Here is a 55989-nt window from a genome sequence, read left to right on the forward strand (position 1 = left end):
AGTCGGACCTGTCCTGGCTGGACCAGGTCGAGGTGCCCGGCGAGGCGGACAAGGGCGACACGGGCAAGGACGGCGCGGACAAGGCCGAGGCCGCGACCACCGAGGCGGGACCGGAGGAACGGGTGGGCAAGGACCTGGTCGTCGCGGAGGCCCCCGAGCCGCCCGCGGAGCCGGTGACCGCGCACGCGGAGCGCGTGGCCGCCCCGGTCGACCCGGAGCCGCTGCCGCCCGCGCTGCCCCGGGTGCCGGTCGTGCTGTCCTGGTCGGCGAACATGGCCTGGATCGTGGTGCTGATCGCCGCGATGGGCATCTCCTGGTGGTCGCTGTTCGAGTACGCCCGCGGGTTCAGCATCCCGACCCCGCTGGCGGCCGTGGTGTCGCTGGTGTTCGACGCGTCGGCGCTGATCGTGGCCGGGCTCGCGCACCGCTACGCGCTCTCGCCGTACTCCGGTGCCGGGCCGCGGATCGCGCTGCTGCTCCTGCTCGCGGGCAGCGTGTACCTGAACTGGGAGCACGCCGCCGGCAAGGGCTACGGCATCGAGGCGTCGATCATGTTCGCCGCTCCCGCCGCCGTCGGCATCCTGCTCTTCGAGCTGCACATCGGCTGGCACTCGCGCAGCGAGCGCCGCGCCCGCGGCCGGGTCGCCCGCTCGCTGCCGGTGATCGGTGCCTGGGGCTGGTTCCTGCACCCGTTGCAGAGCATCACCACCCTGTGGCGCGTCACCCACGCCCGCGGCCGCTCGGTCCGGACCGCGGAGCTGACCAGCATCGACCAGTCGCGCTAGCGATCGCACTCGCGCCCCGGGGCCTCCCAGGAGTAGCTTAGGCTTACCTAAGTCTTCTGGGAGGCCTCGTCGTGTCTGCTCCACAGCGCACCCGCCCGGTGCACACCCTCACCGTGACCCGCACCGAGTGGATCACCCCGCACATGGTGCGCGTCTGGGCGGGCGGGCCCGGCCTGGCCGCGGTGCCGGACAACGGGTTCACCGACAGCTACGTCAAGCTGCTGTTCTTCCCCGAGGGGCGCCCGGAGGGCGTGGACGTCGCCGAGCTGCGCGCCCAGGGCAAGGTCGTCACCCGCACCTACACGATCCGCCGCCGCGAACCGTCGGAGCTGGCGATCGACTTCGTCTACCACGGCGACGTCGGCCTGGCGGGCCCGTGGGCCGCCTCGGTCCAGCCGGGCACCGAGTTCTCCTTCCAGGGCCCCGGCGGCGCCTACTCCCCGGCCGCCGACGCCGACTGGCACCTGTTCGTCGGCGACGCGTCGGCCTTCCCGGCGATCGGCGCGGCCCTGGAGTCCCTGCCCGCCACCGCCGTCGCCCTCGCGGTCCTGGAGGTGGAGGACCCGGCCGACGAGCAGAAGTTCCTCACCGACGCCCGGCTGGACCTGCGCTGGGTGCCCGCCGGGACGCTGGTGTCCGCCGTGGAGGAGTTGGAGCTGCCCGCGGGGTCCGGCCACGCCTTCGTGCACGGCGAGACCTACGTGATCCGCGACCTGCGCGAGGTCCTGGCCGGGGTCGACCGGCTGTCGATCTCCGGGTACTGGCGCAAGGGCATGGCCGAACCGGAGTTCCAGGCGGCCAAGCGCACAGACCCCGTCTAGGGGTGTCCTGACCGCCGCACGCGCCGGGCATCACCGGCGCGCGGGCGGCGGCACGGGATGGGAGAGGCGCGTCTCACGTGATCCGCCAAGTTACCTTTGGTAAGCTACGAAAGGTAACTTGGAGTGGAGGTCGCATGCGTGGCGTCGAGGGCGCTGTCCCGCGTCGACGGCTGTCGAAGGCGGAACGCCACACCCAGCTCCTGGAGGTGGCGCGTCAGCTCATCCGGGACAAGGGCACGGACGAACTCACCCTCGGGCGGCTCGCCGAGCAGGCCGGGGTGACCAAACCGTTGGTCTACGGGCACTTCGGCGACCGGGCCGGTGTCCTCGCGGAGCTGTACCGCGAGTTCGAGGCCCGCCAGCGAGAAGCACTGGAGGTCGCCCTGGACGAGGCGACACCCTCCCTCGCGGCGGTGGCGGGTGTCGTCGCGGGGGCCTACATCGACTGCTGCCTCGCCGAAGGGCGCGAGTTGGCCGACGTGGTCGCCGCACTCGCGGGCTCCGCCACCCTCAGCCAGGTGCGCCAGGAGGCGGAGGACGCCTACCTCACCCGGTGCCGCACGGCGCTCGAACCCTTCTGCGGGCCGATCGACGCCGCCGGGCTGCACGCGCTGATCGGCGCCGGTGACGCCCTGGCCCGCAACGCGCTCGCAGGTCGGATCAGCCCCGCCCGCGCGCGCGATGTGCTCACCCGCGTCATCACCGCCCTCGCCGTTGACGGCGGGCCCGACACGAAGGAGACGAAACCATGACCATCAGCCATCCCCCGCAGCCCGGCACCGTCCTCTGGGTGTACGCGCATCCGCGCCGCGGGTCCTTCAACGAACGCCTCTTCACCGCCGGGGTCGAGGCGCTGTCGGAACACCACGAGGTCCTGACCTCCGACCTGCACGCACAAGGCTTCGACCCCGTCCTCGCGGACCGTGACCTCGGCGACCTCGCGGGCAAGCCCGGCAACATCGCCGAACTGGTGGGTGAGGCGCACGCCCGAGGCCAGGCACCCGAGGATGTGCGCGCGGAGCAGGCCAAGCTCGCCGCCGCCGAGTTGCTGGTCGTGCAGTTCCCCCTGTGGTGGTACGGGCCGCCCGCGATCCTGAAGGGCTGGTTCGACCGAGTGCTCACCAGTGGGTTCGCCTACGGGGACACCGACCCGGAACTGGGGGTGCCGCGGCGGTACGGCGACGGTGGGCTCGTCGGGCGCAAGGCGTTGCTCGTGGTGACCGCCGGGGAGGACGCGAAGTCGATAGGCCCGCGCGGCATCAGCGGTGACCTCGACTCGCTGCTGTTCCCGCTGACCCATGGCGTCCTCTGGTACGTGGGTATCGAAACCCTGGGACTGCACGTGATCCACGACGCCGACGGTCTGGGCGGCGCCGAGGTCGATCACGAGGTCGAACGGTTGCGCCGGCGGTTGCGCACGGCAGGCTCGGAACCGGCCCGGCGCTACCGGCGCCTCCGTGACGGCGACTACCACGGCACGCGGGCACTGCACGAAGACCTGCTGCCCGGCCGCACCGATCTCGGCATCCACCTCGCTCCGAGCAGTTGCGGAGGCTGAAAGGGCCAGGCTCCAACGAGTCCGGTCCGGGAAAACCGTCGACACGACGATCAGGGGCGCGTGGAGCCTGCGGTGATCGCGGCGGCGTAGCCGGTCTCCGGAAAACCGCGTCGCTCGCCTGTGCGTCCGCGGCGCACCAGCACCCGGTGGTACTAGGCCGATCGGACTAGGATCGGGGGCCAGTGCCACTACACCGTGGAATGAGGCTCCCAGCTTTGCCCACCGAAGACGTCCTCCCCGGCCTCGAAACCGAGCTCACCGCCCTGTGGCGTCGAGCGCGGGCATCGGTTCGGGATTCGGCCAGGACCCTGCACCCCCGCCTGGACCCGACCGTCTACCCGCTGCTGGTCCTGGTGCTGCACGCCGGTTCGCTGCGCATGTCCGAGGCGGCGAACCGCCTCTCGCTGGACAAGTCGACGCTGAGCAGGCAGGTCGACGCCGCGGTCCGCCTGGGCCTGTTGGAGCGCGTGGTCGACAGCACCGACGCCAGGGCCCGGCTGCTGCGGCTGACCCCGTCCGGCCACACGGGACTGACGGCGCTGCTGACCGAGCAGCGCGACCGCTGGCGGGCCTCGCTGGCGGAGTGGGACCGCGAGGACGTGGTGCGGCTGACCGAACTGCTGAACAAACTGGGTGAATCCGGCGTTTCGTAAGGGATGCGGGCGGAGGAGTTCCCTGCCGGGCGTTCGGAGCAGCCCCCGAATCGATCCAAGCACGCGGGGGCGACGGTTTCGCTGTGGTGGGGCTGAGTTGTCCACAGGGCCGAGCTGGTCGCGGGGCCGGTTGGCCGCGGGTCAGGGCAGGGAGCCGCGCAGGGTCAGCACGCGGTCGGTGGCCGCGGTGAACGCCTGCCGGTCGAGGGTTCCCGCGGTGTAGGCGGTGGCGAGGGCGTCGAGGACCTGGTCGCCCTGGGTGGTGTCGCGGGCCGAGGCGAGGATGAGGTCCATGCCCGCCGCCGCGGCGAGGAGGGCGCGGTCGCCCGTGGTCCCGTAGGGCTGGAGGGCGCCCGCCTCCAGGGCGTCGGTGATGGTGACGCCCTGGAAACCGCGGTCGCGGCGGAGTTCGTCGCGGACCACGGTGGGGGACAGGCCCGCGGGGCGGGAGGCGTCGAGGGCGGGGTAGACCGCCCAGGAGAGCATGACCAGCTTGACCCCGGCGGCCACGGCGAGGTCGTAGGGCGGCTCGTCCCTGGTGCGCAGGTCCGACAGGGACGTGGTCAGGGTGACCGGGCGGGTGTCGGTGTTCTCCGCCGCCCCGGCGGGCCCGAGCCCGGGGAAGTGCTTGGCGGTGGCGGCGACGCCGGTGGCCTGCTGGGCCTGGATGAAGGCGCGGCTGAGCACGCCGACGGTGCCCGAGTCGGTGCTGTAGGAGCGGCCGTACTGGTCCATGAGGTCGCCGGGGACGCGGTACACGTCCGCCACCGGGGCCAGGTTCACGTTCATCCCCACACCGCGCAGGTTCTGCCCCGCCGAGGTTCCCGCGTCGCGGGCGGCGGTGGTGCCCTGGGCGCCCACCTGCTCCTGCGACAGCAGCGGCGCACCGGGCAGGCGGCGGACCTGCCCGCCCTCCTGGTCGGTCATCAGCAGCAGCGGCGCGGGGACCGGGCTCTGCGCCGCCGCGGCCCGGAGCTGGGCGACGACGCCCGCGATCTGGGCGGTGCCGGAGATGTTCTCGCCGAAGAAGATCACGCCCGCGGTCTCGCCCGCGCGGATGCGGTCGAGCAGGGACTGCGGTGGCGTCAGGCCGGGGTAGGAGTAGACCACCCGCTGGCCCGCCAGTTGCCGGGTGGTCAGCGTCGGTGCCGCCGAGGCGGTGGGGAGGGCGGTCAGTGCTGCGGCCAGGACCAGGCCCACCGCGGAACCCGCTCCCCACCGTCGTCGCATCGGTGTCCGCATGGCCGACCTCCTCGCACCCGGTCCTCCAGTTAACGAGATCCAGATGCGTTCGGTCAATCATTCACGGGAGAATTACGCCAACAGCCCTCAATGGGGACCGAGTTGTCGTGCACCAGTGGGGCGCGATCTTCGGAAGCCGGAGACCAGCAGCGCGGCGTTTGCTATCACGATGACTGCCAGTGTGGTCAGCACCAACCAGAAGCCGAGGCCGGGATGCCGCGTGTCCAGGGCGGCGGCCACGGCGTCCCGCCCCTCGTTCTCGGGGAGGAACCGCGCGGTCAGACCGGCCTCGCGGAGGATCGGTTCCCACCGCGCGCTGGCGAGCCGCTCGACGACCACAACCAGGACACCGGCACCCGCCGCGACGTCCACGGAGGCTGCCGCCCGCAGCAGGCGCGGCCTGATCAACTGAACCGCGATCCCGAGCAGGAGGAGCACCACAACCGCTGCGGTGACGAGCCGGATCGGCCTGTCAGCGCGGGCCTGGTCGAGGCTGGTCGCCATCGCCGAGTTCTTCGTGAACTCGAGGAAGCCGGTCAGCTCGCCGTCGGCAGCCAACGACGGCCTGCTCCCCGTGATCATCTCGGTGCCGGTCAGCGAGCTTTCGATCGTTCCCCGCCCGTCGGGGAGGGAGCATGACACCGCTGTGTTCGGAAGCAGCAGGAACACGGCAAGTGCGACGAGGAAACCGGCGGGTCGAGCGAACCCGCGAATCAACGGCCTCCGGATACGGGGAGTCCTCGTGGTCACGGCGTGAGCGTTCCACCGACTTGCCGGGACCCCTCCCGTGCCCGACAAGGCAGCGCGTCACCCCGTGCAACGCCCCACGCGCCCGCAACGTTCCCTCCGGAGGGCGGATGCCGGGCTCATCTTTTGAAGCCTGTACCGCATCGGTGCCCTGTGCCCGTACTGGATGGCCGTGTGGATCGGGACGACTCCGAACTTCTGGTACACCACCCTGGTCGATCACTCACGGGAGAATTCCGCCAACAGCCCCGCGTACGGCTTCGGCGGCGGGGCGGCGAACTCGCCCCGCGCCGCCCCGCGCAACCCCATGGTCACCAGCGACTGCACCGCCAGCACCGCCGCCTGCACCCCGTCCACCACCGGCACACCCAGCTCGGCCGACACCGCTGGGCACAGCTCGGCCATGCCCGCGCACCCCAGCACGACCGCGTCCGACCCGTCGGCCTCCAGCGCCGCCGCACATGCGGCGACGACCTTCTTGACCGCGTCCGGGTCGCTCTCCAGCTCCAGCACGGGGATGCCGCACGCGTGCACCCCCAGGCACGCCCGCCCGGCGCCGTAGTGCGCGGCCAGGTCCCGCGCCCGCCCGACCGTCCGCGCCAGGGTCGTCACCACGCTGAACCCCCGCCCCAGGTACATCGCCGAGCGCATGGCCGCCTCGGCGATCCCCACCACCGGGCCCGCCGCGACCTCCCGCGCCGCGTCCAGACCGGGGTCGCCGAAGCAGGCCAGCACGTACCCGTCGACCCCGGCGCGCTCCCCGGCGGCGACCTCGGCCAGCACCCCGGGCACGCTCAGCGCCTCGTCGTAGTGGCTCTCGATCGACGCCGGGCCCATCGCCGGGTGGACCGCGCGCACGCGGGTGCCCGGGCCCGCCACGGCCCGGGCGGCCCGCTCGACCAGCGCGGTCATCGCCCCCGAGGTGTTCGGGTTGACGACGAGCAGTTCCACCTAGACCTCCGCCGCAGGCTCGACCGGCTCGTCCACCCGGCTCGACGCGGCGACGCGGAACCGCGGTGCCAGCGCCAGGTAGCCGAGCAGGCCGAGGCCCATGCCGATGAACCAGCTGTACTGCGAGGCGGTCGCCATGCCCGGCCCGCCGCGCCACAGCACCGGCACCATCGCCACGGCGGCGCCGACGGCGGTGGCGATCACCGCGGCCGGGTTGTAGCCGCGCCGGTAGAAGTAGCGGCCGTCCGGGCGCAGGGTGAACAGGTCGTCGACCACCACGCGCTGCTTGCGGACCAGGTAGTGGTCGGCGATCAGCACCCCGAACAGCGGACCGATGAACGCGCCCAGGGTCTCCAGCGTGTAGTGGATGACCTCGGGGTTGTTGTAGAGGTTCCACGGGGTGATCAGCACCGACCCGACGGCGGCGATCATGCCGCCCGCCCGCCAGCTGATCCGCTGCGGGCTCACGTTGGAGAAGTCGAAGGCGGGCGAGATGAAGTTCGCGACGATGTTGATCCCGATGGTGGCGATGGTGAACGTCAGCGCCCCCAGCACGATGGCGAACGTGGAGTCGATGCGCGCCACCGTGGCCACCGGGTCGGTGATCAGCTCACCGAACACCGGAACCGTCAGCGACGCGGTGACCACCACCAGGATCGAGAACACCAGGAAGTTCAGCGGCAGCCCCAGCAGGTTGCCCCGCTTGACCGCGGCGAAGCTCCTGCCGTAGCGGGAGAAGTCGCCGAAGTTGAGCATCGGCCCGGAGAAGTACGACACCACCAGCGCGATCGCGCCCAGCATCACCGGCACCGCGTCGAACCCGGTGTGCGTGACCTCGCCCAGGTTCAGGTCGACCGCGCCCCAGCCCGCCTTGACCAGCAGGTACCCGGCCAGGACGAACATGACGACGTACACCGCCGGACCGCAGAAGTCGATGAACCGGCGGATCGTCTCCATCCCGGTCCAGAACACCGCCGCCTGCAACACCCACAGCAGCGCGAACGAACACCACCCCAGCAGCGACAACCCGGCGAACCCGTACAGGTCGACGTCGGCGTAGGGCAGCAGCGCCGGGAACAGCTTGAGCACCACGATGTCCAGTGCCGCCGACGCCAGGTAGGTCTGGATGCCGTACCAGGCGACCGCGATCAGCCCGCGGATGATCGCCGGGATGTTCGCCCCCAGCACCCCGAACGACGCCCGGCAGATCACCGGGTACGGCACCCCGGTCGCCTGGCTGGGCTTGGCCACCAGGTTGCAGAACCCGTAGACGATCCCGATCCCGACCACCAGCGCGACGAGCACCTGCCAACTGCTCAGGCCCAGGGCGAACAGGCTGCCCGCGGTGACGTACCCGCCGACACTGTGCACATCGGACATCCAGAACGCGAAGATGTTGTAGGAGCCCCAACTCTGCTTCCGCAGCGGGGCCAGGTCTTCGTTGGTGAGCCGGGGGTCGTAGTCGGCCTTGATCAGCCCGCCGCCGATCGGCGTGCCCGCCGCTTCGAGCAGGTCGTCGTGCCCGGCGACCGAGCCGGGGGGTAACGGGCGTTCGTGTCGGGGGACCGTGGTTTCGGACATCACCGCTCCTCGATGCCGGGTGCGCTGCGTGGGGTGCGCCGCTGCGCGACCAGGCTAGGAGCGGGGTGTTACCCGCCGATCACGTCGATCGTATATTCCCCGGGGGTTCCGGGTCGGCGAGCAGCCCGGTGTGCCGGGGCACCGCGCCGAGCAGCTCGGCCAGCCGCCGGTGGTGCGCCCGGGCGGCGTCGAGCAGGGCGGCGGTGTCGCGGGCGACGAACGCGGCCAGCATGTCGGCGTGGTCGCGGTGCAGCACCGCGCGGTCGTCCACCGCCACGTGCGCCATCGGCCGCGCGGGCTCGGTGACGTTCCACGCCGACTCGAACATCTTGACCAGCCTGTGCATCCCGCACGGGGTCACCAGCGCGAAGTGGAACCGCCTGCTCTCCCGGTGGTAGGCCCGCACGTCCCCGGCGGCGATGGCCGCCTCCAGCGCCTCGTGCGCCCGCAGGGCGGCGCGGTCGTCGGCCGCCCCGGCGGCGCCCAGCGCGGCGGCGAGCGCGGCGGTCTCCAGCGCTTCCCGGACCACGTACATCTCCCGCAGCTCCGCCGAGGTCAGCTTCGCCACGGTGTACCCGGCGTTGACCCGGTGCTCGACGAGGCCCTCCCCGATCAGCGTCTTCAACGCCTCGCGCACCGGGATGCGGCTGACCCCGAACACCGCGGCCACCTCGTCGAGCGGGACGGCGGTCCCCGGGGGGACCTCCCCCTCCAGCAGCGCCCGCCGCAGCTCGCCGAGGATGGTCGCCTGGGAGGTGTCCTCGTGCTCGCGGGTCAGCAGCGCGATCAGCGCCGAGCGCCGCCGTGGTCCTGGCATGGCGGGCAGGCTAGCCCCGCCACGTTGTGCCCGTGTGACGTCGCGGGTGGTGGTCGGGGGTCACTGGTCGTCGTCGATGTTCATGTGCAGCCACTCCGGCCAGGTCTTCGACCACGGTCGGACCGGGTCCGACACCAGCCAGACGGTGGGGGAGCGCAGGACGACGTTCTCCAGGGTCGAGTGGTCGTCGGCGCGGCCGACCGCCCGGACCGAGCGGAAGTGGGCGCGGAGGAAGTCCGGGTCGCCGCCGACGATGATGGCGGTGGTGGCGTCGTCCGGTGGGGCTCCGAAGAACCAGAAGCCGCGGTGCCCGCTGTAGACCGGCGGCAGGCCGTGGGCGGGTCCCTCGTAGGCCAGGGCGGCGGCGTGCGGGTAGACGTCGGCCATCACCACCGTGTGGGCGCGCTGCGCGGGGGGCAGCGACCGGTAGACGTCGCCGATGTCCTCGGTGAACGCGGGCCAGCCGACCTGGCCGCGCAGCAGCGGGTTGGGCACCAGCGCCGGGTGGCGCTCGGCGATGCCCTGCGGCACGACCGGCAGCAGGCACACCAGTGCGATCACGCCCAGCGCCCCGGTCAGCCCGAACGCCCACGGCCGCCGCCACCAGGCGGGCCCGCGGTCCTGCAACGCCACCACACCCGCGGCGAACCCCAGCGGGAACAGCCCGACCAGGTAGTAGGGGCGCCCGTTGAACACCAGCATCAGCACGAACAGCATCGGCAGGGCGATGCCGAGGAACCGGTACGGTGGCGTGCGCAGCAGCTTGCGGATGCCGAGCACCATCAGCACCAACCCGAGGGGGCCGATGTAGAGGGCGAGCCAGGCGGAGAACCCGACCCGGCCGCCCTGGAACGAGTCCTGCTCGGCGCTGACCGCGTCCAGCATCGCCACGTACGGCCACCCGTTGGCGTTCTGCCACAGCAGCCCCGGCAGCGCGGTGACCACGGTGATCGCCGCGCCCACCCACAGCAGCGGGCGGCGCAGCAGGTCGCCGCGGCCGGTGCACAGCGCCGCCACGCCGATGGCCACCCACAGGATCGGCACCAGGTACTTGATCTGCAACGCGACCGCCGTGCACAGCCCGGCGGCCAGCAGCAGCCGGTCCTGGCGGGTGCGCACCCACTTGGTGACCAGGTAGGTGATGGCCGCCCAGAGGGTGGTGTCGAAGGTGGTGGTGGCCAGCAGGTGCCCGGTCCAGAGCACGAACGGGGCCGTGCCGAACGCGGCGGCGGCGAGCAGTTGGGCGCGCGGCCTGCCGCCGAGTTCGCGGGCGATCAGCGCGGCCAGGACCACGCCGACGGCGGTGACCAGGGCGGACGGGGTGCGCAGGGCGAGCAGGTTGCCGGGGAACAGCAGGTCGATGCCCTTGGCCAGCAGCGGCACGAGCGCCGACTGGTCGACGTAGCCCCAGGACGGGTGCCCGCCGGCGATGACGAAGTACATCTCGTCGCCGTCGTGGCCGTAGCGCCCGCTGAGCAGCAGCAGGAGCACCCCGACGCCCGCCGCCAGCGCCAGCAGCGGGCCCCACCGCACCGGTGGGACCGCGGGCTCGGACGGCACGGCCAGCGGTCGCGCCTGCGCCCGCTCCTCGGTCGCGCTCATCCACTCCTCCTCGACTGTCCACCCCGGATCGGACCATTCACCGGTGCGGTCAATCTAGAAGACCGGCGCCGTGATCGGAAATAGCGGGGACACAATTTGCGGGTTTTGTTCACAATCGGTGTCGTGCGCCGCTCATGGCGAATCCGCGACAACTGTACCGGTGCGCCAAAGTGCGGATGTGAATGTGTCGTGCGTTTGACAAAGATGTGCGTCCACTACGCAGGGCGATGGCCGGTCTCACTGCTCGTGGTTCGGATAACTCTGCGTACCCGCTCGGACCTGCGGTTCGATCTCAGATGGTTGAAGATGAAAGATATTCGAGTTACCTGCCGGTGATGTGCCCGACCCCGGCGTCCCGCAATTTTCGGGCGGGTATTTCCGCTGCTGGGAATGCGTTTGCCGGATAACGCGCCATTGGTGTACGGCACCGTTCATCAAGCGGGGGTCAGCGCGGGCAGCGGGAGAGCAGCGACGCCAGGGTGTCGTGTTCGGCCTGATCCACGGTCAGGTTGTACTTCGCCTTCACCAGGACCCAGCGGACCGCGTAGTCGCAGCTGTAGGCCGCGTCGGGCAGCCAGTGGGCGGGGTCCTGGTCGCCCTTCTGCCGGTTGCTGCGGGCGGAGACCACGATGAGCTGGTCGAGGTCGTTGGCGAAGGCCCGGCGCTGCTCGCGGGTCCAGCCCCGGGTGCCGGAGCGGTTGGCCTCGGCCAGCGGCACGAGGTGGTCGAGGTCGGTCTGGCGCGCGTCGGTGATGGTGGTGCCGTCGTACGGGCTGGTCCAGGTGCCCTCCATCGCCTTGCACTCGACGTCGGTCCGCACGCTCCTGCCCTGGGCCTTCAGCGCCTCCTCGCGGGTGTCGCACCCGTCGCCCCGGGCCGACCAGTGCGGCCAGTCCTCGCGGTTGTAGGGCAGGCCGGTGTCCTCCACGGCCACGGTCAGCTTCGCAAGCTGGTCGATCGCCCGCTGCGCGTCCGCCCCGGTCGGGGTGCCCTCGTCCAACTGCGACCACCAGATGCCGACCACCAGCACGACCAGCGCCACCACCAGCGACACCCAGGTCGTCTTCCCGCGCTTGGCCACCGCAGGTCCCTCCACTTCCTCGTCACGCTTCGCACATGATTGTCGGTGGCGCTCGACCATCGGGTGAACGGGGCCGCCTCGGCGCGGCTATCGCGAACACGGACTTGCAGGACACGGCCTAGCCGCCGAGCCGGTCCCGGCGGGTCGCACTAGGGTCGGGCGGGTGCGGATCGCCACCTGGAACGTCAACTCCGTCAAGCAGCGCGTCCCCCGCCTGCTCCCCTGGCTTGACGAGCGCGCCCCCGACGTCGTCTGCCTCCAGGAGACCAAGCTCGCCGACGACGCCTTCCTGGAACTGCTGACCGACGACCTGTCGGCGCGCGGCTACGAGGTCGCCAGCCACGGCGAGGGCCAGTGGAACGGGGTGGCCCTGCTGTCGCGGGTCGGCCTCGACGACGTGGTGCGCGGCCTGCCCGGTGGCCCCGGCTTCCCGCACCAGGAGGCCCGGGCGGTCTCCGCCGTCTGCGGCGGCCTGCGGGTGCATTCCCTGTACGTCCCCAACGGCGGCAGCCCCGACTCCGACCACTACCGCTACAAGCTCGACTGGCTGCGCGCCCTGCGCGACACCGTCGCCGCCGACGTCGACACCGCCGTGGTCTGCGGCGACCTCAACATCGCCCCCGCCGACGCCGACGTGTTCGACCCGGCGGCGTTCGAGGGCCACACCCACGTCACCGACGCCGAGCGGGCCGCCCTGCGGGAGCTGCTGGACCTGGGCCTGCACGACGTGGTCCGCGACCGCTGGCCCACCGAGACGGTGTTCAGCTACTGGGACTACCGGGCGGGCATGTTCCACCAGAACCGGGGGATGCGCATCGACCTGATCCTGGCGGGCACCCCCGTGGCCGCCCGCCGCCGCGCCGCCTGGGTCGACCGGGCCGCCCGCAAGGGCACCAAGCCCAGCGACCACGCCCCGGTCGTCCTGGACCTCGACGAGGCCCCGGACGGCGACATCGGCCCGATGGTCCCGCCCCCGTCGGTCGCCGCACCCCGGCGCGGCGGGAAAGTCCCCCGATGAGGTGATCCGGGACGACCCCGCGCCGGGGGTCAGGATCGCGTAAAGATCGCCGGTGGGCCCGTCAAGACGGCGTCAGGCCCGGCGGCGGCGGCGCGGATCTGCTGCACGCTCCTCCCGGCGTGCCCACCAGCGGGGTGGGCACCGGGTCGGAGAGGGGTGCGGCGTGGCTGACGTGGCCTACGCGGTGCTCATCGTCGTTGTCTTCGCCGGGCTGGCTCTGGCCGTTCGCGGGCTGGAGCGGTTGTGAGCGGCTTAGTCGGCAACGTGGTCGGGGGGATCGTCGCGGCGGGGTTGCTCGGGTACCTCTTCGCCGCGCTCATCCGGCCGGAGAAGTTCTGATGTGGGCCGGGGTGGCGCAGGCCGCCTTGCTGGTGGTGGCGCTGGCGGTCGTGCACCGGCCGTTCGGTGATCACATGGCCCGGGTCTACCAGCGCACCGAGCACTCCACTGTGGAGCGGGCGATCTACCGGGTGGTGCGGGTGGACCCGGGCACCGAGCAGAAGTGGTCCACCTACGCGCTCGGGGTCGTCGGGTTCTCGGCGGTGGGGGTCGGGTTCCTCTACCTGCTCCAGCGGGTGCAGTCGTGGCTGCCGTTCGACTTCGGGCGCGGGAACGTCCCGCCCGGGATGGCGTTCAACAACGCGATCAGCTTCGTGACGAACACGAACTGGCAGTCCTACGTGCCGGAGAACGCGATGGGGCACAGCGTGCAGCTCATCGGGTTCACCGTGCAGAACTTCGTCTCCGCCGCCGTGGGCCTGGCCGTGGCGATGGCCCTGGTGCGCGGGTTCGTGCGGGTCAAGACCGACCGGTTGGGCAACTTCTGGGTCGACCTCACCCGGGGGACACTGCGCATCCTGCTGCCGGTGGCGTTCGCGTTCGCGCTCGTGCTGATCGTGACCGGGGTGACCATGAGCTTCAAGTCCGGGGTCGTCGTCGACGGGCAGACCGTCGCCCAGGCCCCGACCGCCAGCCAGGAGGCGATCAAGGAACTCGGGACCAACGGCGGCGGGATCTTCAACGCCAACTCCGCGCACCCCTTCGAGAACCCCGGCGCCTGGTCGAACCTCATCGAGCTGTTCCTCATCCTCGTCATCCCCGTCTCCCTCACCCGGACCTTCGGCACGATGGTGGGCGAGCGCAGGCAGGGGTACGTGCTGCTCGGCGTCATGGGCACCCTCTGGACCGCCATGCTGGCCCTGATCTGGGCGGCGGAGGCGAGCGGGGCGCGTCCGCTGGAGGGCAAGGAACTGCGGTTCGGCGTGGCCGGGTCCGCGCTGTTCGCCAACACGACCACGGCCACCTCCACCGGTGCGGTGAACTCCGCGCACGACAGCTTCTCCGGCCTCGGCGGCGGTGGGGCGCTGCTCAACATGCTCTTCGGGGAGATGACGCCGGGCGGGGTCGGGACCGGCCTCTACAGCATCCTGGTCATGGCGGTCATCGCCATGTTCCTGGCCGGGCTGATGGTCGGCCGCACGCCGGAGTACCTCGGCAAGAAGCTGGGCCGCCGCGAGGTGACCGCCGCCGCCGTGTCCATCCTGGCCATGCCGACCGTGCTGCTGCTCGGCGCCGGGATCGCCGCCGTGCTGCCGTCGACGCCCGGGGCGCTCAACAACGACGGGGCGCACGGGCTCTCGGAGGTCCTCTACGCCTACGCGTCCGCCTCGAACAACAACGGCAGCGCCTTCGCGGGCCTGACCGCCACCGGCGACTGGTTCCAGGCCTCGCTCGGGGTGTGCATGGCCGTCGGGCGGTTCGTGCCGATCATCGCCGTGCTGGCGCTGGCGGGTTCGCTGGCCGCGCAGCGCCGGGCCCCGGTCACCGCCGGGACGCTGCCCACCACCGGGCCGCTGTTCGCCGGGCTGCTCGGCGGGGCCGTCGTGCTCGTCGCCGCGCTGACCTTCGTCCCCGCCCTCGCCCTCGGACCCATCGCGGAGGCCATGCTGTGAGTACCACCGTCGAGCGCCCGCCTGCCGCCGCCGATGCCCCGGCGCGGCAGGTGTCGGCCGGGGTGTTCAGCCCCGGTCAACTGCTGGCGTCCCTCCCGGACGCCCTGCACAAGTTCCACCCGCGCCACCAGGTGCGCAACCCGGTCATGTTCGTGGTCTGGGTCGGGTCGCTGCTGGTCACCGCCTTCGCGGTCGGCGACCCGAACACGTTCACCGTCACCGTCGCGGTGTGGCTGTGGTTCACCGTGCTCTTCGCCAACCTCGCCGAGGCCGTCGCCGAGGGGCGCGGCAAGGCGCAGGCCGACTCGCTGCGGCGCACCAAGCAGGACGCCGTCGCGCGGCGGCTGCGCGCGGACGGCACCGAGGAGCGGGTGCCCGGCACCGACCTGCGGGTCGGTGACCGGGTGGTCGTCGAGGCCGGGGAGGTGGTCCCCGGCGACGGTGACGTGGTCGAGGGCATCGCCTCGGTCGACGAGTCCGCCATCACCGGGGAGTCCGCGCCGGTCGTGCGCGAGGCCGGTGGGGACCGGTGCGCGGTCACCGGCGGCACCACCGTGCTCTCGGACCGGGTCGTCGTGCGGATCTCCACCAAACCGGGGGAGTCCTTCGTGGACCGGATGATCGCGCTGGTGGAGGGCGCCCAGCGGCAGAAGACGCCGAACGAGATCGCGCTGACGATCCTGCTCTCCACCCTGACGATCATTTTCCTGCTGGCCGTGGTCGCCCTCCAGCCGTTCGCGATCCTCTCCGGCGGTGAGCAGTCGGTGCTCGTGCTGACCGCGCTGCTGGTCTGCCTGATCCCGACCACGATCGGGGCGCTGCTCTCGGCCATCGGCATCGCAGGCATGGACCGGCTGGTGCAGCGCAACGTGCTGGCCACCTCCGGCAAGGCCGTCGAGGCCGCCGGGGACATCGACACCCTGCTGCTGGACAAGACCGGCACCATCACCTTCGGCAACCGCCGCGCCACCGACTTCCACCCGGTGGACGGCGCGGACCTGGCCGAGCTGGCCGCCGCCGCCCGGCTGTCCAGCCTGGCCGACGGCACCCCGGAGGGCCGCAGCGTCATCGACCTCTGCGTCGAGCGCCACGGGTTGCCCGCCGAGGCGTCCGAGCACGAGAAGACCGGCGAGTTCGTCCCGTTCACCGCCCAGACCCGGATGAGCGTCATCGACCTCGACGGCCGCGCGGTGCGCAAGGGCGCCGCGAGCGGGTTCGCGCTCAGCGCCGAGGCGTCCGCCGTCGTCGACGACATCGGCAACGAGGGCGGCACCCCGCTGGTGGTGGCCGACGGCGACCGGGTGCTGGGTGTGATCCGGATGTCCGACGTGGTCAAACCCGGCATGGCCGCCCGGTTCGCCGAGCTGCGCGCCATGGGCATCCGCACGGTCATGGTCACCGGCGACAACCCGCTGACCGCCCGCGCCATCGCCGCCGAGGCCGGGGTGGACGACTTCCTCGCCGAAGCCAAGCCCGAGGACAAGCTGGCGCTCATCCGCGCCGAGCAGGAGGGCGGGCGGCTGGTCGCCATGACCGGCGACGGCACCAACGACGCGCCGGCGCTGGCCAGGGCGGACGTCGGCGTGGCGATGAACACCGGCACCTCCGCCGCCAAGGAGGCCGGGAACATGGTGGACCTGGACTCCGACCCCACCAAGCTGATCGAGGTCGTGGAGATCGGCAAGCAGTTGCTGATCACCCGGGGCGCGCTGACCACGTTCAGCGTGGCCAACGACCTGGCGAAGTACTTCGCGATCCTGCCCGCCATGTTCGCCGCCATCTATCCGCAGCTCGGCGGCCTGAACGTGATGCGGCTGGCCACCCCGGAGTCGGCGATCCTGTCGGCGGTGGTGTTCAACGCGCTGATCATCGTGGTGCTCATCCCGCTGGCGCTGCGCGGTGTCCGCTACCGGCCCTCCGGGGCGAGCGCGCTGCTGCGGCGCAACCTGCTGGTCTACGGGGTCGGCGGGATTGCCACGCCGTTCCTCGGGATCTGGCTGATCGACCTCCTCGTCCGACTCATCCCCGGAATCGGGTGACCCGCGTGTCCACTCTCGTCAAGCAGACCCTGGCCGGGCTGCGCCTCCTGCTGGTGCTGACCGTCATCACCGGCGTCCTCTACCCGGCGGGTGTGTGGGCGCTCAGCAGGCTCCCCGGCCTGCACGACCACGCCGAGGCCGTCGACACCACGCTGGTGGGTGTCCCCCGGGAAGGTGACGGTTGGTTCCACTTGCGACCGTCCGCCGCGACATTGCCCGCATCGGGTGGTTCCAACAAGTCCCAGGTGAATTCCGACTACGACCGGGTGGTGGCCGACCGCCGCGTCGAGGTCGCCCGCCGCGAGGGCGTGGCCGAAGACCGGGTGCCGCAGGACGCGGTCACCGCGTCGGCCTCCGGGCTCGACCCGCACATCAGCCCCGCCTACGCCGACCTGCAGGTTCCCCGGGTGGCGCGGGAACGCGGCCTGTCCGAGCGGTGGGTGCGCAAGCTGGTCGCCGACCACACCTCCCGGCGCGGTCTCGGATTCGTCGGCGAGGTCACGGTGAACGTCACCGCCCTGAACCGGGCCCTGACCGCCGGTGGCTGAGCGGGGCGCGCAGACTCGGGGCGTGGAGCGAGTCAAGCGCGGTGAGCTGCGCATCTACCTCGGGGCCGCGCCCGGTGTGGGCAAGACCTTCGCCATGCTGGGCGAGGCGCACCGCCGCCGCGAGCGCGGCACCGATGTCGTCGTCGGCCTGGTCGAGGCGCACGGCCGGGAGAAGACCGCCGAACTGGTGGCGGGCCTGGAGGTGCTGCCCCGGCGCGCGGGCGGCCCCGGCGCCGGGGAACTGGACCTCGACGCCCTGCTGGCCAGGGCGCCGGAGGTGGCCGTGGTCGACGAGCTGGCGCACACCAACGCCCCCGGTTCGCGCAACGCCAAGCGCTGGCAGGACGTCGAGGAACTGCTCGACGCGGGCATCGACGTCCTGTCCGCGGTCAACGTGCAGCACCTGGAATCCCTCAACGACGTGGTCACCCGGATCACCGGGGTGCCGCAGCGCGAGACGGTGCCCGACGAGGTGGTGCGCCGGGCCGAGCAGATCGAGCTGGTGGACCTCACCCCGCAGGCGCTGCGGCGCAGGCTCGCCCACGGCAACGTCTACGCCGCGGACAAGGTCGACGCCGCGCTGGGCAACTACTTCCGGGTCGGCAACCTCACCGCGCTGCGCGAGCTGGCGCTGCTGTGGGTCGCCGACCAGGTCGACGTGGCGTTGCAGCGCTACCGGGCCGAGCAGGACATCACCGACACCTGGGAGGCCCGCGAGCGGGTCGTGGCCGCGGTCACCGGCGGCCCGGAGAGCGAGACGCTGATCCGCCGCGCCCGCCGGATCGCGCTGCGCGCGGGCGCGGACCTGCTGGTGGTGCACGTGCTGCGCGGCGACGGCCTGGCCGGGGCGGCACCGGACGCGCTCGCCGGGTGCCGCCGCACCGCCCTGGACCTGTCGGCCACGTTCCACTCGGTGGTCGGCGACGACGTGCCGACGGCGCTGCTGGACTTCGCCCGCGGCGTCAACGCCACCCAGCTCGTCCTGGGCACCTCCCGCCGCCCGCGGCTGGCCAGGGTGTTCGACGAGGGCATCGGCGCGGCCGTCATCGCCGCCTCCGGCTCGATCGACGTGCACATGGTCACCCACCCGCAGGCCCGGCGAACCCGCCTGCGGCCCGCGCGCCGGGGCAGGCCGCTGGGGTGGGTCGCCGCGGTCGCGCTGCCGGGGCTGGTGACCCTGCTGGGGCTGCTGTGGCAGGCGTCGGTGGGGTACTCGACGGACCTGGCGGCGTTCATCCTGGCGACCTGCGCGGTGGCGGTGCTCGGCGGCGTGTGGCCCGCGCTGTTCTCGGCGTTCCTGGCCGCGGGGCTGCTCAACTACTTCTTCACCCCGCCGTACCGCAGCCTGGTGGTGGCGAGCCCGGAGAACGTGGTCGCGCTGGTGGCCCTGGTGGTCGTGGCCGGGTTGGTGGCCGTCGTGGTGGACCGGGCGAGCAGGCTGGCCGTGCAGGCGGCCAGGGCGCGCACCGAGGCGGAGCTGCTGGCCTCCTATGCGCGAACCGTGTTGGCCAGCCCCGACCCGGTGAACCGGCTGCTGGAGAAGGTGCGGGAGAACTTCGCCCTGGAGGCGGTCGCGTTGCAGGAGTGGCGCGAAACCGGGTGGGTGCGGATCGCGGGCGACGCGTGCGAGGGCGACCCGGACGCGGACGTGCCGGTGCGCGAGGACGTGCGGCTGGTGCTGCGCGGGCGCGCCCTGCCCGCGGGCGACCAGCGGGTGCTCGCGGCGGCGGCGGGCCAGGCGTTCCTGGCGCTGCGGCAGCAGCAGCTCACCGAGGAGAAGTCGCAGGCCCAGCGCAAGGCCGCGGACACCGAACTGCGGACGGCCCTGCTGTCGGCGGTCGGCCACGACCTGCGCACCCCGCTCACCTCCATCAAGGCGGCCATCGGCAGCCTGCGGGACCGGTCGCTGACCCTGTCGGAAGAGGACACGGGCGAACTGATGGCCACGGTGGAGGAATCGGCCGACCGGCTGACCGGCTTGGTCGACAACCTGCTCGACTCCACCCGGCTCGCCACCGGCACGGTCCGGCCGACCCTGCGCCCGGTCGGGTACTACGAGGTCGTCGCCAGGGCACTGGCGGGCATCGACGAACGCGCGGCGGTGACCGTCGACGTCGACGAGGGACTGCCGCTGGTACTGGCCGACCTGGGGCTGCTGGAGCGGGTGGTGGCCAACCTGGTCGACAACGCCCTGCGGCACGGCCGCACCGGGGTCGCGGTGCGGGCCAGCGCCCACGGGTCGCGGGTCGAGCTGCGGGTCACCGACTCCGGCCCCGGCCTGCCCAAGAAGACGGGAGACGTCGTGTTCGCACCGTTCCAGCGGCTCGGTGACCGGGTGAGCGGCACCGGCCTCGGCCTCAGCGTCGCCAAGGGCTTCGTCGAGGCCATGGCGGGCGACATCGCCCTGGAGGACACCCCCGGCGGCGGCCTGACCGTCGTGGTGTCCCTGCCGGTGGCGGTGACGTCGTGACCCGCGTCCTCGTCGTCGACGACGAACCGCAGATCGCCCGCGCCCTCCGGATCAACCTGGCCGCCCGCGGCTACGACGTGCTGGTGGCCCACACCGGCCGCAGCGCCCTCGACCTCACCGCCGAAAGCCGCCCCGACCTGGTCCTCCTCGACCTCGGCCTCCCCGACCTCGACGGCGTGGACGTCATCACGGGCCTGCGCGGCTGGAACCCGGTCCCCATCATCGTCCTGTCCGCGGGCACCGACTCCACCCGCAAGGTCGCCGCCCTCGACGCGGGCGCGGACGACTACATCACCAAACCCTTCGGCATGGACGAACTCCTCGCCCGCCTCCGCGCCGCCCTCCGCCGCTCCACCCACCTCCCCGGCGGCGAACCAGTGGTCGAGGCAGAAGCCTTCACCGTGGACCTGACCGCCAAACGAGTCCACCGCGACGGCACGGAGGTCCACCTGACCCCGACGGAGTGGGGCATCCTGGAAATCCTGGTCCGCAACCCGGGCCACCTCATCGCCCAACGCAGGCTGCTGACGGAGGTCTGGGGCCCGACCTACACGGCGGAGACGCACTACCTGCGGGTGTACCTGGCCCAGCTCCGCCGCAAGCTCGAACGCGACCCCGCCCACCCCCGCCACCTGATCACCGAACCCGGCATGGGCTACCGCTTCCAACCTTGACCCACCCACCACGCCGAACCCCACCGGCGCCACCGCCGGCCAGGCGGCCCGCCACCCGCAACCCCACAGGGCACAGCCGCCGACCACCCCGCCAGCCGCCGGCCGGGCGGCCAGCCACGCCGAACCTCACGGGGCGCAGCGAAAACCAGCCGCCCCCGCAACCGCCGGCCCGGCTATGCAGATGCCCGGGTGGGTGGATTTGCTTGGGTGGGGGAGCCGATCATGTGCAAGCCTGCTTGGGCTGTGGGCATCTTTTCGCCCCACTCGGTCACACTGGGCGCATGATCGGCGTAGGGGCCCCGCCCAAGCGGACCCACCCACCCGGGCACCACCATGAAAATCCCGGTTCTTGAGCCGAAGCCACACGAAGCGTCCCGGCGAAGCGGATCCACCCACCAGCAAACGACCGAGCTTTGAACACGGCCGAAAGACAGCCGCGCCACGGCGAGGCATCACCGTGGCGCGGCACGAGCTCCAGCTCAGCCCAGATCGCGGCGCAGCAGGTCGCTCACCGTCTCCCGACGCACCCGCAGGTCCGTCTGCCCGTCCCGAACCGACACCACCGCCGCCCGAGGCGTCATGTTGTAGTTGCTCGCCATCGCGTAGTGATAAGCGCCAGTGGCAGGAACGGCGAGGACGTCACCGGGGTGGACGTCCTGGGGAAGGGCGACGTCCTCGGCGATGATGTCCCCAGCCTCGCAGTGACGCCCCACCACCGTGGTCGGCACCCGGCGAGCGCCGCTGGCGCGCCCGATGAGCCGGGGAGCGTAGCGGGCGCCGTACAGGGAGGGCCGCGGGTTGTCGCTCATGCCCCCGTCGACGGCGACGAACCCGGGTTTCACCGCGACCACCCGGTACAGGGTGATGCCCGCGTTGGCGATGACCGCGCGACCCGGCTCGATCAGCAGGTTCGGCACCGGCAGTCGGCGGGCGGCGCACGCCTGGCGCAGGGCGATGCGCACCCGGTTGGCCAGGCCGGTGATGTCGAAGGTGGACTCGCCCGGCCGGTACGGTGCCGCGAAGCCACCGCCCAGGTCCAGGTCGGTGAGCGGGCCGGGGAACAGCGACACCATCCGGCGCACCGCCTCCTCGTAGGCCGCGACCCTGCTCACCTGGGAACCGATGTGGCAGTGCAGGCCGACCAGGCGCAGGTTCGGGTGCGCGGCGATCCGCTCGACCACCGCGGGCAGTGCTTCCGGGGCCACGCCGAACTTCTGGCCGCTCACCCCCGTGGTGATGGCGCGGTGCGTCTGCGCGTCCACGCCCGGGATGACCCGGATGAGGACTTCCTGCCCGGCCGGGCACAGCGCGCCGAGCGTGTCGACCTCGGTGGGGGAGTCCACCACGATCCGGCGGACGCCGTGCGCCAGGGCGGCCTTGAGGTCGTCGTCGGTCTTGGCGTTGCCGTGCAGCAGCACCCGCGCGCCGGGCACGCCCGCCGCCCTGGCCACCTCGACCTCCCCGGCCGAGCACACGTCCAGCGACAGCCCTTCCTCCGCCATCCACCGGTAGACCGCGCGGACCGGGGACGACTTGCCCGCGAACAGCACCTCCGCCTCGGGCAGCGCGGCCCGGAACTCCCGGGCGCGGGCCCGGGCGTGCGGCTCGTCCAGGACGTGGCACGGGGTGCCGAACCGGGCCGCCACCCCGCTCATCGACACCCCACCGACCAGCAGGTCCCCGTGGGGGCCGACCCGGGTGCCCTCGGGCCACAACCCGCCGCGCGGCAGCGGGTCCAGCGCGCCCAGGCTGGGCAAGATCTCCGCCAGTGTCACCGTGTTCCCTCCTTCGTGTGCCTGCCGACAGCACACGCCCGCGGGCCCGCTCACGGCGACTGTCGCAATGCGACCTTGACGCCGGGGCGGCTCATCTTGTCGCGTTCCTGACGGTGGGGTGACCCGGACGACACGGGGACGAAACCTCCGGCGGCGATCGCGGACCACGGGGTTGCACGCGTGTGACACATCACACCGGCACTGCACCCCTGCAGTTCGTGACCGTCTTCCTTGATGTAGGCATTTCCGGGCAAGAAGTAACCACACGGAGAGGAAGGCAGAGTTCATGAACCGCACCGGACTCATCCGCACCGCCACCATCACCGGCTCGCCGCCGCACTGGGGCTCACCACTGTCCTCCCGGCCGGGGCCGCCCCGCTCGCCGACCCGGTCACCACGGTCGCCGACCTCGACGGTGACGGGGAGATCGAGACCGTCAACGCGCAGTTGACCGGTGACCACGAGCAGGTCATCTGGGCCACCGTGAACGGGCTCCGGACCTCGATCACCCTGCCCGCCGACAGCTCGGCCACCTTCGAGGCCCCGCGCGTGGCCGACCTCAACGGCGACGGCCGGGCCGAACTGGTCGTCACCCGGTCCGTCGGCGCCAACACCACCTACTTCACCACCCTGCACTTCGACGGCCAGAACCTGAGCCAGGTCGTCGGCGACGACAACCAGCCCGTCACCTTCGCCGAGGGCGGCGGCCTCGCCACCCACCTGGGCTACCGGTGCACCGCCGCCGACGAGGCCCGCACCTTCGACACCATCGCCGCCGAGGCCGACAACCTCGGCGCCCCGGCCGACCAGCTCACCTACTCGGGCACCCGCACCACCCACACCCTCCGCGACGGCGCCCTGACCACCCGGGACACGGTCGAGTTCACCGGCCGCCCCCGGACGGACCCGGTGCTCGCCGTCGACCCCGAGACCTGCGCCTGACCCCGGTCGACCGGCTGTGCGACCGGGTCCCCGAGACCCGGTCGCACACGGTCGTGCCCAGCCCCGCCTACCGGCGGTTCAGCTTGCGCTCCCTCGCCTTCCGGCGACGATCGCTGGTCTCGGTCATCAGCACGGACGAGGACACCGCCAGGAAGGTGCTCAAGACCCTGAGCGCCCAGATGTCGTGCTCAAGCCCCAGGGTGCCCAGCACACAGGCGCAGATGACGGCTGCCGTGAACAGCGCCCTCCTCGGCCAGAACCACCGCACGAAACGCCGCAACACCGATGTTTCCCCCTCCGCGACCCCGTTGCGGCCCACTCTGCTGGAAACACCGCACGAAAGCCACTGAGTAGGACGCGGTCCGGCCGCCGGCGAGGTAAGACCACTAGACCGTGTCGCCGGGCTGGGCCACGCAGATCGACAGCGCGTCCTTCTCACCCATCTGTTCGAGCACCCATCGCACCGTGTCGGTGGGGGTACAGGCGACTACAACGGCTGTGCCGTCCGCGGCCGAGGGTGCGTCTCGGTCGAACGCGGCCGCCTGCACGGCGAAAGTGAGGCTGCCCGCGAACAGCTTCGCGGCTTCACGCCGGTCCAGCGAGTGTCGATCGACGGCGGTTCGGATGAAGGCGCGCTCGGTGAGCGGCTCCTCGATGTGCTCGACCAGGACACGGTCGGCGAAGTCGTCGACCCCGTACTCGGCGGCCTCTCGGAATCGTGAGCGGGCTTCGGCCAGCGATGACCCACCGGTGTAGACGCTTTCCGGGAACGAGTACACCGACCACTGCTCGGTCAGACCCGGCTCACGGCGGTAGATCACGTGCAGGTTCGGCACCACAGCTCCTTTCGCGCCTCGTCGCGCAATGAATCTTTCATATTGTGGAGGTGCGGTTCCAGGGCATCGTGGACCAGGGCATGGCCAGGTCGGCCAGGTCGGTGATTTCGCGGGGCTTGAGGTCGGCGGGGTCGGGGGCCTCGCGGTGGCGGGCGAAGACGCGGTCGACGTAGCGGTGGCCGGTGTCGGCGCCGATGACCAGGTGGGTGCGGTCGGGGGAGCGGGGGGCGAGCCAGTCGGCGACGAGGTAGGCCGCGCCGGTGGACAGGCCCGCGAAGACCGCGTGCCTGCGCAGCAGGGCCACCGCGCCCGCCATCGCGTGGCGGAAGTCGAGCCAGTGGATGTCGTCGTAGAGGTCGTGGTGGACGTTGTCGAAGACGATGGAGCTGCCGATGCCCGCGATGATGGCCTCCGGGTCGGAGAAGGCCTCGCTGCCGAAGGTGACGCTGCCGAACGGTTGCAGGCCCACCAACCGGACCGACGGGTCGGTGCGGCGCAGGTAGCCGGTGACCCCTCCGGTGGAGGCGCCCGAGCCGACGCCGCCGACGACGGTCAGGGCGTCCGTGCCCAGTTCGGCGGCGACGAGGTCGGCGAACTCCGCGTAGCCCTCGTAGTGGATGCCGTCGTGGTACTGGCGCATCCAGTGCACGTCCGGGCGGGTGGCGAGCAGTTCTTGCACCCTGGCCACCCGGGCTCGCTGGTCCAGTTCCAGCGACGACGACGGCGGCATCGGGTCGACCGTGGCGCCCAGGACCTCCAGTTGCGCGCGCACCGCCGCGTCGACCGTGGTGGAGGCGATGATGTGGCAGCGCATCCCGTAGCGGTGGCAGGCCAGTGCCAGTGACGTGGCGTAGATGCCGCTGGAGCTGTCGACCAGGGTCTGCCCCGGCCGCACCACGCCCCGTTCCAGCAGGGTGCGCACGGCGGCGAGGGCCGAGTAGATCTTGATGGTCTCGAACCGGGCCAGCACCACGTTGTCCGCCAGCCGCACCAGGTGTGGGGTCTTCACCGCGTCGGTGATGTGCTCATGCACCGCCATAGCCACCCCAGGCGAACGAGCACTGGTGGCCGAGGCCGTGGAAGAACGCCGACAGCTCGTCCATCCGCCGCCGCCCGAGGCGCTGGGTGAACAGGTAGCCGATGACGCGGCCCGTGTGGGCGACGAACACCCCGTCGGCGCCGAACTCGCGGCGGTGGGCGACGATCGCGTCGTAGCGGGCCTTGGGCAGTACCTCCTGGGACAGGGCGGCGCTGGTCGAGGCCGCCCGGGCCACCCCGACCGGGTCCGAGCGGCGGAACGCGGCGAGCATCCCGTCGAGGCAGCGGCGGTAGGAGTCGGCGCGGTGGCGGTAGTGCTCCAGCAGCAGCGGGGTGACCGCCGTGGTGTCGATCGACCCCGGTTCCACCACGAAGCAGGTGTGGAAGCCGATGCGCGTGCCCAGCGGTTCCACCACCTCGTGCCGGTCGCTGAGGTACAGGGCGAACTCGTCGAGGAACACGCTGTCGGCCCGTTCGATCCCGGTCAGCACGGCGCGGACCGCCGCGGCGTCGTAGGGCAGGCCGAACAGCGCGAACAGGCAGCGCAGGGTGGCCACGATGTCGGCGGTGGAGCTGGCCATGCCCACGCCGACGTCGAGTTCGCTGTGCCGCGACCACCGCCCCGGCGGCAGCCGCACCCCGTGGTGGGCGCAGAACAGCCGCACCGCCGCCGCGGCCTTGGCCAGTTCCGGGCTCGGGTCGTCGTCGGGGCCCGGGCTGAAGTGCGCCCAGGCGTAGCGGTCGACCGGGAACGACACCAGCCCGATGCCGGGCCTGCCGCGGTGGGTCACCGGGCCCTGGAACAGCTCACCCAGGGTCCCGTTGCACACCCCGGACACCGTGGTCGTGCGCGGGACCGGGGTGGGCGCCAGCGAGGTCTGCGGTGCTGCGGTCACGGCGGTTCACCGGCCGATCGAACGCAGGTAGGTCGCGAGCTTCTCGGCCCCGGTGACGTTGCGCGGGCCGCTGACCGCCTCCCCGTAGTTGAGGACGAAGAAGTGGTCCTGGGTCACCGCCGGGGTGCCCCGCAGCGCCGGGTGGGCCTTGATGAACGCCGCCTTGTCCGCCGACGGCTCGTCGCCGTAGTCGATGATCACGACCACCTCGGGGTTCGCCGCGGCCACGGTCTCCCAGCCCACGGTGGTCCAACCGTTGTCCAGGTCGCCCAGGACGTTGCGGGCACCCGCGGCCTCGATGACGCCGGTCGGTGAGGCGTGCTTGCCCGCGGTGTAGGGCTGGTCGGTGCCGGAGTCGTAGACGAAGACCCTGGCGGGCTCGCTCGGCTTGCCTGCGCGCAGCTTGTCCACACGGGACTTGAGGTCGTCGACGACCTCGGTGGCCTTGGCCTGCACGCCGAAGATCCGGCCCAGGTTGGTCAGGTCGGTGTAGACCGCTTCCAGTGGCGGCAGGGCTTTGCGGTCGCCGTAGCCGAAGCAGCTCTCGACCTGCACGTAGCTGTGGATGCCCAGCGCGCCCAGCGACTTCGGGGTGATGCCGCGGTCCTCGCTGAACCCGCCGCCCCAGTACGACATGACCCAGTCGGCCTTGGCGTCGACCACGATCTCCTTGCTGATCCTGGCGGTGCCCAGGCGCGGGACCTTCGCGTAGTCCGCCGCCCACGGCGACTGCGCCATGGCGGGGTCGAACAGCGTGTTCATCACGTAGCCGCGCATCCGGTCGGCGAGGCCGAGGGAGAACATCTTCTCGATCGCGCTCACGTCGTAGGCGACCGGGCGCTGCGGGGTGGGGTAGGTCTGCTGCTCCCCGCAGGTGTCGATGGTGACCGTGGCCGCCGCGGGCGCGTCGGAAGTGGCCACGGTGGCGCCGCACGCGGTGCTCAGCGCGCCGAGGACGGCGGTGGCGACGAGCAGGCGGCGGCGGGGAATGCGGGTCATGAGCGGGCACCTTCCGGGACTGCCGGGGAACGAGGCGGTTGTGCTGCGGGGTCCGGGGAGTCGGGGGTCAGGTCGTAGAGCAACTGCGTGGCGCCGGTGACCGGGTGGCGCACGACAGACGCGCGCACGCCGAACACCCGGTGCACCAGTTCGGGGGTGAGGACATCGGCGGGGGCGCCGGTGGCCACCAGCCGCCCGCCGCTGAGCACGGCGAGCACGTCGCAGGCCGCCGCGGCGAGGTTGAGGTCGTGCAGGGCGACGAGCACGGTCAGCCCGGTGCGGCGCAGCAGGCCCGCGAGGTCGACCTGGTGGCGCACGTCGAGGTGGTTGGTCGGCTCGTCGAGCACCAGCACCCTGGGCTCCTGCACCAAGGCGCGGGCGATCAGCACCCGCTGCCGCTCGCCGCCGGACAGGGTCAGGACGCTGCGCCGGGCCAGGTGCAACACGTCGACCTGGTCCATCGCCCACCGGCACAGCGCGTGCTCCTCGGCGCCGAGGGCCTGGCTGTCGCGCAGGTGCGGCGCGCGGCCCAGCGCCACCACCTCCTCGACGGTGAAGTCCAGTTCCGCGTGGCTGTCCTGGGTCAGCGCGGCGATCGACCGGGCGCTGTCGCGCAGGGTCAGCTCGCGCAGGTCCACGTCGTTGAGCAGCACCGCGCCCGCGCTGGGTTTCAGCGCCCGGTACACGCAGCGCAGCGCGGTGGACTTGCCGCTGCCGTTGGGCCCCAGCAGCCCCACCACCTTGCCGCTGGGCACCTCCAAGTCGAGTGCGTCGACCAGCGCCTTGCCGCCGATCTCCACCGACATCGAGTCCAGGCGAAGGTCCATCACCTGCCTCCGAACAGGTAGCCGCGCCGCCGCAGCAGCACCACGAACACCGGCACGCCGACGAGCGCGGTGACCACGCCCAGCGGCAACTCCTGCGGTGAGAAGAACGTCCGCGCCACGACGTCCGCCCACACCATGAACACCGCGCCCGCCAGCGGCGCCACCACCAGCACCCGCCGGTGGCTGGAGCCGACGACCATCCGCACCAGGTGCGGCATGATCAGCCCGACGAACCCCACCGCGCCGCTGACGGCCACCAGCAACCCGGTGACGACCGAGGTCAGCACGAACATCCACCGCCGGGTCCGCGCGGCGTCCACGCCCAGGCTGGCCGCGGTCTCGTCGCCCAGCGACAGCACGTCCAGCGTCCGGCTCCGCCACAGCAGCACCACCACGCAGGTGACCACGCCGACCGCGGCGGGCGGCAGCGCACCCCAGGTCGCCCCGCCGAGGCTGCCCATCAGCCAGAACAGCACGCTGGTGACCGCGTCGGTGTAGTTGGGGGACAGGAACACCAGCAGCCCGGTGAGCGCCTGGAACCCGTAGGCCATCGCGATCCCGGTCAGCACCAGCCGCAACGGTGTCAACCCGGCGCTGGTGCGCGCGGCCAGGTAGACCAGGGCCGCGGCGACGAGCGCGCTGACCAGGGCGGCGGCGGAGACGGTGTAGACGCCCAGACCGGCGGTCATCCCGAAGATCACCACGGCCGAACCGCCGACCGAGGCCCCGGAGGAGATGCCCAGCACGAACGGTTCGGCGAGGGCGTTGCGCACCATGGCCTGCAACGCCACGCCGATCACGCTGAGCCCGGCGCCGAGCAGCACCGCCAGCAGCACGCGAGGCGCCCGCACCTCCCACACCACGCTGTAGCGCGGCACCTCGTCCGGGGTGATCACGCCGCCGGTCAGCGCCACCCCGAGGAAGTGGGCCGTCTCCCGCAGTGGGATCACGCTGGCGCCCAGGGCGATCGCGGCGGGCACCGACACCACCAGCGCCACCGACAGCGCGGTGGTGACCAGCACGAGCCTGCGCCGCTTGGCGCGCTCGGAGTCGGTCGGGGCGGGGTCGGCGAGCTGGGGCCGGGGTGGAGCTGTGGTCACAGGAGTCCTCTCGGCGGTCGGTCTGGGCTCAGGCGGCCCGGACCCCGCGCACGATCAGCCGGTCGGCGTGGTTGTCGTAGGGCGAGCCGTCGAAGTCGCCGAAGCATTCCACGTCGGTGAACCCCGCCGCCTCGAACATCGACCGCAGTTCGGCGCCGCTGTAGACCCAGCAGAGCAGGTGGGTGTGCCGGGCTTCCGAGCCGCGTACCAGCGTCCAGTCGGTGCGGTACCGGGTCCAGTCGTCGAGGATCTGGTCGTGCATGAAGACCTTGCCGCCGTCGGGGATCTCCACCACCTTGGCCTCGCCCGCCCAGCGCGCGTAGGTCTCCTTGCCCATCAGGTCGACCACCAGTACCCCACCGGGGGCGAGGGAGTCGTAGGCGTTGGCCAGGACTTTCTGGTTGTCGGCGTGGTCGTCGAAGTAGCCGAAGGACGTGTAGAGGTTCACCACCGCGTCGAACGCGCCGGGTCGGGCGAATTCGCGCATGTCGGCCTGCACCAGCTCCGCCGTCTCACCCACGTCCGCCAGCGCCTTCTCCGCCCGGGACAGCATCACGGGGCTCAGGTCGATGCCGGTCACGGTGTAGCCCTCGGCCGCCAGCGGCACGGTGAACACGGCGGGCCCGCAGCACTGGTCGAACACCCGAGCCCCTGGCGGGAACCGCAGCAGCGGCGACTCGGCCACGGCCCGCGCCGCGCGTTCCGCCCGGGCGGGGGAGAACACGACCTCGGAGAAACCCGACCAGAGCACGTCGTCCTCGAACCACTGCATCGCCGCCCAGCCTTCCCTCGACCTGCTGTCGGGGGAACAGTCGCAGAGATCACCGGGATGGTTCCCGGCGATCTCAGGTTGTGGTCGGGGTGAGCACCGGGAACCGGAGACCTGCGCCACCCGACAACTCGCCCGGGAGCCGCGACGGCCCCGACCGGCCCGCAACGGCGAGAAGGAGCGAGATGGACGCGAACACCGCGCGCACCTGGGTGCAGCGCTGGGACCACCAGCAAGAGCGCTACATCGCCGACCGGGAAGAGCGCTTCACCGTCATCGGCGACGTGGTCGCCGCGGTGGTCGCCGACGCGGCGGAACCGCTGGTGCTCGACCTGGGCTGCGGCCCCGGCTCACTCGCCACCCGCGTCGCCCGCAGGCTGCCGAAGGCCACCGTGGTCGGCGTGGACCAGGACCCGGTGCTGCTGACCCTGGCCCAGTCGGGCTTCGCCGACCTCGTCCGGTTCGTCGACGCCGACCTGGCCGAGCCCGGCTGGTCGGCGGCCCTGGACCTGCCCGGCCCGGTGGACGTGGCGGTGTCGACCACGGCCCTGCACTGGCTCCCGGAGGACCGCCTCGGCGAGGTGTACGCGGAAACCGCCCGGCTCCTGCGCCCCGGCGGCACCCTGGTGAACGGCGACAACCTCTACGACGACCAGCCCACCATCCACCGCCTGGAAACGGCCGTCCTCGACGCCAGGGCCGAACGCGTCGGCGTCACCGACAACGAGGACTGGACCAGTTGGTGGGATGCGGCAGCCGAGGAACCCGCCCTGGCGGAGGCGTTCGCCGAGCGCGCCAAGCGGGTTCCCCGCCACGGCACCACCGAGTGGGGGGTGCGCAAGCACGAGGAACTGCTGCGGGCGGCCGGGTTCAGCGAGGTCGGCACGGTGTGGCGGTCGGGCAACGACGTGGTGCTGGTGGCGGTGAAGTAGGCGGCAGGCGAGCGGGGCATCACCTGTTCGGTGGTGCCCCGCTCGCCGTGCGGGGGCTAGCGGGGGAGCAGGCCGGTGGTCACGGCGCGCAGGAGGGCGCGGGTGTCGACGCCGTGGAGTCGGTCGTGGTTCTTGCTGTCGCGGATGCCGTGGCCGTGGTGGGCCAGTTCGACGCAGGTGTTGTTCGCGCTGCTCGCGGTGCGCCAGCGGGTTCCATCCGAGCCGTGCGTGGTCTTCATCGGTCTCCGTTCGATGCGTTGCCATCAATGAGTTTAGCGAGGTGTTCGATTGATCGGTCCGGGCTGAGGGCCCGCTGCTGGATATCCTCGATCGCCGCTTGGTAGGCGCTGACATCGGGCGTGCGCCACAGCGAAGAGGATGCCGCGAAGTGTTCCAAGTGCACGATCGGCGGCGCGGTGGCGAACTCCAGCAGGATGAAGGTCCCGGCGAAGTAGGGCGAGAAGCCGGGTGCGGCCGAGGGGATCACCTGCACCGTGATGTTGGGCCGCTCGGCCGAGGCGATGAGGTGTTCCCACTGCTCGACCATGACCGCCCGGGAGCCTATCGGGCGGATCAGGGCGGTGTCGTCGATCAGAGCGTGGAATTCGGTGGGGTTGTCGCGGGTCAACACGCGCTGCCGGTTCATCCGCAGCTTGACCCTGGTCCCCGTGTCCGGTTCGTCGCCGAGGACGACGCGGGCGTATGCCTCGGTCTGCAAGAGGCCGGGGAGTACCGCGAGGCTGACCTCGGTGATGCGGCGGGCGGTTTGCTCGATGTCGACGAACTTGGCCAACTGCGGGCCGATGGTCGGGGAGCCCGCGACCAGTTCTCCCGGCGAGGCGGCCTGCTGGCGCAGTCCGAGCAGGCGGTCCCGCTCGTCGGCCTCGACCCCCAGCACGGTGAGCACCGTGGTCAGGTCGTCGACGGCGGGGAGGCGGGAGCCCTGCTCCCAGAACGACAGCTTCGTGTCGGAGAACCCGACGACGTCCGCCAGGGAGCGCAGCGTGTGGTCGGCCGCCATGCGGAGTCGCTTCAGGTCGGCGCCCAGCTCGCGGGCCGCCGCGGTCGTGCTTTCAGACATGTAAGCAGCCTAGGCCCTGACTGATCCGGTCCGACGATGCCCTGATCGGGTGGTTCCCATTGCTTACGTGAGCACATCATGCTTACGTAAGCCATCTCATCTCCTGCGATGGCGGAGAGGCAAGGGGAACAATGCCATGTCCACAGTGAACACGACCACCCGGCCGCAGGACGACGACACCTTCCGGGCCAAAACCCTGCGCGGCCTGCTGCTCGCCCGCGAACTGGACCAAGCCCGGCGGGCGCGCGGGTTCAGCACCCGGGACCTCGCCCAGGCCATGTCGATGTCCCCGGCGATGGTCAACCGGGTCATGACGGGCCGCCGGGTGCCGACCGCCCTGGAGATCGGCGGGCTGTGCGCGGTGCTGGACGTTCCCGCCGCCCGCCGCCCCCTGCTCTACGAGCGGCGGGCCACCGCCGACCGCACCGAGTGGATCATCCACCCCGGCCGCGGCCGGACCATCGTGCACGACGTCGAGGCCATCGCCGACGCCATCACCTGGTTCGCTTCCGACCTGATCCCCCAACCGCTGCGCACCGCCGCCTACCACCGCGCCGTCGAGCAGTCGACCGACCACACCCCCGGCGCCGACCCGCCGCCCGCGCACCAGGCGGAACAGGCCGCACTGCGGATCAGCCGATTCCTCCTGCACCCCCGAGTGCTGCGCCACCCCGCCTTCACCGGCGAGGTCCTGCGCGACCAACTCCACCACCTGCTGGACGTCCACCTGCCGAGAATCCGCCTGCTCCCCGGCTCCACCGCCGCCCACCCCGGCTTCCGCGTCCTGACCGTCGGCCACTTCCCGCCGATCGTCCACATCGAACAGCTCGGCACCGACCTCCTGCTGGAGAACCCCACCGCCACCACCCGGCACGCCGAATTCCTCCGCCACCTCGACGCCACCGCCCTCACCACCCCCGCGACCCGAGACACCCTGCGCCACCTGCTCACCACCGCACGAGGCTGATCCGGAAGTGCGTTCCCGCGAGTTCACCTGATGGGAGTAGTGCTGCTGCCGAATGGATGCCGCACGGCCCCCCCGGACGCCCCATCGGCAGCGGATGGATGGGGTGGCACCGACCGGTGGGGAACCGCTGTTCATTTGCCTGCGGCGCTTGTCACCCTGTGTAGGACGCGGCGCGGGGTCGACCACGGGCAGGGGCAATAGGACTCTGGTCTGGCCCGACCGCACCCCCGAGGGTGGATGGTTCGACCAGTACACCGATGACAGGGGAAGAAATGCGGAAGTCGAAGCTGTTCCCGTTGGCCGTCGTGACGACGGCCGTGGTGGCGTCGGTCGTGGCGTCCGGGACCGGTGTGGCGGCGGAGGCGCAACTCCCGGGGCAGGACCTGACCGTCCTGGCGGGTGGCCAGTGCACCGGCTCGTGGGTCGACGTCAACGACGGCGTGATCGCCAGGGCTCGACCCGACGCGGCGTCACCGGCGATCTTCCCGATCTACGCCGGGGAGACGTTCCCGTGTCGCAAGTTGGTGGTCGGCACGGCCTACGGGGCGTGCGGGTACACCGGCGCGAACGGTTGGATCCTGGTCCAGGACGGGATCAAGCGCCACAACGGTTATGCTGGGTGGTCGGGTTACATCCCCAGCGTGTGCACCACGGACCGGTAGGGGACGGTCTAGCTGTAGGCGGTGGGGGTCGGCAGTTCGCCGGTGAGGTAGTGGGCGCCGACCTCCTTCGCCTTGTAGACCACCGGGTCGTGCAGGGTCAGCGTGCGGGCGTTGCGCCAGAAGCGATCGAAGCCCAGGGCCGAGGTGGTGGCCCTGGCGCCGATGAAGTCGAACGCGCGGGCGGTGACGCGGTTGGCCACGCCGGTGGCGACGACCTTGGCCGTGGAGACCACGATGCCGGTCTCGCCGCGCAGTTCCGGGGTGATCGCCGGACCCAGGTCGGAGGCCGCCTGCAACGCCGACACCCCGGCGTCGACCATGAGCGCCGCCGCCCTGGTCTCGGCGACCGCCTCGCCGTACCCGGCGAGGACGTACGGGTCCTGCACTGCCTGGTCCACACCGCTGGTGCCCCACGGCCGCGACTTCGTCCTGGTGTACTTCGCCGCCTCGGCCAGCGCCCCCTCCGCCAGTGCCACGCAGACCTGGGCGAGCATGGACTGGTAGCCGATCGACGACAGCACCAGCCGCACCATCCTCGGGTCGTCCGCGGGCGGCAGCACGCCCACGACCTGGTCGGGTTCCACCGGCACGTCGGTGAAGACCACGCTGCCGCTGGCGGTGAGGCGCTGCCCGGAGTTGTCCCAGTCGTCCGGGTGGTGGACGCCGGGGTGGTGGGCGTCGACGTCCAGGGTGAGGCGGTCGCCGTTGTCGGTGCGGGTGGCGTTGACGATGAGGCGGTCGGCGACGGCCGCGCCGGTGGCGAACGGGCGGCGGCCCGACAGCAGCAGGCGGCCCCCGGACGGGGTGACCGTCAGGACGTCGCCGGGGTTGCTGGCGCCGCCCCAGAACCAGCCGTTCTCCACCGTGCCGCGCCGGATGCGGGCGGTGGCCTCGTGGTTGTCGAACAGGCCGAAGCGCCACAGGTGCAGGTAGTGGTAGCCCAGCAGGTGGCCGATGGAGGCGTCGGCGGCGGCGATGACGCGGGTGACGGCGTGCGTGCCCACGTGGTCGTCCGGGGGTAGGCCGAGCAGGCCGGAGGAGCGCAGCAGGTCGATCTCCGGCAGCGGCGGGCGGTTGGCCCGGTCGCGCTCGGCGGCGTCGGCGCGCAGGGCCTCGGCCACCTCGGTGGCGGTCGCCAGGTGGTCGGTCACGTCTGCCTCACCATCCGTGCTCGGGGAACCGGCACGCGGGTCGCGGCCAGCAACAGCAACGGCAGCAGCACGCACTGCGCGGCCACCACCAACCAGAACACCGGCGCCCTACCCGCGCCGTCGAGCGCGGCGTAGCCCGCCCCGCCCGCCAGGCTGCTCACGAACGACCCCAGCCCGAACGCCAGCCGCTGCTGGCCGAACACCACCGCCGAGGACCGCCGCGACCGGGCCAGGGCCTCCAGGTCGTTCTTCAGGAACAGCACCGACTCGCCCAGGCAGATGACCATCGTGCCCGCCGCGATCCCCACCGGGCCGCCGGTGGCCAGCACCGCCATGCCGGTGGCCATCGCGGCGAAGCCGAGCAGGATCGCCGCCGGGTAGCCCATCCGCCCGACCCGCCGCGCCAGCAGCGGTTGCAGCACGACCAGCCCGATCGAGTGCGCCATCAGCACGGCGCCGTAGAACGCCGGCGACGCGCGCGGAACCGTGTACACGGGCAGGAAGTAGTAGAAGAACATGTGCAGGTACAGCGTCAGCGCCGTCACCGCGAACGGCATGACCGCGATCCCCGACAGCACCCGCCACGGTTGCCCGGCGGGCTGCGGGGCTTCCCGGGGGAGCAGGGCGTGCCCGACGGTCATGGCCGCGAACAGCACGATCACCACGCCGAACACCCAGCCGGAGGAGTCGAGCACGAACGGCCCGGCCAGCAGCGGTCCCAGCGCCAGCCCGGAGTTCAGCGCGCTGCTGCTCGCCGAGAGCAGCAGCGGGCGCCGCTCGTCGTCCACCCCGGCCACCAGGTACGCCTTGGCGGCGGGCAGGTACAGCGCAGAACCGCTGGAGATGCTGATCAGCCCGGCCACCGTGGCGGCGGGCCAGTGCAGGCCCGCGAGGAACCCGGCGAACCCGGCCACGTGCAGCACCAGGGCGACGAGCAGGGTGCGCTGCAACCCCAGCCACTCGGCCACCCCCGCGCCCACCACGCAGCCTGCGAACTGGATCAGCGAGGCGACGGCGAGGATCGTGCCGACGGTCCCCAGGCCGAACCCGAGCCGCCGCTCCAGCAGCACCGACATGTACGGCAGGACGGCGAAGCTGCCCAGGGTGGTCACGAACGAACTCGCCAGCAGGAACCGCTGGACGCCGGTGAACCGGCGTGGTCGGGACGCCATCACCCGGCCTCACGGCAGCGCGGAGACGCCCGGCCGCAGGGCGCCCGCGGCGGCCAGGGCGCGGTAGATCGCCAGTTCGGTGGTGTCGGCCTCGGCGAGCAGCAGACCGGAACTGGCCCGCTGGTCGCCCAGGTGGACCACGGGGGTGCCGGGCGCCATCGTGGGGTACCACTCGGGGTCGCCCGGGAACGCCGAGAGGTGGTCCACGCCGTCGACGCCGGTGAAGGTGCCGGGGGAGTCGGGGTAGAGCAGGACGACCGCCGAGGGCTGCCCGTGCTCGGGCAGGTCGGCGTCGAGCAGGGCAGGGCGTTCGCCCAGGGCCACGTCGAGCACGGCGCGGTAGACGTTGGTGCCCAGGGAGCGGCACATCGCCTCGCCCGCCAGGCAGCCGCCGATCCGCGCGTTGATCTCCACCAACTCGGGGCCGTCGGCGGTGAGCACGAACTCCACGTGCGCGAACCCCCGCGCGTGCCCGGTGGCGGCGAGGACGCGGGCGACCCAGTCGGCCACCGCGTCCCGGTCGGCGCGGGGCAGGTCGGCGGGGAACGACATCAGGTCCTCCCGGCCGAACCACCGGTTCGACATCAACCGGCCGGTGACCCCGAGCAGCCGGGTTTCCCCGTCCCAGCTCAGGGTTTCCGCGCTGAACAGCGGGCCGGTGACCAGCGATTCGGCGAACAGCCGACCCATCAGCGCCGCGTCCCCGGCCTCGGCGAGCGCGGCATCCAGCTCTTCGGCGCTCCGGACCGGCCAGACGTTCTTCGACCCGGTCCCCGCGGAGTCCTTGAGCACCAAGGGGAAACCGATCGCCTGGGCCGCGTCCCGCGCGGTGGTCACTTCCGTGGACCGCGCCCAGGTCAGGCCGTGCTCGCGCAGGACGGTGCGCACCGCGTGCTTGTCCCGCAGCACCCGCACCGCGTCCGGGTCCGGGCCGGGCAGGCCGAGGCGGGCGGCCAGGTCGGCGCCCACGGTGAGCCAGGTGTCGGTGGAGTTGACCAGGCCCGCCAGGTCGGGGATGGCCTTCAGCGCAGCCTCGCAGGCGGCCACGTCGTGCGTGTCGAGGTCCACCACGTCGAGCCGGTCGGGGTCGAGGAGCGACAGCTCGTGCCGGTAGACGCCCCGGTTGCCGGTCAGCAGGTGCAGCCGCTGCCCCACCTCCTCCGCCGCGGCCACCATCCGGCCCAGGCCGAACGTCAACGCCTCCAACGCCGCGATGGCCACGCGGACCTCCCTGGTGTGCTCTGCCGGACGGGGTCGTACCCCCAGTGGTCGCGCGCACCCACCCGCCGGTTCCCGGGCGGGGTGGATGAGTTGATCACCGGGGCGCCCGCGCGGGTCGGGCCGGGGGTCGGCAAAGTTCCGGCGGTTATCGGAATGGAAGCGGATTCCCACTGTTCCACCTGGACGGTGTGATCCGCAACACTTCGCCGCGCCGATTCCGGGAAAGGTCGCCATCATTCGGTTGGACCCGGTCGGAAATCTCCGTGGGAGGCCACTTACCATGCACCGCAACGCATCCATGCACGCCGTCGAGGAGACGGCGGTGTTGGAATGCGGTTCCGTCACTCCGGGAGCAATTCCCGGAAAAGCTTTATGGCGCGGTTCCCTGGACCGACCGCGACGAGCAACGGAATGTGTGGCATGTGCGTTCACCTGATAAACCTGACCGTCGGATATGACGACCACGTCCTCTTCAGCGGGATCACCGCCCACGCCAGGGCGGGCGCGGTCACCGTCGTCCTCGGGCCGGAGGGCGTGGGCAAGTCGACCCTGCTGCGCACGCTGGCGGGCGGCAGCCCCGCCCTCGCCGGGCGCGTGTGCCTCGACGGCGCGGACCTGGACGCGCTCGCCCCGGCCGAGCGCTCCCGCCTGGTCGCCCTGCTGCCCGACGACGCGGTCCCCGCCTGCCCCGGCCTGCTGCTGCTGGACCAGTCGGACTCCGCCCTCGACGGCCCGGCCAGGGCCCGCCTCACCGCCCGCCTGCGCGAGCTGGCCGCCCGGCACGACGCCGCGGTGGTGGTCACCACCCGCGACCCCGACCTCGCCGTGGCCGCGGGCGACACCCTGTGGCTGCTGACCCCCGACGGCCTCCTGCGCACCGGCACCCCCGCCCACCTCACCGAGGCGGGCCACATCGCCGCCGCCTTCGACCCCACCGGGCACGCGCCCACCAGGCACGCCTCTACTGGGCACGCCCTCACCGGGCACGCCCCCACGGTGGCGCCCGAACCGGACGCCCCCGGCACCCGGGCGGTCGGGGCGCGGCGGGCGGACCCGGCGCGGGTGCGGGCGGCGGTGACCGACGCGGCCACCCGGTGCCGGTACGTCAGCGGCACCGACCCCGGGGACGGCGTCGCGCTGCGGGCGCTGCCGGCCGACCGGGCGCTGCTCGCCGAGCACGTCGACCAGGTCTGCTGGGCGCTGGGGGTGCGCGAGACCCGGGTGGCGGCTTCCCTGCTGCACTTCCGGCTGGTCGCCGGGGTGTGGTCGCTGGCGCTGGCCGCACCGGGGCTGGTGCCCGACCTGGACCGGTTGCGGGTGCGGCTGGACCCGAAGACCACCCTGCGGCTGAGCCTGCCGGACCCCGGCGGCTGGACGGCCGCCGACCCGGTCCCGCTGCTGACCCGCGCCGTCGTCGACGACCTGCTGCGGCCCCTGCACGACGCCCTGCACGCCGCGACCCGGGTCGCGCGCGGGCTGCTGTGGGGCAACGCCGCCGCCTCGCTGGCCGCCGCGCTGCGGGCGGTGCCGAACGCCCCCGCCGAGCGGTTGACCGCGGTCCCCGAGCTGGCGGCGGCGCTGGCCGGGGACGGGAGGCGGCGCAGCTGCTGCCTGCACTACCGCACCCCGACCGCCACCACCTGCTACGACTGCCCGCTCACGCCAGCCACAGCCCCAGGAACGCCGCCCCGAGCCCGAGCGTGAGGCTCACCGCGGCGTTGCCGACCGCCGCCGTCCACCGACCGTCCTGGAGCAGCCGGAACGTCTCGAAGCCGAACGTGGAGTAGGTGGTCAGCGCGCCGCAGAACCCGGTGCCCAGCAACGCCATCAGCGGTGTCGACACCGGCAGCCCCACCAGGAACCCCAAGACCAGGCTGCCCACCACGTTGACCACGAGCGTCCCGAGCGGGAACCGCCCCCCGCTCCGGCGCTGCACGGCCTGGTCGACCAGGTACCGCAGCGGCGCCCCGACCGCCGCCCCCAGGGCCACCAGCAGCGCGGTCACCGGACCACCTTCGCCGCGGCGACCCAGCCCAGCGCCACCGCGGGCACGGCGGCGAAGAGGGTGCCGAACAGGTAGAGCAACGCGGTCGGCGGCGGCAGGTGCGCCGTGTCGACCACGGCGGTGGAGAAGGTCGTGTAGCCGCCGAGGAACCCGACCCCGAGGAACGGCCGCAGCAGCGGGCTGTGCGGGCCGGTGTGGGTGATCACCGCCATCAGCGCGCCGATCAGCAGGCACCCGCTCACGTTGACCAGCCAGGTGGCCCAGGGCGTCGGGAGCAGCGTGCCCAGCCCGTACCGGGCCAGGGCGCCGAGCACCCCACCCGCCGAGACGGCCGCCAGGACGGCGGCGTTGATGCGCATGGCTGCCTCTTACCAGTCCCGGCCCGCGCGGGTGGGCTCAGGGGGTGAGGACCACGGTGCCGATCGTCCGGCGGGCCTCCAGCAGCCGGTGGGCGGTCGCCGCCTCGGCCAGGGGCACGGGCGGGGCGGTGATCGGGTTGAGGAGGCCCAGGACACCCAGGCGCATGGCCTCGGTGCGCAGCCCCATGGCGCGGGCCGGTTCGTGGGCCACCCGGGGGCCGAACCCGGTGACCGTCAGCCCGTGCACGAGGACGTCCGCGGCGGTGAACCCCGGGGAGTCCGCCGCCGCCGTGCCGTGCACGACCGCGCGGCCGGTGCCCGGGGCCAGCAGGCCCATCGCGGTCGCGCTGAGGTGCCCGCCGACGCCGTCGAAGAGCAGCGCCACCGGGCTGACCAGGGCGCGGACCCGATCCGCCCAATCCGGGCGCAGGTAGTCGACGACGTGGTCGGCGCCCAGGGCCGCGGCGGTCGCGCACTTCTCCGGCCCGCCCGCCGCCCCCACCACGACCGCGCCCGCCCGCTTCGCGAGCTGCACCACCAGCCCGCCGACGCCCCCGGCCGCCGCCAGCACCAGCACCACCTCACCCGCGGCGGGCAGCCCGGTCTCCATCAGCCCGACCGCCATCGCCCCGTGCCCGTTGAGCGCCACCGCCCGTTCGACGCCCACCCCCGGTGGCAGCCGCACCAGCGACGCCACCGGCACCGCCGCCAGCTCCGCGTACCCGCCGCCGCACAGGCCCGCCACCACCCGGGTGCCGACCAACCCGGGGTCCGCCGCTTCGACCACCGTGCCCGCCACCTGGAACCCCGGGCTGGTCGGCAGCTCTGGCATCGGGAACCACCGCGTCGCGGCCGACCCCGCCCGCAGTTGCGCGTCCAGGAAGGACGTTCCCGCCGCCTCGACCCGGACCAGCACCTCGTCCGCCGCGGGCACCGGGTCCGCGACGTCGTCGAGCCGCAGCACACCAGGGTCGCCGAACTCGTGGAACCGCACTGCCCGCACTCCGGTGCCTCCTCGATCCCCTGGTGCGGGATGTGCTCCAGGATGTTCCCGACCGGGGGCGACCCCGGCGCGCGCGCACCGTCCCCCAGCCCGTCGGCCACGCTACCGCCGCTACCGTGGGGGCCATGGCCGACACCCGCGGGCGCCTGATCGACGGTGCCATCGAGACGATCCGCGCGCACGGCTTCGCCGGGACCTCGGCCCGCACCATCGCCGCCACCGCGGGGGTCAACCAGGCGCTGGTCTTCTACCACTTCGGCACCGTGCACGAGCTGCTGCGGGTCGCCTGCCTGGTCAACACCGAGGCCAGGGTCGCCGGGTTCGCCGACCGGATCGCCGCCGTGGCCGACCTGCGCGGCCTGCTGGCCCTGGGCCTGACCCTGCACGCGGAGGAACGCGCGGCGGGCAACGTGGCGGTGCTGGCGCAGATGCTCGCCGGCGCGCAGACCGACCCGTCCCTGGCCGAGGCGATCTCGGGGGCGCTGCGGCTGTGGGTCGACCCGATCGAGGCGGCGCTGGCGCGGCTGCTGGCCGACTCGCCGGTGGCGGAGGTCGTCGACACCGCCGGGCTGGCCAGGGCGGTGAGCGCGGCCTTCATCGGCCTGGAGCTGTACGAGGGCGTCGACCCGGACGGCGCAGCGGCCGCCCTGGACGCCCTGGACCGGCTGGCCGTCCTGGTCGAGGTCGTGGACGACCTGGGGCCGGTGGCCCGGCGGGCGCTGCGGGGCAGGCTGCGGAAGGTCTCGCGCTGACCCGTGGTTGTCACGTCCCTGCCAGGTCGGGCGCGGCGAGGTGTCAACCGGGGGTGAACCCGCTCGCGCGGTGCGGCAAAACTCCGCCGGAGCAAGCACGAAATGACAACTTTCGTTGGCGTGCAACGATTGCGGCACGGTATCGCGGGTGCAACACTTCGATGACCAACCAGTGTGGCGACCCGGAGGTCGGAAGAGGCATGGGTGCGAAGTTCCGCTCCAAGTGGCCGTGGGCAGCGGCAGCGGTGTCCTGCGTGGCGGCGGGCGTGGTGGCCGTCGGCGTGCCGGGTGCCGACGCGGCGCAGGCGGCCGGGGAGCCGACCGTCACCAGGATCGCCCCCGGGGCGGGCCACGGGCACCCGCTCAGCGGGGCAGCGGGGATCGTCGACCTCGACCGGCTCGGGTACACCGAGGACGAGTACCTGATGTCCGGCACCGCCACCACCTACGACCAGTCGGGGCTGTGGACCGACGACGGGCGGTGGAACACCAGGGTCACCGGGACCGGCACCGCCTACACCACCCGGCTGCTGGTCGAGCGGCCCAGCGACCCGGCGAAGTTCAACGGCACCGTCGTCATCGAGTGGCTCAACGTCAGCTTCGGCGTGGACATCCCCGTCGACCTGTCCCAGTCCTACGAGCACTTCGCCCGCGAGGGCTACGCCTACATCGGCGTCACGGCGCAGAAGCGCGGCGCGGACAAGCTGACCCAGCTCGACCCCGACCGCTACGCCGGGGTGAACCTGCCCAACGACACCATCTCCTACGACGTGCTCTCCCAGGCGGCCCGCGCGGTCCGGGCGAACCCGTCGATCATCGGCGGCGGCACCCCGCGCACGGTCCTGGCCTCCGGGCACTCGCAGTCCGCTGGCAGGCTCGTCACCTACGCCAACGCCATCCAGCCCAAGGACGACGTGTTCGACGGCATCATGGTCCACGGGCGCAGCGGCGGCGCCGCGGCCATCGCGGGCGGCCTCCCGCCGATCTCGGCGAAGATCCGCGCCGACCTGAACGTCCCCGTCTTCGTCCTGCAGGCCGAGACCGACGTCCCGCTGTCGTCCTCGGCGCGGCAGAACACCGACCGGGTGCGCACCTGGGAGGTCGCGGGCACCGCCCACGCCGACCAGTACGGGCTGGACACCTACAACCCGGTCAACGCCCGCGACAAGGCCATCAACGACGGCGCCGCCACCCACTGCGACACCCCGATCAACTCCATGACCTTCCGCTACGCCGAGAACGCCGCCTTCGCCCACCTCGAAGCCTGGGCCCAGGGCAGCCCGCCGCCGCCGAGCGCCCAGCCCATCGACGCCTGGTTCGGCAGCCTCATCCAGCGCGACAAGGACGGCAACGCCCTCGGCGGCGTGCGCCTGCCCGACCTGGTGGCCCCGGTCGCCGCGTACGGCCCCAACAACAGCGGCGGCAACGTCACCGGCGCCTGCCTGCTGCTGGGCACCACCAAGCCGTTCACCGCCGACCGGGTCAAGCAGCTCTACCCCACCCACGAGGCGTACGTCACCAAGTTCACCGAGGCGGCCGACGTGGCCGTCCGGTTCGGCTTCCTCCTCCCCGAGGACCGCGCGGAGGCAGTCGCCCGCGCCCAGGCCGCCGCCATCCCCTGATCGGGAGCCCCGGCCGAAGGTCCTCCTCCCCCGTGGTCCGCCCCGCGCTCCCCCCGCGGGGCGGACCACGGTTTTTGCGCTGCCCGGAACCCGCGGGAGGACGAATCGGCCGGAACGTGACATGGTGGAGGGGTGCGGCCCGGTTCCGGGTCGCCTTTCGACGGTGTGCTCGCGTCCACCCACGCCGCACCGTCTGCTGAGTCGGGTCTCCCGACGACTGGAGTTCCACCATGACCGCGTCCCTCTCGTACCCGCCTTTCCTCGGTGCCCCGCGCAGGCTCGACGACATCTACGGCCCCGGTGTTGCCGTCTGCGCCCGGCCCGCCGTGGAGGTGGGCGTCCCCGCCTCGCTGCACCGCGACACCCGCGACGTCGTCTCCGCCCGGCCGCTGGCCGTCGCCGGGGACACCCCCCTGGTGTGCAGCACCGGCGGCACCGATCCGGAACTGCTGGCCAGGCTGCGCGACAGCGGCCTGCCGGTGGGCACCGACCTGCGCGCCTTCGGCACCGAGGTGGAGTTCGAGCGACGGGTTCGGGAGGTGGTCGCGGAGGGGCTGTCGGTGTCGTCGGAGTATCCACAACCCACCACCCTGTGCCCGGACGCGAGCGCGCTCAAGACCGGCGCGCTGGTCGGGCACCTGAACAACAAGGCGAGCATCAACACCCTGGTGGGCCGGGGGTTCCAGGCCCGCAGGGTCGTGGTGGCCAGGGCCGGGCTGTCCGCGGCGGCGCCGGAGGGGCGGTCCTGGGTGCTCAAGGCCGCGACCGACGACGCGCACGGCGGCAGCCTCGACGTCTACCTGCACCGGGCGGGCAGGCGGATCGTCCCGCCCGCGTTCACCAGGGTGCTCGACGAGTTCGTCGTGGAGGAATACCTGTCCCTGGTGCACAACTGGGGCGTGCAGCTCTACGTGGCCGCCGACGGGGTGGCCCGGCTGCTGGCGGTCACCGAGCAGCGCGTCGACACCGCCGGGGTCTACACCGGGGGCAGGTTCGGCGCGGTGACCCCGCTGCCGACCGAGCTGCTCACCGAGTGCGTCGCCATCGCCCAGCGCGCGGCCGACCTCGGCTACCGGGGCATGTGCAGCCTCGACTGCGCCCGCGCCGCGGACGACCGCCTGGTGGTGCTGGACCTCAACTTCCGGCTCACCAGCGGCTCGCTGCCGTTGCTGGCACTGCGTTCCATCCGCCCCGACGCGCTCGACCAGCCCGCCGAGTCGGTGAAGCTGACCACGACCGCCCCGCTGCCGGACCTGCTCGCCGACCTGGCGCCGACCCTGGCCGCGGGCGGACTGCTCATCATCGCCGGGCACGACAGCCACCGCACCGACAGCCCGGTGCGGCGCAGCACCCTGCAACTGCTGGTGTTCGGCGACGACCCCGACGAGGTCGCCCACCGCCGGACCGCCCTGGAGAACCGGGTCGGCTGAGAGTGGACGGTTCCCGGTGGGCGTTCGACACCGCCCACCGGGGAACGGGCAGACCTGCCCACAACGCAAACAGCCGATCGAACGCGCGCCCACGGTGGGTGGAACGTGGTTCGGCCGTTCGCCCGGCGGGTTTCGCGGGATTCGGGGTCCCCGGCGCGCGGTCGCGCGGGGTGCGTCGGCGGTACCGGTGGATCGGCGGTACGGTGGGTGCCCGTCGAGAGCCTGACGCCTCCCCAGCCGGACACGGCAGTCGTCATGTCGGAGCACACGGACGTCCACCGGGTCGGAGAGGCCACACCATGCCGACCGCCGACGACACCACCGGGGGTGCCCGGGTGCGGGCGTGGGTGGCCGAGCGGGCGGCCGAACTCGACGTCCCGGTGTCCGTACCGGTGCTGTGCGACACCGCGGTGCTGCGGCTGGGGGTTTCCGGCGCCACGCAGACCGTGGAACTGGCCGAGAACTGGCCGCAGACCGTCCACGCGACCGACGGACTGGGGGCGCGGCTCGCCGACCTGCACGTCACCGTGGGGGAGGGGCCGTGCCTGGACGTGTGGCGCGACGGCGGCCCGGTGCTCGTGCCGGAACTCGACACCCCCGCCGCGCAACGCCGCTGGCCGCTGTTCGCACCGTCCGCCGTGAGCGGCGGCGCCGCGGCGCTGTTCGCCTTCCCGCTGGCCGTGGGTGCGATCCGGGTCGGCGTGCTGGCCCTGCACCTGACCGAGCCGCGGCGCCTGGCACCGGCCACCCTGGCCGACGCGGTCGCCTTCGCGCACCTGGCGCTGCAACTGCACCTCGACACCCGGATCGGGCACGAGGGGCCCGCGCCCCGGCTCCACGACCCCCAGCTGCACCAGGCGACCGGGATGGTCTCGGCACAACTGGAGGTCGGCGTGGACGAGGCGTTCACCCGGCTGCGGGCCAGGGCGTTCGCCGAGGACCGACCGCTCACCGACCTGGCCGCCGACGTGGTGGCCCGGCGGCTGCGGTTCGACCCCGCCGACGAGGCGGGATGAGCGAGGGCGGGCGTCCCCCACCGCCCGGTCTTACGCTGGGGGCGACGGAGGAGAAGACGAAGATGGCCGATGACCGCCTGGTGGAGGTGTTCGTCGAACTCGCCGACACCCTGGTCGACGAGTTCGACGTGATCGACTTCCTGCACCTGCTCGTGGACCGGTGCGTGGACGTGCTCGGGGTGGACGCCGCCGGGCTGCTGCTGACCGACCAGCAGGGCCACCTGCGGCTCATGGCCAGCTCGGACGAGCACGTGCGGCTGCTGGAGCTGTTCCAGTTGCAGAGCGACGAGGGCCCGTGCCTGGAGGCGTTCGCCACCGCCGCGCCGGTGAGCGTGGCCGACCTGCGCGCCACCGACACCCGCTGGCCCCGGTTCGCCTCCGCCGCCGTGACGGCGGGGTTCGTCGCCGTGGACGCCCTGCCGATGCGGTTGCGCGACCAGGTGATCGGCGCGCTGAACCTGTTCCACGCGGACGCGCGGGTGCTCAGCCCGCGGGCGCTGCGGGAAGCGCAGGCGCTGGTGGACGTGGCGACGATCGGATTGTTGCAGGAGCGGGCGATCCGGCAGCAGGAGGTCATCACCGAGCAGTTGCAGACCGCGCTGCACAACCGGGTGGTCATCGAGCAGGCCAAGGGGCTGGTGGCCGAGCGCCTCGGGGTCGACATGGGCGCCGCGTTCACCGCGCTGCGCGGCTACGCGCGCTCCCACGGGCGCAAGCTCGGCGAGGTGGCCCGCCAGGTGATCTCCCGCGAGATCGGCACCGACCAACTGCTGGGCCGGACCACGGCCTGAGCGGCGCCCGGGAACCCGCGCGGGTTCCCGGGCGGCCGGGTCAGCGCAGCTTCTCGGGGATGGTGTCCAGCGCGTGCAGGACGTGCACCGCCACCTCACCCGCCGCCTTGTCGCCGAGCTTCGAGTGCCCGCGCACGGCCTCGGTGACCGTCTGGAGCCGTCGTTCGTAGCCGGTCGGGGTGGTTGTGCGGTCCGTGCTCATGGGAATGCCTCTCCGCCTCGCCGCGGGAAGACCGCGGCCTGACCGGAGCCTACCGCTCCGGGCGCCGCCGCGGTCGGGTCGGGCGGGTTGTTTTCCCGCGGGCACAAGCGGATCCGGGCGCGCGGGACCCCGGCCACCACTCGGTGTCCGAATTGGACCGGCGGTCACCGGTCCGCTACCACAGCCCCCGGGGCAGACCGGCGGTCAGCGCGGCCAGGTCCGCCCGGGTCCGCGCCAGGAACGCCGCCTCCACCCGCTCCTCGAACTCCGGGGCGGTGATCCGGCCCTCGCCCAACGCGTACTCCAACGCCTCGATCGACCGGTCGCGCTCCGCGCCGGACGCTCCACGCACAAGGTCCACCACGACCTCCCTCTCGTCGGCCACCACGGCCGGGTTCGGTCACACCGCTCCGACCTCCGGCCGGAACGCGCTGATGCGCCGCGCCAGGGCGCGCGCGTCGGCGTCACCGCGCCGCCGGGCCGCCTCGTCGCGCAGCGGTCGCAGCCGGGCCGCGGTGCGGGCCGAGGCCAGGCCGCGGCACAGGTCCAGCACCTGCTCGCCCACGGCCACCGCCCGCTCCACCTGGTCGTCGATGAGCTGGCAGGTCGCCAGCGACATCAGGGTGAACGCCCGGCTGCGCGCCATGTCCGGCCCGTACCCGTCGAGCGCGGCGACCAGGGCGGGCACCGCGGACTCGACGTGGCGGGGGTCGACGCTGCGCGCCAGCTCGGTGTGGACGACCCCGGTCATCGCCGAGAGGTCCGCGGCGGTGAAGAACGCCGCCCACGCGGGCACCGGTTCCCCGCGCGCCCCGGCGAAGTCGTCCTGGGCCCTGGCCAGCAGCGCCAGCGCTGCCTCCTCGTCCCCCAGCCTCGCCCGCGCCCACGCCTGGTTCGCCCGGGTCACCGCCAGCGCCAGCACCGACCCGCCCGCGCCCGCCGCCCGCTCCCCGAGGCGGAACTCCGCCAGCGCCTGCTCCGGGGAGTCGTGGTGCAGCCGCACCCGCCCGCGCCGGTAGTGGATGTTCGACAGCAGCACCCGGTCCCCGCCCAGGGCGGCCACCTCCAGCGCCACCCCGAAGTGCACCAGCGCCTCGTCGACCGCGCCGGTGTCGAAGCACGCCCACCCGGCCAGGTTGTGCAGGTCGGCCACCGCGGTGCACAGCGGCCCCAGCACGTCGTCGGCGACGTGCAGGCCGAGCAGCGCCCTGGCCGCGGGCAGCCGCGCCACCGCGGCGGCCCGGCAACGGCCGCCGCCGTGGCGGTAGTCCAGTCGCCGCAGCCTGCCGGTGAAGTCGACGACCGCGGCCACGTCGGTGCGCCCCACTCGGCCACGTCGTGCCCAGGGCTCGGGGTGGGGGTGTTCCCGGATCTGATCCCGGGGTTGTTCGACCGGCTCGGACATCGGTACCTCCGGCGGCGGTGTGACTGCGCGGTGCAGCGGCCGGGGTCCGGGGCGAGGAAATGGGGTGGGGAATCCATTGTGGCACAGGTCACTGGCTTGGGCGTGTACTTTCACCCGACGGGGGATGTGCTTCGCCGTGCCCGTGTCCTCGAAACCCGCCTTGGGGGTGCCCCTGCGGGGGCGTGGCTGGTTGTCGCTGCGCCGCGTGGGTGGGCGTCAGGCGCGGTGGGGCTTGCGGCGGGGGTCGGGGCTCAGCAGTTGCCGGGTGCTGAGCCTGCCCTCGATGACGGCTCGGGCGACGTCGCCCAGTTTGAGGTTGGTGGCGCGGGCGAAGCCGCGCAGGGCGGCGAAGGCGCCGTCCATGTCGACCTGGAGGCGTTCGGCGACGAGGCCCTTGGCCTGTTCGATGGCGACCCGGCTGGTCAGCGCTGATTGCAGTTGCTCGGCCAGCACCTGGTGGTGGTGGATCGAGCGGTGCTGGACCAGACCGATGGTGGCGATCTCGACCAGTGACGTCGCCGTGCGCAGGGCGGCGGCGTCCAGCGGGCCCGGTGCGGTGCGGAACAGGCTCAGGGCGCCGAGGACGTCGGTGCGCAGGCGCATCGGCACCGCGTCCACCGCGGCGAAGCCCGCCGCCTCGGCCGCGGCGGTGAACCGCGGCCAGCGGCGGTGGCCGTGGGTGTGCAGGTCCGGTTCGTCGACGGGGGCGCCGGTGGTGAAGGCGTCCACGCCCGGGCCCTCGACGGTGTGCGGGTGGTGGGGTTCGGCCGATCGGAGTCGGTTGCCCGCGGTGGCGATCAGTTCCAGTTGGCCGCGGGGGTCGGCCAGCAGCAGCGCCGCCGCGTCGACGCCTGCGAGTTCGGCCGAGCGGTCGGTCAGCAGGCGCAGGAACTCGACCACGTCGAAGTCCTCGACGAGGGTGTCGGCCAACTCGACGAAGGTCTCGGTCAACCGGTCAGCGTTCATCGGTCACAGTCACCTCACTGGTGCGGACTTGGGGGCGGGAGCCTGCGATCCGTCCTGCCACCACGGCGCTGTGGTGCTGAGTTCCCGTCGGTGATGGGGGCGGGGATTACCGCCCGGTACTCATGATCGCCTCACCCTACGCGCCGGGTGCGGGACGGGTACCCCTGGTCGGGTGTCCGCGCGTCACCCGTCGCAGCGCGGCACCCGGTGGGGTTTCGGGTCATCACCCGGGGGAGTGGTCCGGTTCGACAGCGGGCTGCCGGGCCGGACCACGGCCGCGGGGTGTCACCGGTCGGTGGCGTCCGTGGCCCGGGAGTGCGCCGCCGGTCCGCCGGAGGCCGGGGTCGGACCGTCGGGGGTGGTGTCCAGGCCGAGGACCTGCCGGTCGGTGGCCGTCGACGTCGGGTCGCCCGCGGTGTGCAGGGCGGTCTCGGCGGTGCCGTCCGCGGTGTCGTGCGGGATCACCAGCAGCCGGGTCCTGGTCCGGTCGGGGCCGATCACCGTGACGACGTGCTCGGGGGTGCTGTGGAAGCCCTCCAGGCGCACCAGCACCCCGTCGACGGTCAGCCTGCGCTCACCCGCGTCCCAGGCGTCGAGGTTGTAGGACACCCGGCGCACCGGCACGCCCCGGGCCGCCAGGGCGGTGATCAGCGTGGGGAACTCGGTGTCCGGGTCGGTGGAGCGGGGCCACCAGCCGCCGTCGGCGCCGCCGCGGTCGTCCGAGCGGGGTTTGAGGGCGAGCCGGGACTCGCCCGTCGTCGGTGCGGTGGGGGTGTTGTGCAGGTCCGAGTTCAACTCGGCGCTCCCGCCTCCGGCCGAGTGCGTCGGCCGGACTCCGTGGTGCGCCCAAGGCGACACCGGCTTGACCGCCGGTGTTCGACGTACCCTCGGTGATCCCGATCCTACGCCGACGAGCGCCCCGGCGCGGGTGGGGACCACCGGTCGCGCCGGGGCCCGCGCGCGATCGCCGGGGTGCGCCTGCGGCGTGGTCACCGGCCGCTGGTGGCCTTGCGGTTGATCGGGCCCTTGTTGGAGTTGCCGTAGGTCATGCCCGCCGACTCCCCCGAGCACAGGCACTTGCGGCTCGGGCCGCCCGCGGCGCTGGCGCGGCAGAACCGCAGGGCGATCGGGTCGTGCGCGTCCAGCGGGTGCGGGCACGCGGTGCAGGTCTCTTCGGCGTGGTCACCGGCATCCGGTGCCGGGGCATCCGGGGTGGAGGAATTCGCTAGCGCGTCCATGGTCGGCATCCGCCCAGTCCTGTGATGTCGTCCCTGGTGTCCCGTGATCTATTACCGCGGGGGCCGGGGCGACACCCCCAGGCTACCCCGGTGCGCCCCCGCGGGCCGACCACCTGTCCGGGCGCGGATCCCCGTCGCGGCTTCCGGACAGCCCGGTGTTCCCGCCGCCCCACGGCCGTGCCCGCCGGTGTTCCGGCCGTCAGTGGATCGGTTCGAAGAGCGGGTGCCGGATCCAGGCCCGGAGGGCGGCCGGGTCCGGCGGGACGACGCCGTCCACGGCGGGCCCGTCGGGTCCGACCCCGGGCCACACGCCGGTCAACCAGTCCCGCTCGTCCGCGTCGAGCCGGTCCCACCGCTGCCGCAGCCGCCGGACGAGCCGGGCGCACCGGTCGCCGTCCAGGTGCCCGCCCAGGTAGCAGATCGCCGCGGCCACCGGGGACGAGTGGACGTCCCCGTGCCTGCGCGCGCTCCGGCCGAGCAGGTGCCGCAGCCGGGTGAACACCTCCTCCCACGCCCGACCGTCCCCCGCGCCCGCGAGCCCCGCGACCGCGTAGTCCTTGACCGCGGAGTGCTTGCTCGACAGGGCCGCGAGCAGGTCGGCGGAGGCTTCGGCACCGCAGCGCTTGGCCAGCGCGAGCACGGCGGCGCAGAGCAGGTCCTGCTCGCGGCCGGTGTCCACCACGGACCGCAGAGCCGCTGGTCCTGCCTCACCGGTCGCGTCGCCGAGCGCGGCCACGACGAGGACCCGACGTGCCGCCGGCAGTTCGCCCACCACCGCGACCAGTTCGGCCTCACCGGCCGGACCGCTCGCCACGGCTTCGCGCACCGCGTCCGCGAACGCGTCCCAGTTCCTGCCGCGCAACCGCGCACCCGGCGAAGTCATGCGCACCAGTGAAACGCACGGTCGCGCGCAGGCGGCACCGGCCCGTTCGGGCAGTCCGTTCGGGACGCCCGCGCGGGCGGGATCGCTAGGGTGGGCCCATGGCGGCGACAGGGGGAGTGATCCGGATCCGTGACGGCCGGGAGCTGTTCCACGTCCGCACTCCCGGACCGGGGCCGACCGTGGTGTTCGAGGCGGGGTTGGCCGCCACCCGGTCGTACTGGGCGCCGGTGCGCGCCGCCCTCGCCGGTGCCGCCGCCACCGTCGCCTACGACCGGTCCGGCCTCGGCCGCAGCGCGCCCGCCCCGGGGCCCCGCGACCTGCCCACCCTCGCCGCCGACCTCAACGACCTGCTCACCGCCCTGGGGCCGGGCCCGTACGTCCTGGTCGGCCACAGCTGGGGCGGTCCGATCGTCCGCGTCGCCGCGGCGGCCGAACCGGCGCGCGTGGCCGGTCTGCTCCTGCTCGACCCGACCGACGAGGCGGGGGAGGCGCTGTTCACGCCGTCGATGCGCCGCGCGGAGCGGGCCGTGCAGCTCGGCAGCGCCGCGCCGGCCCGCGTCGGCCTGCTCGGGGTGGCCTTCCGCGGGCTGCTGGCAGGGTTGCCCGAGGACGCCGCCGCCGAGATGCGCGCGGAGGCGTTCACCCCGGCCGCCGTGCGCACCCGCGCCGCCGAGCTGCGCACCCTCGCCGCGGACGTGCTCTCGTTGCGGGACAACCCGTGCGACCTGCCCGACGTCCCGTTGACCGTGGTGTCGGCCGGGCTCACCACCGCGGGGATGCCCGCGCGCGTCCGGGCGGAGATCGAGGCGTCGCACCGGCACCGCGCGGCCACGTCGACCCGGGGGCGGCACGTGGTGGCCCACCGGTCGGGGCACATGGTCCCGGTCTCCGAACCGGAGTTGGTCGCCGACGAGATCAGGCGGCTCCTGGCGGTGTGACGGCCTCGCCCGCGCCTGCCCGCCGCTGCCGGTCCGCCTCGGCGCGATCGGCCTGGCGGCGGCCGATCACCGCCGCGGCGAAGATCCCCACGGTGATCCCACCGAGCATGACGGCCACCATCACCTGCGACGGGACCAGCGGCTTGAGCAGGAACTGCACCACCGTCACCCAGCCCAGGAGCATCAGGGCGGACATCACCCGGTCCACCCACTTCCGCCTCGTCTTCCACTGCACCACGGTCGCGACGAGGAACACCACCAGTCCGCCCACGCCGATCCACAAACCCACCCGTGCCCCCCTTGTCGGTGTCACCCGGGAGGTACCCCCGTTCGCGGTCAGTGCACCGCGCCCAGTTCCACGAGCAGCACCCCACCCATGATCAGCGCGATGCCCGCGCCCATGAGCGGGGTGAGCGGTTCCTCGAACAGGACCCTGCTCGCCACGGCCGTCAGCGCCACCCCCGCCGCGGCCCACACGCCGTACGCGACCCCGATGCCCACCCCTTCCGCCAGGGTGCGGGTCAGCAGGAAGAACGCCAGCAGGTACCCCGCACCCACCGCGCCGTACCAGATCGCGCGCCCGGTGGACGCCACCCGCAGCGCCAGCGTGCCCCCGACCTCGGCGAGGATCGCCCCCGCGAGGAACAACCAGGCCATCACGCCTCCCCCTCCCCCGACCGGGGCCGGGCGTGCGAGCCGAATTCGACCAGCACCACCCCACCGATGATGCAGGCGATGCCCAGGAGCATCACCGGGGTCAGCGGTTCGCCGTAGAGCAGCGCCGCGAACCCGGCGGTCAACGCGACCCCCATCGCCCCCCAGACGCCGTAGGCGACGCCGAGCGCCATGCCCGCCCGCAGCGCCGCGCCCAGGGCCGCGAACGCGCCCAGGTACCCGACGGCGACCAACGCGTACCAGGCGGGCTGGCCCATCGCCGCCTTCAGCGACAGCGACCCGGTGACCTCGCTGACGATCGCGCAGGCCAGCAGCGACCACTTCCGCATCACGGCTCCAGCAGTCGTTCGGCGACGGCGCGGACCCGGTCGCGCTCGTCGGGCGGGATCGGGAACAGGTGCGCGGCGTCGGCGAGCCACGCGCCGTCGCAGAGCAGGCGCACGGCCGTCAGCCGGGCGCGGGCGTCCGGGTCGAGGTCGTCGGGCAGGGCGAGCCACGGGCCGAGGCGCTCCTCCCAGCGGGCGGTCATCGCCGGGCGCAGCCGGGGGTCGGCCACCACCACCAGGTCGGCCTCGTCGAACCCGCCGGAGGTGGACCAGGCCAGGTAGGCGCGGATGCGGTCGCCCGCGCTCGCCCGCGCCACCTCCCCGGTCAGGCGCTCGGCGAGGGCCCGCTCCCAGCCGTCCACCACGTGGTCGACCAGGGCGAGCATGAGGGCTTCCTTGGTGCGGAAGTGGTGCATCAGCCCCGGTTTGCTCAGCCCGGCCTCGCGCGCGGCCGACTCCAGCGAGACGGACCCGCCCGAGCGCAGCAGCGCCAGCGCGCTGTCGAGGATGTGCTCGCGCGAGTTCACGCATCCGACCATACCAACCGGAAGGTTGGTCAGCCGCCCAGCGCCCAGCGGATGGTCCGGACCATGCCGTGGCCCGCGAACCGGACGGCAGCGCTGTCCAGGCCGGGCAGGCGCGGCACGGCGAGCTGGTCGCGGGCCCAGCGGGGCAGCAGCGCCACCGCGTTGGCGCCCAGCACGCCGTAGGGCAGCCGCACCGGCCACGGGATCGGCGGCGTCAGCAGCAGGAAGCGCGCCGCGTCCCGCGCCTCCGGGGTCGGGCGCAGCTCGGGGCGGTAGGACTCCAGGTGCTCGGCCAGCTCGGCCTCGGTGCGCGGCGGGTCGCCCACCCCGAGGGCGGTGGCCACCCGGGCGGCATCGGCCACGTAGCCGTCGCGGCCCGCCTGGTCCAGCGGGTGCGCGCCGTGGCGCTGGTGGGCGCGCAGGAAGCTGTCGACCTCGGCGACGTGCACCCAGGCCAGCAGGTGCGGGTCGGCCGCGTGGTAGGCCGCCCCCTCGGCGGTGGTGCCGCGGACCCGCTGGTGGATGCCGCGCACCTTGTCCACCGCCCGCTGCGCGTCCTCGGCCGTGGCGAACGTCGTGGTGGCGAGGAAGGTGCTGGTGCGGGCCAACCGCCCCCACGGGTCGCCGCGGTAGCCGGAGTGCGCCGCGACCGCCGCCATGGCCAGCGGGTGCAGCGATTGCAGCAGCAGCGCCCGCAGCCCGCCGACGAACATCGACGCGTCGCCGTGCACCACGCGGATCGGGCGGTCCTCGCCGAACCACCGGGGGCCGGGGGTGTCGTGGATGCGCGAGCGCGCCGCCGGGCCGTCCGGCCCGGCCACCCGCTCGAACAGGGCCGCCCCGGCCAGCTCCCGGATCCCGCCGGGCCGCACCACGTCCTTGATCCGCACCGGACCTCCCACCGCTCGCCACGAGCCTAGGCGCCCGGGCGCAACCCGGCCGCACGTGCGAACGCCCTGCGGCATCCGAGCGGACCGCAGTGCGAACGTCACCGCCGCGACCCGCGCCCGCACACCGGCCGCGCGAACCCGTTGACCTGGAGGGCAAGCGCGTCGGCGCCGTCGGCACCGGGTCCTCCGGCATCCAGGTGATCCCGGAGACCGTCCTGCCGGGGGTGCTGCTCCGGTCCGAATTGTCCGCTGTGCAGGCATGGCTGATCGACAGCGGCGTGTCGGTAAGCCGATCGGGCGATCCCGGCTGCCAGACTTCCGGCGGTGTACACCCCGTCCGACCTCGCCGACCTGCTCGACTGCGAACACCGCAGCGTGCTGCGGCAGGCGCACGCGGCGGGGCTGCCCGGCGCTCCCCGCCCGGTGCGCGGCGGCGACCAGCTCGCCGCCAAGCACGGCCGGGCGCACGAGCAGGCCACGCTGACCCGCCTCCGCGACCAGGTCACCGCCCTGGTCGAGATCGACGAGCGCGACCCGGAGACCGCGGCCGCCGAGACCGCCGCCGCGCTCGCGGCGGGCACCGACGTCGTCTACCAGGCCGTCTTCCTCGACGACACCTTCTCCGGCCGCGCCGACTTCCTCCAGCGCGACGCCCAGGGCCGCTACGAGGTCTACGACACCAAACTCGCCCGCCGGGCCCGACCGGGCGCGGTCATCCAGCTCGCCGCCTACGCCGACGCCCTGCGCCGCGCGGGCTGGCCCAGCGGCCCGAACATGCACCTGCTCCTCGGCGACGGCAGCACCGAGACGCTGCGGGTGGACGACTTCCTGCCGCTGCTGCGCCGCCTGCGCGACCGCCTGACCAGTCGCGAACCCGGTCTGCCCGAACAACTGTGGGCCGACGAGCGCGCCGCCTGCGGCACCTGCGCCTTCGCCCAGCACTGCGCCGACGGCCGCGAGGCCGACCGTGACCTGTCCCTGGTCGCCGGGATGCGCACCGACCAGCGGCGCAAGCTCGCCGCCGCGGGCCTGGGCACGATCGACGCCCTGGCCCAAGCCGGGCCCGAGGCCCGCCCCAAGAGCATCTCGCCCGCCTCGTTCACCGCCCTGCGCGCCCAGGCGGCGATCCAGGTCCGCCAGGACGCCACCGGCGAGATCAGCTACGAGGTCGTCGACCCGGACGCCCTGGCCTCCCTGCCCGCCCCCAGCCCCGGCGACGTGTTCTTCGACATGGAGGGCGACCCGTACGCCCTCGACGGCGACGGCCTGGAGTACCTGTTCGGCGCGGTGACCGCCGACGGCGTCCGCGAGTTCACCCCGTTCTGGGCCCACTCCCGCAGGCAGGAGAAGAAGGCGTTCGAGGACTTCGTCGACTTCGCCACCGCCCGCCTCGCCGAACACCCCGGCGCCCACGTCTACCACTACGCGCCGTACGAGGCCACGGCGGTCAAGCGCCTCGCGGCCCTGCACGGCACCCGCGAGCAGGCCGTCGACGACCTGCTGCGCCGCGGTGCGCTGGTCGACCTGTACGCGGTGGTGCGCAAGGCGTTGCGCGTGTCGCAGCGCTCGTACTCCATCAAGTACCTCGAACCCCTCTACATGCCCACCGCGCGCGAGGGCGAGGTGAAGAACGCGGTCTCCAGCATCGAGGCGTACGAGGAATACCTGACCCTGACCCAACTCGGCCAACCGGAACGCGCCGACGAGGTCCTGCGCGGCATCGCCGACTACAACGAGTACGACTGCGTCTCCACGCTCGAACTGTTCGGCTTCCTGCACCGTGTCCGGGCGGAACGGGGCGTCGACACCCGAGACCCGGAAGAACTCACCCTCCCCGACGACGGCAAGGCCGAGGAGCGAGCCGAACGCGAAGCCCGCATCGCCGCCCTGGTCGCCCCCCTGCTCGACGGCCTCCCCGAGGACGTCACCGACTTCACCGACGACCACCGGGCCCGCGCGCTGCTGGCCGCCGCGGTCGGCTACTACCGCCGCGAGTCGAACCCGGCGTGGTGGGAGTTCTTCCACCGCCTCCAGACCCCGCTGTCGGACCTGGA

60 protein-coding genes (1 of these 60 cut by a window edge) are annotated in these 55989 nt (G+C 73.0%); 24 read left to right on the plus strand and 36 right to left on the minus strand.

What is annotated here, in order from left to right:
• The 5 genes from L6E12_RS09405 to L6E12_RS09425 all read left to right on the plus strand — a co-directional run.
• On the plus strand, positions 1-785 hold a 785-nt coding region (locus L6E12_RS09405; RefSeq protein ID WP_236227513.1), incomplete at its 5' end, for a DUF2637 domain-containing protein.
• A 71-nt stretch (positions 786-856) separates the two neighbouring features.
• Positions 857-1606, plus strand: coding sequence for a siderophore-interacting protein (locus L6E12_RS09410; protein WP_236227514.1), 750 nt, complete (start codon positions 857-859; stop codon positions 1604-1606).
• A gap of 134 nt (positions 1607-1740) precedes the next feature.
• A complete protein-coding gene (locus tag L6E12_RS09415; RefSeq protein ID WP_236227515.1) occupies positions 1741-2358 on the plus strand; it encodes a TetR/AcrR family transcriptional regulator in 618 nt (205 codons plus the stop codon).
• Positions 2355-3164 carry an NAD(P)H-dependent oxidoreductase gene (locus L6E12_RS09420; protein WP_236227516.1) on the plus strand — a complete coding sequence of 270 codons (810 nt, stop codon included), beginning with the start codon at positions 2355-2357 and terminating at the stop codon, positions 3162-3164. Before L6E12_RS09415 ends, L6E12_RS09420 begins: the two co-directional genes overlap by 4 nt.
• A gap of 215 nt (positions 3165-3379) precedes the next feature.
• Positions 3380-3817: a MarR family winged helix-turn-helix transcriptional regulator gene (locus tag L6E12_RS09425; protein WP_236227517.1), complete on the plus strand. Its 438-nt coding sequence runs from the start codon at positions 3380-3382 to the stop codon at positions 3815-3817.
• 141 nt (positions 3818-3958) lie between these two features.
• Here L6E12_RS09425 and L6E12_RS09430 read toward each other — a convergent pair whose 3' ends face one another.
• The 7 genes from L6E12_RS09430 to L6E12_RS09465 all read right to left on the minus strand — a co-directional run bounded on the left by L6E12_RS09430 (position 3959) and on the right by L6E12_RS09465 (position 11838).
• The gene (locus L6E12_RS09430; protein WP_236227518.1) at positions 3959-5059 is read right to left on the minus strand and encodes a glycoside hydrolase family 3 N-terminal domain-containing protein; all 1101 of its coding nucleotides are present in this window, start codon (positions 5057-5059) and stop codon (positions 3959-3961) included.
• Positions 5060-5146: 87 nt separating this feature from the next.
• Positions 5147-5809 (minus strand): hypothetical protein, encoded by a 663-nt coding sequence (locus L6E12_RS09435; protein WP_236227519.1) that lies wholly within the window; start codon positions 5807-5809, stop codon positions 5147-5149.
• Positions 5810-6025: 216 nt separating this feature from the next.
• Positions 6026-6757, minus strand: a complete 732-nt coding sequence (locus L6E12_RS09445; RefSeq protein WP_236227520.1) for an aspartate/glutamate racemase family protein — start codon at positions 6755-6757, stop codon at positions 6026-6028.
• Complete coding sequence (locus L6E12_RS09450) at positions 6758-8338, minus strand: NCS1 family nucleobase:cation symporter-1 (RefSeq protein WP_236227521.1); 1581 nt, start codon at positions 8336-8338, stop codon at positions 6758-6760.
• Between the two features lie 79 nt (positions 8339-8417).
• Positions 8418-9155, minus strand: a complete 738-nt coding sequence (locus L6E12_RS09455; RefSeq protein ID WP_236227522.1) for a GntR family transcriptional regulator — start codon at positions 9153-9155, stop codon at positions 8418-8420.
• Between the two features lie 60 nt (positions 9156-9215).
• Positions 9216-10757, minus strand: coding sequence for a glycosyltransferase family 39 protein (locus tag L6E12_RS09460; protein WP_236227523.1), 1542 nt, complete (start codon positions 10755-10757; stop codon positions 9216-9218).
• A gap of 445 nt (positions 10758-11202) precedes the next feature.
• Entirely contained in the window at positions 11203-11838 is a 636-nt protein-coding gene (locus L6E12_RS09465; RefSeq protein ID WP_236227524.1) for a DUF1524 domain-containing protein, read from the minus strand.
• 163 nt (positions 11839-12001) lie between these two features.
• On the opposite strand from L6E12_RS09465, the gene L6E12_RS09470 reads away from it, so the two are divergent.
• The 7 genes from L6E12_RS09470 to L6E12_RS09500 all read left to right on the plus strand — a co-directional run bounded on the left by L6E12_RS09470 (position 12002) and on the right by L6E12_RS09500 (position 20539).
• Positions 12002-12856 (plus strand): exodeoxyribonuclease III, encoded by an 855-nt coding sequence (locus L6E12_RS09470; RefSeq protein WP_236227525.1) that lies wholly within the window; start codon positions 12002-12004, stop codon positions 12854-12856.
• Between the two features lie 243 nt (positions 12857-13099).
• A complete protein-coding gene (kdpF, locus tag L6E12_RS09475) occupies positions 13100-13195 on the plus strand; it encodes a K(+)-transporting ATPase subunit F (RefSeq protein WP_063935990.1) in 96 nt (31 codons plus the stop codon).
• The gene (gene kdpA / locus L6E12_RS09480) at positions 13195-14808 is read left to right on the plus strand and encodes a potassium-transporting ATPase subunit KdpA (protein ID WP_236227526.1); all 1614 of its coding nucleotides are present in this window, start codon (positions 13195-13197) and stop codon (positions 14806-14808) included. The genes kdpF and kdpA overlap by 1 nt, the downstream gene beginning before the upstream one ends.
• Complete coding sequence (gene kdpB / locus L6E12_RS09485) at positions 14805-16847, plus strand: potassium-transporting ATPase subunit KdpB (RefSeq protein ID WP_236227527.1); 2043 nt, start codon at positions 14805-14807, stop codon at positions 16845-16847. Before kdpA ends, kdpB begins: the two co-directional genes overlap by 4 nt.
• Before the next feature lie 5 nt (positions 16848-16852).
• Positions 16853-17395, plus strand: coding sequence for a potassium-transporting ATPase subunit C (locus tag L6E12_RS09490; protein ID WP_236227528.1), 543 nt, complete (start codon positions 16853-16855; stop codon positions 17393-17395).
• 22 nt (positions 17396-17417) lie between these two features.
• Positions 17418-19865, plus strand: a complete 2448-nt coding sequence (locus tag L6E12_RS09495) for an ATP-binding protein (RefSeq protein WP_236227529.1) — start codon at positions 17418-17420, stop codon at positions 19863-19865.
• A complete protein-coding gene (locus L6E12_RS09500) occupies positions 19862-20539 on the plus strand; it encodes a response regulator (RefSeq protein ID WP_236227530.1) in 678 nt (225 codons plus the stop codon). The genes L6E12_RS09495 and L6E12_RS09500 overlap by 4 nt, the downstream gene beginning before the upstream one ends.
• Before the next feature lie 479 nt (positions 20540-21018).
• Here the strand turns inward: L6E12_RS09500 and lysA are convergent, their stop codons facing one another.
• Entirely contained in the window at positions 21019-22314 is a 1296-nt protein-coding gene (gene lysA / locus L6E12_RS09505; protein ID WP_236227531.1) for a diaminopimelate decarboxylase, read from the minus strand.
• A 447-nt stretch (positions 22315-22761) separates the two neighbouring features.
• Between lysA and L6E12_RS09510 the strand changes: the two genes are divergently transcribed.
• The gene (locus L6E12_RS09510) at positions 22762-23256 is read left to right on the plus strand and encodes a VCBS repeat-containing protein (protein WP_236227532.1); all 495 of its coding nucleotides are present in this window, start codon (positions 22762-22764) and stop codon (positions 23254-23256) included.
• A 67-nt stretch (positions 23257-23323) separates the two neighbouring features.
• On the opposite strand, the gene L6E12_RS09515 is transcribed toward L6E12_RS09510, so the two are convergent.
• The 8 genes from L6E12_RS09515 to L6E12_RS09550 form a co-directional block, all read right to left on the minus strand.
• Positions 23324-23539 carry a hypothetical protein gene (locus tag L6E12_RS09515; RefSeq protein WP_236227533.1) on the minus strand — a complete coding sequence of 72 codons (216 nt, stop codon included), beginning with the start codon at positions 23537-23539 and terminating at the stop codon, positions 23324-23326.
• Between the two features lie 103 nt (positions 23540-23642).
• Entirely contained in the window at positions 23643-24092 is a 450-nt protein-coding gene (locus L6E12_RS09520; RefSeq protein WP_236227534.1) for a M14 family metallopeptidase, read from the minus strand.
• Between the two features lie 37 nt (positions 24093-24129).
• Positions 24130-25125, minus strand: coding sequence for a pyridoxal-phosphate dependent enzyme (locus L6E12_RS09525; protein WP_374201854.1), 996 nt, complete (start codon positions 25123-25125; stop codon positions 24130-24132).
• A complete protein-coding gene (locus L6E12_RS09530; RefSeq protein WP_236227536.1) occupies positions 25118-26026 on the minus strand; it encodes a hypothetical protein in 909 nt (302 codons plus the stop codon). Before L6E12_RS09530 ends, L6E12_RS09525 begins: the two co-directional genes overlap by 8 nt.
• A 6-nt stretch (positions 26027-26032) precedes the next feature.
• Positions 26033-27025 (minus strand): ABC transporter substrate-binding protein, encoded by a 993-nt coding sequence (locus tag L6E12_RS09535; RefSeq protein ID WP_236227537.1) that lies wholly within the window; start codon positions 27023-27025, stop codon positions 26033-26035.
• Entirely contained in the window at positions 27022-27852 is an 831-nt protein-coding gene (locus L6E12_RS09540; protein WP_236227538.1) for an ABC transporter ATP-binding protein, read from the minus strand. The genes L6E12_RS09535 and L6E12_RS09540 overlap by 4 nt, the downstream gene beginning before the upstream one ends.
• Entirely contained in the window at positions 27852-28952 is a 1101-nt protein-coding gene (locus L6E12_RS09545) for a FecCD family ABC transporter permease (RefSeq protein WP_374201855.1), read from the minus strand. Before L6E12_RS09545 ends, L6E12_RS09540 begins: the two co-directional genes overlap by 1 nt.
• Positions 28953-28980: 28 nt before the next feature.
• On the minus strand, positions 28981-29724 hold the full coding sequence (locus tag L6E12_RS09550; protein ID WP_236227539.1) for a trans-aconitate 2-methyltransferase: 744 nt from the start codon (positions 29722-29724) through the stop codon (positions 28981-28983).
• Between the two features lie 182 nt (positions 29725-29906).
• Here L6E12_RS09550 and L6E12_RS09555 point away from each other — a divergent pair, with 182 nt between their 5' ends.
• Complete coding sequence (locus L6E12_RS09555; RefSeq protein ID WP_236227540.1) at positions 29907-30653, plus strand: trans-aconitate 2-methyltransferase; 747 nt, start codon at positions 29907-29909, stop codon at positions 30651-30653.
• Positions 30654-30709: 56 nt separating this feature from the next.
• Here L6E12_RS09555 and L6E12_RS09560 read toward each other — a convergent pair whose 3' ends face one another.
• Positions 30710-30892, minus strand: coding sequence for a DUF397 domain-containing protein (locus tag L6E12_RS09560; RefSeq protein WP_236227541.1), 183 nt, complete (start codon positions 30890-30892; stop codon positions 30710-30712).
• A complete protein-coding gene (locus L6E12_RS09565) occupies positions 30889-31734 on the minus strand; it encodes a helix-turn-helix transcriptional regulator (RefSeq protein ID WP_236227542.1) in 846 nt (281 codons plus the stop codon). The genes L6E12_RS09560 and L6E12_RS09565 overlap by 4 nt, the downstream gene beginning before the upstream one ends.
• Positions 31735-31870: 136 nt before the next feature.
• Between L6E12_RS09565 and L6E12_RS09570 the strand changes: the two genes are divergently transcribed.
• On the plus strand, positions 31871-32701 hold the full coding sequence (locus L6E12_RS09570; protein ID WP_236227543.1) for a Scr1 family TA system antitoxin-like transcriptional regulator: 831 nt from the start codon (positions 31871-31873) through the stop codon (positions 32699-32701).
• Between the two features lie 272 nt (positions 32702-32973).
• Positions 32974-33363, plus strand: a complete 390-nt coding sequence (locus L6E12_RS09575) for a hypothetical protein (protein ID WP_236227544.1) — start codon at positions 32974-32976, stop codon at positions 33361-33363.
• A gap of 8 nt (positions 33364-33371) precedes the next feature.
• On the opposite strand, the gene L6E12_RS09580 is transcribed toward L6E12_RS09575, so the two are convergent.
• The 3 genes from L6E12_RS09580 to L6E12_RS09590 are packed head-to-tail and all read right to left on the minus strand — an operon-like array spanning position 33372 to position 36907.
• On the minus strand, positions 33372-34514 hold the full coding sequence (locus L6E12_RS09580) for an acyl-CoA dehydrogenase family protein (RefSeq protein WP_236227545.1): 1143 nt from the start codon (positions 34512-34514) through the stop codon (positions 33372-33374).
• Positions 34511-35686, minus strand: coding sequence for an MFS transporter (locus L6E12_RS09585; protein WP_236227546.1), 1176 nt, complete (start codon positions 35684-35686; stop codon positions 34511-34513). Before L6E12_RS09585 ends, L6E12_RS09580 begins: the two co-directional genes overlap by 4 nt.
• Positions 35687-35695: 9 nt before the next feature.
• Positions 35696-36907, minus strand: a complete 1212-nt coding sequence (locus tag L6E12_RS09590) for an ATP-grasp domain-containing protein (protein ID WP_236227547.1) — start codon at positions 36905-36907, stop codon at positions 35696-35698.
• Positions 36908-37327: 420 nt separating this feature from the next.
• On the opposite strand from L6E12_RS09590, the gene L6E12_RS09595 reads away from it, so the two are divergent.
• A complete protein-coding gene (locus L6E12_RS09595) occupies positions 37328-38611 on the plus strand; it encodes an ATP-binding cassette domain-containing protein (RefSeq protein WP_236227548.1) in 1284 nt (427 codons plus the stop codon).
• Here the strand turns inward: L6E12_RS09595 and crcB are convergent.
• Genes crcB through L6E12_RS35355 form a run of 3 tightly spaced genes read right to left on the minus strand, consistent with a single transcriptional unit; the run spans position 38565 to position 40274 of the window.
• Positions 38565-38912, minus strand: a complete 348-nt coding sequence (crcB, locus tag L6E12_RS09600; RefSeq protein ID WP_236227549.1) for a fluoride efflux transporter CrcB — start codon at positions 38910-38912, stop codon at positions 38565-38567. The genes L6E12_RS09595 and crcB overlap by 47 nt on opposite strands.
• Complete coding sequence (locus tag L6E12_RS09605; protein ID WP_236227550.1) at positions 38909-39271, minus strand: CrcB family protein; 363 nt, start codon at positions 39269-39271, stop codon at positions 38909-38911. Before L6E12_RS09605 ends, crcB begins: the two co-directional genes overlap by 4 nt.
• A gap of 37 nt (positions 39272-39308) precedes the next feature.
• Positions 39309-40274 (minus strand): zinc-binding dehydrogenase, encoded by a 966-nt coding sequence (locus L6E12_RS35355; protein WP_236227551.1) that lies wholly within the window; start codon positions 40272-40274, stop codon positions 39309-39311.
• Between the two features lie 125 nt (positions 40275-40399).
• Here L6E12_RS35355 and L6E12_RS09615 point away from each other — a divergent pair, with 125 nt between their 5' ends.
• The 5 genes from L6E12_RS09615 (at position 40400) to L6E12_RS09635 (ending at position 45885) form a co-directional block, all read left to right on the plus strand.
• Positions 40400-41026, plus strand: coding sequence for a TetR/AcrR family transcriptional regulator (locus L6E12_RS09615; RefSeq protein WP_236227552.1), 627 nt, complete (start codon positions 40400-40402; stop codon positions 41024-41026).
• Between the two features lie 200 nt (positions 41027-41226).
• Positions 41227-42648 carry an alpha/beta hydrolase domain-containing protein gene (locus L6E12_RS09620; RefSeq protein ID WP_236227553.1) on the plus strand — a complete coding sequence of 474 codons (1422 nt, stop codon included), beginning with the start codon at positions 41227-41229 and terminating at the stop codon, positions 42646-42648.
• A 230-nt stretch (positions 42649-42878) separates the two neighbouring features.
• A complete protein-coding gene (locus L6E12_RS09625) occupies positions 42879-44078 on the plus strand; it encodes a hypothetical protein (protein ID WP_236227554.1) in 1200 nt (399 codons plus the stop codon).
• 299 nt (positions 44079-44377) lie between these two features.
• Positions 44378-45094: an ANTAR domain-containing protein gene (locus L6E12_RS09630; RefSeq protein ID WP_236227555.1), complete on the plus strand. Its 717-nt coding sequence runs from the start codon at positions 44378-44380 to the stop codon at positions 45092-45094.
• A 62-nt stretch (positions 45095-45156) separates the two neighbouring features.
• The gene (locus tag L6E12_RS09635) at positions 45157-45885 is read left to right on the plus strand and encodes a GAF and ANTAR domain-containing protein (RefSeq protein ID WP_236227556.1); all 729 of its coding nucleotides are present in this window, start codon (positions 45157-45159) and stop codon (positions 45883-45885) included.
• 40 nt (positions 45886-45925) lie between these two features.
• Here L6E12_RS09635 and L6E12_RS09640 read toward each other — a convergent pair whose 3' ends face one another.
• From L6E12_RS09640 to L6E12_RS09670, 7 genes are all read right to left on the minus strand, one after another.
• The gene (locus tag L6E12_RS09640; protein ID WP_236227557.1) at positions 45926-46087 is read right to left on the minus strand and encodes a DUF6307 family protein; all 162 of its coding nucleotides are present in this window, start codon (positions 46085-46087) and stop codon (positions 45926-45928) included.
• Positions 46088-46262: 175 nt separating this feature from the next.
• Positions 46263-46448, minus strand: coding sequence for a DUF1707 domain-containing protein (locus L6E12_RS34350; RefSeq protein WP_236227558.1), 186 nt, complete (start codon positions 46446-46448; stop codon positions 46263-46265).
• Between the two features lie 39 nt (positions 46449-46487).
• Positions 46488-47414 carry a tetratricopeptide repeat protein gene (locus L6E12_RS09650; RefSeq protein ID WP_236227559.1) on the minus strand — a complete coding sequence of 309 codons (927 nt, stop codon included), beginning with the start codon at positions 47412-47414 and terminating at the stop codon, positions 46488-46490.
• Positions 47415-47708: 294 nt separating this feature from the next.
• The gene (locus L6E12_RS09655) at positions 47709-48458 is read right to left on the minus strand and encodes a GAF and ANTAR domain-containing protein (RefSeq protein ID WP_236227560.1); all 750 of its coding nucleotides are present in this window, start codon (positions 48456-48458) and stop codon (positions 47709-47711) included.
• Positions 48459-48743: 285 nt separating this feature from the next.
• The gene (locus L6E12_RS09660; protein ID WP_236227561.1) at positions 48744-49253 is read right to left on the minus strand and encodes a DUF5994 family protein; all 510 of its coding nucleotides are present in this window, start codon (positions 49251-49253) and stop codon (positions 48744-48746) included.
• A gap of 194 nt (positions 49254-49447) precedes the next feature.
• A complete protein-coding gene (locus L6E12_RS09665; RefSeq protein WP_236227562.1) occupies positions 49448-49696 on the minus strand; it encodes an RGCVC family protein in 249 nt (82 codons plus the stop codon).
• Positions 49697-49895: 199 nt separating this feature from the next.
• Positions 49896-50579: a hypothetical protein gene (locus L6E12_RS09670; protein ID WP_236227563.1), complete on the minus strand. Its 684-nt coding sequence runs from the start codon at positions 50577-50579 to the stop codon at positions 49896-49898.
• Positions 50580-50677: 98 nt separating this feature from the next.
• Here L6E12_RS09670 and L6E12_RS09675 point away from each other — a divergent pair, with 98 nt between their 5' ends.
• Positions 50678-51517 (plus strand): alpha/beta fold hydrolase, encoded by an 840-nt coding sequence (locus L6E12_RS09675; RefSeq protein WP_236227564.1) that lies wholly within the window; start codon positions 50678-50680, stop codon positions 51515-51517.
• Here L6E12_RS09675 and L6E12_RS09680 read toward each other — a convergent pair.
• From L6E12_RS09680 to L6E12_RS09700, 5 genes are read right to left on the minus strand one after another with little or no spacing between them, the layout of a single operon-like run.
• Complete coding sequence (locus L6E12_RS09680) at positions 51495-51806, minus strand: hypothetical protein (protein ID WP_236227565.1); 312 nt, start codon at positions 51804-51806, stop codon at positions 51495-51497. The two genes, L6E12_RS09675 and L6E12_RS09680, sit on opposite strands and share 23 nt — an antisense overlap.
• A gap of 47 nt (positions 51807-51853) precedes the next feature.
• A complete protein-coding gene (locus tag L6E12_RS09685; RefSeq protein ID WP_236227566.1) occupies positions 51854-52174 on the minus strand; it encodes a multidrug efflux SMR transporter in 321 nt (106 codons plus the stop codon).
• Positions 52174-52521, minus strand: coding sequence for a multidrug efflux SMR transporter (locus tag L6E12_RS09690; protein WP_236227567.1), 348 nt, complete (start codon positions 52519-52521; stop codon positions 52174-52176). The genes L6E12_RS09685 and L6E12_RS09690 overlap by 1 nt, the downstream gene beginning before the upstream one ends.
• Positions 52521-53045: a TetR/AcrR family transcriptional regulator gene (locus L6E12_RS09695; protein WP_236227568.1), complete on the minus strand. Its 525-nt coding sequence runs from the start codon at positions 53043-53045 to the stop codon at positions 52521-52523. Before L6E12_RS09695 ends, L6E12_RS09690 begins: the two co-directional genes overlap by 1 nt.
• Before the next feature lie 29 nt (positions 53046-53074).
• Positions 53075-53935 (minus strand): oxygenase MpaB family protein, encoded by an 861-nt coding sequence (locus L6E12_RS09700; protein WP_236227569.1) that lies wholly within the window; start codon positions 53933-53935, stop codon positions 53075-53077.
• Between the two features lie 324 nt (positions 53936-54259).
• Here L6E12_RS09700 and L6E12_RS09705 point away from each other — a divergent pair, with 324 nt between their 5' ends.
• Positions 54260-55989: the 5' portion of a bifunctional RecB family nuclease/DEAD/DEAH box helicase gene (locus tag L6E12_RS09705; protein WP_236227570.1), read on the plus strand. It continues 1627 nt past the right edge of the window; only the first 1730 of its 3357 coding nucleotides appear in the window; the start codon lies at positions 54260-54262; its stop codon lies off the right edge, out of view.

The sequence above is a fragment of the Actinokineospora sp. PR83 genome (assembly GCF_021056305.1).
Lineage (GTDB): Bacteria > Actinomycetota > Actinomycetes > Mycobacteriales > Pseudonocardiaceae > Actinokineospora > Actinokineospora spheciospongiae.

Excerpts from the sequence above, each read along its gene's own strand:
- L6E12_RS09625 (WP_236227554.1), top strand. The coding sequence starts at position 42,879 with ATGACCGCGTCCCTCTCGTACCCGCCTTTCCTCGGTGCCCCGCGCAGG.
- L6E12_RS09640 (WP_236227557.1), bottom strand. The coding sequence starts at position 46,087 with ATGAGCACGGACCGCACAACCACCCCGACCGGCTACGAACGACGGCTC.
- L6E12_RS09565 (WP_236227542.1), bottom strand. The coding sequence starts at position 31,734 with ATGTCTGAAAGCACGACCGCGGCGGCCCGCGAGCTGGGCGCCGACCTG.
- L6E12_RS09615 (WP_236227552.1), top strand. The coding sequence starts at position 40,400 with ATGGCCGACACCCGCGGGCGCCTGATCGACGGTGCCATCGAGACGATC.
- L6E12_RS09560 (WP_236227541.1), bottom strand. The coding sequence starts at position 30,892 with ATGAAGACCACGCACGGCTCGGATGGAACCCGCTGGCGCACCGCGAGC.
- L6E12_RS09690 (WP_236227567.1), bottom strand. The coding sequence starts at position 52,521 with ATGCGGAAGTGGTCGCTGCTGGCCTGCGCGATCGTCAGCGAGGTCACC.
- L6E12_RS09630 (WP_236227555.1), top strand. The coding sequence starts at position 44,378 with ATGCCGACCGCCGACGACACCACCGGGGGTGCCCGGGTGCGGGCGTGG.
- L6E12_RS09460 (WP_236227523.1), bottom strand. The coding sequence starts at position 10,757 with ATGAGCGCGACCGAGGAGCGGGCGCAGGCGCGACCGCTGGCCGTGCCG.
- L6E12_RS09670 (WP_236227563.1), bottom strand. The coding sequence starts at position 50,579 with ATGACTTCGCCGGGTGCGCGGTTGCGCGGCAGGAACTGGGACGCGTTC.
- L6E12_RS09420 (WP_236227516.1), top strand. The coding sequence starts at position 2,355 with ATGACCATCAGCCATCCCCCGCAGCCCGGCACCGTCCTCTGGGTGTAC.
- L6E12_RS09585 (WP_236227546.1), bottom strand. The coding sequence starts at position 35,686 with ATGGCGTCCCGACCACGCCGGTTCACCGGCGTCCAGCGGTTCCTGCTG.
- kdpA (WP_236227526.1), top strand. The coding sequence starts at position 13,195 with ATGTGGGCCGGGGTGGCGCAGGCCGCCTTGCTGGTGGTGGCGCTGGCG.
- L6E12_RS09430 (WP_236227518.1), bottom strand. The coding sequence starts at position 5,059 with ATGCGGACACCGATGCGACGACGGTGGGGAGCGGGTTCCGCGGTGGGC.
- L6E12_RS09675 (WP_236227564.1), top strand. The coding sequence starts at position 50,678 with ATGGCGGCGACAGGGGGAGTGATCCGGATCCGTGACGGCCGGGAGCTG.
- L6E12_RS09620 (WP_236227553.1), top strand. The coding sequence starts at position 41,227 with ATGGGTGCGAAGTTCCGCTCCAAGTGGCCGTGGGCAGCGGCAGCGGTG.
- L6E12_RS09685 (WP_236227566.1), bottom strand. The coding sequence starts at position 52,174 with ATGGCCTGGTTGTTCCTCGCGGGGGCGATCCTCGCCGAGGTCGGGGGC.
- L6E12_RS09415 (WP_236227515.1), top strand. The coding sequence starts at position 1,741 with ATGCGTGGCGTCGAGGGCGCTGTCCCGCGTCGACGGCTGTCGAAGGCG.
- L6E12_RS09665 (WP_236227562.1), bottom strand. The coding sequence starts at position 49,696 with ATGGACGCGCTAGCGAATTCCTCCACCCCGGATGCCCCGGCACCGGAT.
- L6E12_RS09540 (WP_236227538.1), bottom strand. The coding sequence starts at position 27,852 with ATGGACCTTCGCCTGGACTCGATGTCGGTGGAGATCGGCGGCAAGGCG.
- L6E12_RS09655 (WP_236227560.1), bottom strand. The coding sequence starts at position 48,458 with ATGAACGCTGACCGGTTGACCGAGACCTTCGTCGAGTTGGCCGACACC.
- L6E12_RS09455 (WP_236227522.1), bottom strand. The coding sequence starts at position 9,155 with ATGCCAGGACCACGGCGGCGCTCGGCGCTGATCGCGCTGCTGACCCGC.
- L6E12_RS09535 (WP_236227537.1), bottom strand. The coding sequence starts at position 27,025 with ATGACCCGCATTCCCCGCCGCCGCCTGCTCGTCGCCACCGCCGTCCTC.
- L6E12_RS09635 (WP_236227556.1), top strand. The coding sequence starts at position 45,157 with ATGGCCGATGACCGCCTGGTGGAGGTGTTCGTCGAACTCGCCGACACC.
- L6E12_RS09450 (WP_236227521.1), bottom strand. The coding sequence starts at position 8,338 with ATGTCCGAAACCACGGTCCCCCGACACGAACGCCCGTTACCCCCCGGC.
- L6E12_RS09595 (WP_236227548.1), top strand. The coding sequence starts at position 37,328 with ATGTGCGTTCACCTGATAAACCTGACCGTCGGATATGACGACCACGTC.
- L6E12_RS09555 (WP_236227540.1), top strand. The coding sequence starts at position 29,907 with ATGGACGCGAACACCGCGCGCACCTGGGTGCAGCGCTGGGACCACCAG.
- L6E12_RS09605 (WP_236227550.1), bottom strand. The coding sequence starts at position 39,271 with ATGCGCATCAACGCCGCCGTCCTGGCGGCCGTCTCGGCGGGTGGGGTG.
- L6E12_RS09575 (WP_236227544.1), top strand. The coding sequence starts at position 32,974 with ATGCGGAAGTCGAAGCTGTTCCCGTTGGCCGTCGTGACGACGGCCGTG.
- L6E12_RS09550 (WP_236227539.1), bottom strand. The coding sequence starts at position 29,724 with ATGCAGTGGTTCGAGGACGACGTGCTCTGGTCGGGTTTCTCCGAGGTC.
- L6E12_RS09570 (WP_236227543.1), top strand. The coding sequence starts at position 31,871 with ATGTCCACAGTGAACACGACCACCCGGCCGCAGGACGACGACACCTTC.